At 36.1% G+C, this 57,671-nt stretch carries 52 protein-coding genes and 1 pseudogene (1 of these 53 running past the window's edge); 42 read left to right on the forward strand and 11 right to left on the reverse strand.

Annotated features, from left to right (window positions below):
- Positions 1-324: 324 nt before the first annotated feature.
- From N8L33_RS07600 to N8L33_RS07610, 3 genes are all read left to right on the forward strand, one after another.
- Positions 325-1,101, forward strand: a complete 777-nt coding sequence (locus tag N8L33_RS07600) for a hypothetical protein (RefSeq protein ID WP_004239161.1) — start codon at positions 325-327, stop codon at positions 1,099-1,101.
- Between the two features lie 163 nt (positions 1,102-1,264).
- Positions 1,265-1,615, forward strand: a complete 351-nt coding sequence (locus N8L33_RS07605; RefSeq protein ID WP_000370998.1) for a hypothetical protein — start codon at positions 1,265-1,267, stop codon at positions 1,613-1,615.
- A 159-nt stretch (positions 1,616-1,774) separates the two neighbouring features.
- The gene (locus N8L33_RS07610) at positions 1,775-2,173 is read left to right on the forward strand and encodes a hypothetical protein (RefSeq protein WP_235196429.1); all 399 of its coding nucleotides are present in this window, start codon (positions 1,775-1,777) and stop codon (positions 2,171-2,173) included.
- A gap of 477 nt (positions 2,174-2,650) precedes the next feature.
- Here the strand turns inward: N8L33_RS07610 and N8L33_RS07615 are convergent, their stop codons facing one another.
- The 3 genes from N8L33_RS07615 to N8L33_RS07625 form a co-directional block, all read right to left on the reverse strand.
- Positions 2,651-3,859, reverse strand: coding sequence for an ATP-binding protein (locus N8L33_RS07615; protein WP_261059479.1), 1,209 nt, complete (start codon positions 3,857-3,859; stop codon positions 2,651-2,653).
- Between the two features lie 394 nt (positions 3,860-4,253).
- Positions 4,254-5,792: a response regulator transcription factor gene (locus N8L33_RS07620; protein WP_261059480.1), complete on the reverse strand. Its 1,539-nt coding sequence runs from the start codon at positions 5,790-5,792 to the stop codon at positions 4,254-4,256.
- Complete coding sequence (locus N8L33_RS07625; RefSeq protein WP_261059481.1) at positions 5,773-7,443, reverse strand: sensor histidine kinase; 1,671 nt, start codon at positions 7,441-7,443, stop codon at positions 5,773-5,775. Before N8L33_RS07625 ends, N8L33_RS07620 begins: the two co-directional genes overlap by 20 nt.
- Positions 7,444-7,645: 202 nt before the next feature.
- Between N8L33_RS07625 and N8L33_RS07630 the strand changes: the two genes are divergently transcribed.
- The 10 genes and pseudogenes from N8L33_RS07630 to N8L33_RS07675 all read left to right on the forward strand — a co-directional run bounded on the left by N8L33_RS07630 (position 7,646) and on the right by N8L33_RS07675 (position 19,121).
- Positions 7,646-8,563 carry an ABC transporter permease gene (locus N8L33_RS07630; protein ID WP_000861540.1) on the forward strand — a complete coding sequence of 306 codons (918 nt, stop codon included), beginning with the start codon at positions 7,646-7,648 and terminating at the stop codon, positions 8,561-8,563.
- Positions 8,564-8,580: 17 nt separating this feature from the next.
- Positions 8,581-9,477: a carbohydrate ABC transporter permease gene (locus N8L33_RS07635; RefSeq protein WP_261059482.1), complete on the forward strand. Its 897-nt coding sequence runs from the start codon at positions 8,581-8,583 to the stop codon at positions 9,475-9,477.
- Between the two features lie 9 nt (positions 9,478-9,486).
- Positions 9,487-11,052, forward strand: coding sequence for a type 2 periplasmic-binding domain-containing protein (locus N8L33_RS07640; protein ID WP_000792259.1), 1,566 nt, complete (start codon positions 9,487-9,489; stop codon positions 11,050-11,052).
- Between the two features lie 205 nt (positions 11,053-11,257).
- Complete coding sequence (locus N8L33_RS07645) at positions 11,258-11,902, forward strand: YesL family protein (protein ID WP_261059483.1); 645 nt, start codon at positions 11,258-11,260, stop codon at positions 11,900-11,902.
- Positions 11,899-14,112 carry a glycoside hydrolase family 31 protein gene (locus N8L33_RS07650; RefSeq protein ID WP_261059484.1) on the forward strand — a complete coding sequence of 738 codons (2,214 nt, stop codon included), beginning with the start codon at positions 11,899-11,901 and terminating at the stop codon, positions 14,110-14,112. The genes N8L33_RS07645 and N8L33_RS07650 overlap by 4 nt, the downstream gene beginning before the upstream one ends.
- A 436-nt stretch (positions 14,113-14,548) precedes the next feature.
- Positions 14,549-15,958, forward strand: coding sequence for a peptide MFS transporter (locus N8L33_RS07655; RefSeq protein ID WP_419991841.1), 1,410 nt, complete (start codon positions 14,549-14,551; stop codon positions 15,956-15,958).
- Positions 15,959-16,371: 413 nt separating this feature from the next.
- Positions 16,372-17,058 carry an XRE family transcriptional regulator gene (locus tag N8L33_RS07660; RefSeq protein ID WP_261059486.1) on the forward strand — a complete coding sequence of 229 codons (687 nt, stop codon included), beginning with the start codon at positions 16,372-16,374 and terminating at the stop codon, positions 17,056-17,058.
- Between the two features lie 3 nt (positions 17,059-17,061).
- On the forward strand, positions 17,062-18,477 hold the full coding sequence (locus N8L33_RS07665) for a Y-family DNA polymerase (protein WP_261059487.1): 1,416 nt from the start codon (positions 17,062-17,064) through the stop codon (positions 18,475-18,477).
- Complete coding sequence (locus N8L33_RS07670; protein WP_261059488.1) at positions 18,474-18,836, forward strand: hypothetical protein; 363 nt, start codon at positions 18,474-18,476, stop codon at positions 18,834-18,836. Before N8L33_RS07665 ends, N8L33_RS07670 begins: the two co-directional genes overlap by 4 nt.
- A pseudogene (locus N8L33_RS07675) lies at positions 18,829-19,121 on the forward strand (DUF5960 family protein). Before N8L33_RS07670 ends, N8L33_RS07675 begins: the two are co-directional and overlap by 8 nt.
- Before the next feature lie 143 nt (positions 19,122-19,264).
- On the opposite strand, the gene N8L33_RS07680 reads toward N8L33_RS07675, so the two are convergent.
- The 6 genes from N8L33_RS07680 to N8L33_RS07705 are packed head-to-tail and all read right to left on the reverse strand — an operon-like array spanning position 19,265 to position 21,681.
- Complete coding sequence (locus N8L33_RS07680) at positions 19,265-19,741, reverse strand: glutathione peroxidase (RefSeq protein WP_261059489.1); 477 nt, start codon at positions 19,739-19,741, stop codon at positions 19,265-19,267.
- The gene (locus N8L33_RS07685) at positions 19,738-20,316 is read right to left on the reverse strand and encodes a DUF3278 domain-containing protein (RefSeq protein WP_261059490.1); all 579 of its coding nucleotides are present in this window, start codon (positions 20,314-20,316) and stop codon (positions 19,738-19,740) included. Before N8L33_RS07685 ends, N8L33_RS07680 begins: the two co-directional genes overlap by 4 nt.
- A 26-nt stretch (positions 20,317-20,342) precedes the next feature.
- On the reverse strand, positions 20,343-20,669 hold the full coding sequence (locus tag N8L33_RS07690) for a hypothetical protein (RefSeq protein ID WP_261059491.1): 327 nt from the start codon (positions 20,667-20,669) through the stop codon (positions 20,343-20,345).
- A 9-nt stretch (positions 20,670-20,678) separates the two neighbouring features.
- The gene (locus N8L33_RS07695; protein WP_261059492.1) at positions 20,679-20,921 is read right to left on the reverse strand and encodes a hypothetical protein; all 243 of its coding nucleotides are present in this window, start codon (positions 20,919-20,921) and stop codon (positions 20,679-20,681) included.
- A gap of 10 nt (positions 20,922-20,931) precedes the next feature.
- The gene (locus tag N8L33_RS07700; protein WP_261059493.1) at positions 20,932-21,471 is read right to left on the reverse strand and encodes a DUF3278 domain-containing protein; all 540 of its coding nucleotides are present in this window, start codon (positions 21,469-21,471) and stop codon (positions 20,932-20,934) included.
- 15 nt (positions 21,472-21,486) lie between these two features.
- Positions 21,487-21,681, reverse strand: a complete 195-nt coding sequence (locus N8L33_RS07705; RefSeq protein WP_001082472.1) for a helix-turn-helix transcriptional regulator — start codon at positions 21,679-21,681, stop codon at positions 21,487-21,489.
- Positions 21,682-21,847: 166 nt separating this feature from the next.
- Between N8L33_RS07705 and rsmH the strand changes: the two genes are divergently transcribed.
- The 5 genes from rsmH (at position 21,848) to N8L33_RS07730 (ending at position 28,807) form a co-directional block, all read left to right on the forward strand.
- Positions 21,848-22,798, forward strand: a complete 951-nt coding sequence (gene rsmH, locus N8L33_RS07710) for a 16S rRNA (cytosine(1402)-N(4))-methyltransferase RsmH (protein ID WP_261059494.1) — start codon at positions 21,848-21,850, stop codon at positions 22,796-22,798.
- Between the two features lie 9 nt (positions 22,799-22,807).
- Positions 22,808-23,125, forward strand: coding sequence for a cell division protein FtsL (gene ftsL / locus N8L33_RS07715; protein ID WP_000227825.1), 318 nt, complete (start codon positions 22,808-22,810; stop codon positions 23,123-23,125).
- A 3-nt stretch (positions 23,126-23,128) separates the two neighbouring features.
- Positions 23,129-25,381: a penicillin-binding protein PBP2X gene (gene pbp2x, locus N8L33_RS07720; protein ID WP_261059495.1), complete on the forward strand. Its 2,253-nt coding sequence runs from the start codon at positions 23,129-23,131 to the stop codon at positions 25,379-25,381.
- Position 25,382: 1 nt separating this feature from the next.
- Positions 25,383-26,363, forward strand: coding sequence for a phospho-N-acetylmuramoyl-pentapeptide-transferase (gene mraY, locus N8L33_RS07725; RefSeq protein WP_261059496.1), 981 nt, complete (start codon positions 25,383-25,385; stop codon positions 26,361-26,363).
- A 338-nt stretch (positions 26,364-26,701) separates the two neighbouring features.
- Positions 26,702-28,807 carry an ATP-dependent Clp protease ATP-binding subunit gene (locus N8L33_RS07730; RefSeq protein WP_261059497.1) on the forward strand — a complete coding sequence of 702 codons (2,106 nt, stop codon included), beginning with the start codon at positions 26,702-26,704 and terminating at the stop codon, positions 28,805-28,807.
- Between the two features lie 61 nt (positions 28,808-28,868).
- On the opposite strand, the gene N8L33_RS07735 is transcribed toward N8L33_RS07730, so the two are convergent.
- Complete coding sequence (locus tag N8L33_RS07735; RefSeq protein WP_000032547.1) at positions 28,869-29,351, reverse strand: S-ribosylhomocysteine lyase; 483 nt, start codon at positions 29,349-29,351, stop codon at positions 28,869-28,871.
- Positions 29,352-29,445: 94 nt separating this feature from the next.
- Positions 29,446-30,930, reverse strand: coding sequence for a DUF1846 domain-containing protein (locus N8L33_RS07740; protein WP_261059498.1), 1,485 nt, complete (start codon positions 30,928-30,930; stop codon positions 29,446-29,448).
- Between the two features lie 152 nt (positions 30,931-31,082).
- Here N8L33_RS07740 and N8L33_RS07745 point away from each other — a divergent pair, with 152 nt between their 5' ends.
- The 24 genes from N8L33_RS07745 to glf form a co-directional block, all read left to right on the forward strand.
- Positions 31,083-32,690, forward strand: a complete 1,608-nt coding sequence (locus tag N8L33_RS07745) for a glycoside hydrolase family 13 protein (RefSeq protein ID WP_261059499.1) — start codon at positions 31,083-31,085, stop codon at positions 32,688-32,690.
- Positions 32,691-32,885: 195 nt separating this feature from the next.
- Positions 32,886-34,844, forward strand: coding sequence for a peptide ABC transporter substrate-binding protein (locus tag N8L33_RS07750; RefSeq protein ID WP_261059500.1), 1,959 nt, complete (start codon positions 32,886-32,888; stop codon positions 34,842-34,844).
- Positions 34,845-35,190: 346 nt separating this feature from the next.
- A complete protein-coding gene (cpsA, locus tag N8L33_RS07755; RefSeq protein WP_261059501.1) occupies positions 35,191-36,636 on the forward strand; it encodes an LCP family glycopolymer transferase CpsA in 1,446 nt (481 codons plus the stop codon).
- A 1-nt stretch (position 36,637) separates the two neighbouring features.
- Positions 36,638-37,369 (forward strand): capsular polysaccharide biosynthesis protein Cps4B, encoded by a 732-nt coding sequence (cps4B, locus tag N8L33_RS07760; protein WP_261059502.1) that lies wholly within the window; start codon positions 36,638-36,640, stop codon positions 37,367-37,369.
- An 8-nt stretch (positions 37,370-37,377) separates the two neighbouring features.
- Positions 37,378-38,070, forward strand: a complete 693-nt coding sequence (gene cpsC / locus N8L33_RS07765) for a capsular polysaccharide biosynthesis protein CpsC (protein ID WP_261059503.1) — start codon at positions 37,378-37,380, stop codon at positions 38,068-38,070.
- Between the two features lie 9 nt (positions 38,071-38,079).
- A complete protein-coding gene (locus tag N8L33_RS07770) occupies positions 38,080-38,772 on the forward strand; it encodes a tyrosine-protein kinase (RefSeq protein WP_261059504.1) in 693 nt (230 codons plus the stop codon).
- 383 nt (positions 38,773-39,155) lie between these two features.
- Positions 39,156-39,749 (forward strand): sugar transferase, encoded by a 594-nt coding sequence (locus N8L33_RS07775; protein WP_261059505.1) that lies wholly within the window; start codon positions 39,156-39,158, stop codon positions 39,747-39,749.
- 8 nt (positions 39,750-39,757) lie between these two features.
- On the forward strand, positions 39,758-40,984 hold the full coding sequence (locus N8L33_RS07780) for a glycosyltransferase family 4 protein (protein WP_261059506.1): 1,227 nt from the start codon (positions 39,758-39,760) through the stop codon (positions 40,982-40,984).
- 8 nt (positions 40,985-40,992) lie between these two features.
- Positions 40,993-42,150 carry a glycosyltransferase gene (locus N8L33_RS07785; RefSeq protein WP_261059507.1) on the forward strand — a complete coding sequence of 386 codons (1,158 nt, stop codon included), beginning with the start codon at positions 40,993-40,995 and terminating at the stop codon, positions 42,148-42,150.
- Between the two features lie 16 nt (positions 42,151-42,166).
- Positions 42,167-43,261 carry a glycosyltransferase family 1 protein gene (locus N8L33_RS07790; RefSeq protein ID WP_261059508.1) on the forward strand — a complete coding sequence of 365 codons (1,095 nt, stop codon included), beginning with the start codon at positions 42,167-42,169 and terminating at the stop codon, positions 43,259-43,261.
- The gene (locus N8L33_RS07795) at positions 43,258-44,367 is read left to right on the forward strand and encodes a glycosyltransferase family 4 protein (RefSeq protein WP_261059509.1); all 1,110 of its coding nucleotides are present in this window, start codon (positions 43,258-43,260) and stop codon (positions 44,365-44,367) included. Before N8L33_RS07790 ends, N8L33_RS07795 begins: the two co-directional genes overlap by 4 nt.
- A gap of 14 nt (positions 44,368-44,381) precedes the next feature.
- The gene (locus N8L33_RS07800; protein ID WP_398577084.1) at positions 44,382-45,284 is read left to right on the forward strand and encodes a glycosyltransferase family 2 protein; all 903 of its coding nucleotides are present in this window, start codon (positions 44,382-44,384) and stop codon (positions 45,282-45,284) included.
- A 15-nt stretch (positions 45,285-45,299) separates the two neighbouring features.
- Complete coding sequence (locus N8L33_RS07805) at positions 45,300-46,739, forward strand: flippase (RefSeq protein WP_261059511.1); 1,440 nt, start codon at positions 45,300-45,302, stop codon at positions 46,737-46,739.
- Positions 46,736-47,824, forward strand: a complete 1,089-nt coding sequence (locus N8L33_RS07810; RefSeq protein WP_261059512.1) for an EpsG family protein — start codon at positions 46,736-46,738, stop codon at positions 47,822-47,824. Before N8L33_RS07805 ends, N8L33_RS07810 begins: the two co-directional genes overlap by 4 nt.
- A 113-nt stretch (positions 47,825-47,937) precedes the next feature.
- Positions 47,938-48,792, forward strand: coding sequence for a LicD family protein (locus N8L33_RS07815; protein ID WP_000611639.1), 855 nt, complete (start codon positions 47,938-47,940; stop codon positions 48,790-48,792).
- Positions 48,789-49,193, forward strand: coding sequence for a glycerol-3-phosphate cytidylyltransferase (gene tagD, locus N8L33_RS07820; RefSeq protein WP_000832257.1), 405 nt, complete (start codon positions 48,789-48,791; stop codon positions 49,191-49,193). The genes N8L33_RS07815 and tagD overlap by 4 nt, the downstream gene beginning before the upstream one ends.
- Position 49,194: 1 nt before the next feature.
- Positions 49,195-50,250, forward strand: coding sequence for a capsular polysaccharide biosynthesis protein Cps4J (gene cps4J, locus N8L33_RS07825; RefSeq protein ID WP_261059513.1), 1,056 nt, complete (start codon positions 49,195-49,197; stop codon positions 50,248-50,250).
- 99 nt (positions 50,251-50,349) lie between these two features.
- Positions 50,350-51,579, forward strand: coding sequence for a capsular polysaccharide biosynthesis protein Cps4K (gene cps4K, locus N8L33_RS07830; RefSeq protein WP_261059514.1), 1,230 nt, complete (start codon positions 50,350-50,352; stop codon positions 51,577-51,579).
- Complete coding sequence (cps4L, locus tag N8L33_RS07835) at positions 51,580-52,764, forward strand: capsular polysaccharide biosynthesis protein Cps4L (protein WP_261059515.1); 1,185 nt, start codon at positions 51,580-51,582, stop codon at positions 52,762-52,764.
- Between the two features lie 747 nt (positions 52,765-53,511).
- Positions 53,512-54,381, forward strand: a complete 870-nt coding sequence (gene rfbA / locus N8L33_RS07840) for a glucose-1-phosphate thymidylyltransferase RfbA (protein ID WP_261059516.1) — start codon at positions 53,512-53,514, stop codon at positions 54,379-54,381.
- Positions 54,382-54,975 carry a dTDP-4-dehydrorhamnose 3,5-epimerase family protein gene (locus N8L33_RS07845; protein ID WP_261059517.1) on the forward strand — a complete coding sequence of 198 codons (594 nt, stop codon included), beginning with the start codon at positions 54,382-54,384 and terminating at the stop codon, positions 54,973-54,975. It abuts the gene before it with no gap.
- Between the two features lie 12 nt (positions 54,976-54,987).
- Positions 54,988-56,037, forward strand: a complete 1,050-nt coding sequence (rfbB, locus tag N8L33_RS07850) for a dTDP-glucose 4,6-dehydratase (protein WP_261059518.1) — start codon at positions 54,988-54,990, stop codon at positions 56,035-56,037.
- A 67-nt stretch (positions 56,038-56,104) separates the two neighbouring features.
- Positions 56,105-56,956, forward strand: a complete 852-nt coding sequence (gene rfbD, locus N8L33_RS07855) for a dTDP-4-dehydrorhamnose reductase (protein WP_261059519.1) — start codon at positions 56,105-56,107, stop codon at positions 56,954-56,956.
- Between the two features lie 62 nt (positions 56,957-57,018).
- Positions 57,019-57,671, forward strand: partial view of a UDP-galactopyranose mutase gene (gene glf / locus N8L33_RS07860; RefSeq protein WP_261059520.1) — the 5' portion only. It continues 451 nt past the right edge of the window; 653 of the gene's 1,104 nt are visible here — the first part of the coding sequence; it begins with the start codon at positions 57,019-57,021; its stop codon lies beyond the right edge, outside the window.

The following is a 57,671-nucleotide window of genomic DNA, read 5'->3' on the forward strand; positions in this document are numbered from 1 at the left end:
TAATTCTAGCATCATTCGTCGTCTGAGACTAACTTCCAGTTTTGGGAGAGAGATGGAAGTTACTTTTAGAAGTTACGGACAAGATAATGTATCTATAACGTATTAGAAAGTTATTGACTAATAGTCAGTGATTGGTTATAATAAAATTGTATACTTTATTACACGGAGATGGTGTAAAGTGGTAAATAACACATCCAAATTTGGAAGTCGGTCACTTAGGAACTAAGTTTAATGACCAAAGGTGGGTTCGAACCCTACCCTCCGAAAGAGTTTTGATTTATGAAAACTTTTTCGAAGAGTAGGGTTTTTGTTTTTGGAGGGGAAATGGCACAACAGCTTACAAAGGAAAATTTATATCAATTCTATACTGAAAATATTCGATATGCAGATTTTCAGTTAGATGTTCTTAGACGTCAAATAAGACCATTAGCAGGTGAATATTATTGGTATATTTCAAATAATAAAGAAAGTCAAATTAGAAAAAAGCTTATATATGAATTGAAAGCATTGACTAATCTATACGCTTATATTTTAGGTAGCAGATTTGAATTACAATTGATGAAAATATTACATGAAAATTCTTCGGTAGCCTTTAGTGAGGCTGAATTACAAACTATTATTAAGAGAAAAGGTACAACATATGATAAATGGCATAAGTGCCTAGAAATCAGTTTTCAAAAATCAACAGATATTGATTGGACTGATGTGAATGGACAAAATCTATTAGAGCTCTTTCGAGATAAGAGTAATTATTTAAAAGAGTTTCAGGAATTTATAACGATGAGAAATAGATTGGCTCATGGTCAGTGGAGTACACAATTAAATTCTGATGGAACAAAAGAAAGTACTCCAGATGCTTTGAATAAATACGATGATATATCAAAATTAGTTTTGTTATCAAAAAAACTAGATACAATGGTTAAGATAGTTGAAACAATAGTAGTATACAGAGAAAAAAATAATGAAAAGTTCAAAAATAAGATATCTAATTTAATTAAAGAAAACAAAATTATCGACTGTAGAATCAAAAATAGTAGCCTTAAAAAATATGTCCAACTAGAAATTAATAAGTTTGATAAGAAGAAAAGTCGAAATAGATAATAATTTGAAATTATTAAAAAAATCTGGCATTAATACGGTTCGCATATATTCTATTTAAGATCAATACTTCCAATATATCGTATTAGTTTTCGGGAAGTCAAAATTTTGTTGTTATTTATGATATACTAATGCTACAATTATATCCTTTGATGAGGTAAAATTTATGGATAATGTAGTGAGATTACACTTGAAGACTGGGACTGATTCTAGACAGGAATTGGTGGATTTCTGTTTAAATAGTAAAAAACAGTATGTTGCTATTGGGTGGAGTAGTCAGAGTGAAGATCTCTATCGTGAGAGTTTTCAAGAGTATTATCAAAGGGTTAAAGAATTATCTGGAAGAGCTAACCCAGCAATTAACGTTTTTAGGGATGCAAAAGTAGACGACTTATTCTGGACAAGAGATCTAGATGGTAGATACTGGATTTGTAGAGTTAAGTCGCCTGTTGAAGTAGTATGTGATAAACGATTGGATATTGGAGCAGTCTTACCAGTTGAAGCTTATAATTTTTGAATGCAAGTTCCTGGTCAAATTAAATCGTCCTTCAATAGGCCACGAGGTGGTACTGTTGAAAGAATTCGTGATAGAATAATAATTGAGTATTCGAAAACAATTTTTAATCAATTATCAAACAGTAAATATTATAAGGTTATTCCATATGAGGATAATCTTTTGGATAATCTACCAGATTTTGACTTAGAGGAACTTGTGATATCTTATTTGCAAATAGAAGAGAACTACTATGTTCTATCTAATTCAATAGCAAATAAATCTACTACAATTAAGATCGAGTGTGAAATGATTTCTAGGGAGGTTGGCAACTTTAGGAAAGCTGTGGTTCAGGTGAAAGGTAAGAAAGCGAAAGTACTTGATGCTTTAGATTTTAAACAATATGTTGAAGAGGGATATATAGTTTACCTATATGCACCGCAAGTAATTAATATAGATCAGATTGACAATGTGATTCGAATAGATAATGATGACCTATTAGATTTTTACAAGAAAAACAAACCCATACTCCCATTATCAATAACTCAGTGGGAAACTCTATTCGGGAGTAATAACAGCTAAGTTGTTTACTTGAAATTTCCCTCATTCAATAAAACTTATACAAATTTTTTGAAATAAAAAGGCAGTTGAAAACTATAGAATATTGATTTTACACTATTTTTAGTCCAACTGAAACTCATACTTTCCAAACCAGGTCTTAAGAAAGCTCGTAAAGCTTCACAATTCTCAAAACGTTAATCAATACGATTATATCAACGTTTCAAAGCACTTTGCAAAGATTTTGCAAAGTGCTTTTTTGTCGATTTTTTAGCTCGATTAGCTTTGTGATAACCTTCTGATAACCTTTTCTAAATTTTGATTGCAAGGCTAGGCGTGATTACCTTATTTAATTTCTATCATTTTTTATTTTGATGAAGGGTAACTTAGTTTCTACGGAATAACCTTTTTCGGTCATAATAAAACACTCCTGTTCATAGTTTCACTAGATCTAAACAGGAGTGTTATTTTTGCGTCTCAATTTATGTGTTCAGTGCCTATCTACTTTTCTAGTAACCAATCTATAATGTTTTTCTTCTCAATACCATTGTAATTGGCTGTTGGCTGAATCGTATCCATTGTTAATAGATATTTTGGGAATTGATCTTTAATGGCTTCTAGTGGTCTAAGTTCTCTTTCTAGTGTTTCTGGAGCAAGTGTTGTTTCACTGACTTGATAATAAGTGTAGTGACCAAGATCAGTTACAACAACAAAATCAACCTCATATTTATCTAAATTACCAACATATACTTGTGAATATCTACGTCTCAATTCCAAATAGACAATATTTTCCAAGATATGGCCAATATCTTCTTTGTGGTCTGGCAATAAGAGGTGTCGTAAACCTAAATCAACGGGATAATATTTTTCTAAGCGTTGCAATAATGCTCTACCTTTTACATCAAAACGTGGAACGGAATAAAAAAGCAAACTATCTGTCAAAGTCGTTAAATAATTTTCCAAAGTATTATGGGATATTGAAACATTTTGGCTGACAAGGGTATTGCGAATCTTATTTGTTGATATTAAGCTACCTGTACTACTGAGAAGGGTTCGGACAATGCGCTCAATAATAGTAGGATTTGGATTTCCCAATCTAGTGACAATATCATTTAACAGTATGGAGTTATATATTCCTCTGAGATAGTCAATTTTTTCAGCGTAAGATGATGTTTGCAATAAGTAAGGGAAAGCACTAAAGAGATAATTGTTAAAAATTTCTGTTGTATTCAGATTCTCTGAGAGAGATTGACCTGATAGGTATTCTTCAAATGACAATGGAAGAACCTCTATCTCAACATAACGCCCAGTCAAATTTGTAGCTAATTGGCTGCTCATAAAGTAGGCGTTGGATCCAGTCAAATAGAGGTCAACATTTGGCAAGATGAATAGGCTATCTGCAACTAGTTCAAATTTTTCAACATGTTGAATTTCATCTAAAAAGATATAGTATGTTTTCTCCTCAACTAACCGCTTTTTTATATAAGCGAATAATGTTTGAAAATTTCGCAATTCATAATAACTCAGATCTTCAAAATTGATGGATATAATCTGATTTTCGTCTACCCCAGTTGCTACTAACTCCTCTTTATAGAGTTGAAAAAGCACAGATTTACCAGCTCGTCTAACTCCACTCACAACCTTAATGATTTGTCGGTCACGATGTCTTCTTAAAAAATCTAAATAATGTGGTCTTTTAATATAGTTCATAATAGATACCTCAAAGATAGTATAATACAAACAGAAATTATTTTCAAATATTTAGAAATAATATTTAATTTATTTGATTATTTCTAAATATTTAGAAATAGGGTTTTTGCAATTAAAAAATAGTCCATTTTGCTATGGCATGATAGTAAACCTTATGAGGTTTTGTAGCAAGTATTCAAATAAAAAGCGCATACTATCAGGAATGTAAAAGCTTGATAGTATACGTTTTATCCTAGAAATATTTACTGGCTGTTTTTCTCAAACTGACTTTTTAAGAAGTTACCTTATCAACAATTTTAAATAAGTTTATGGAGCTATCTTTGGAAAAACTGTAGAATTTCAAAAATTACTACAGACCTTGAATTTTACTTATCATTTCAATGATTTAGATTGCTTACATTTTATTTTGATATGTTTTACGGTAATCTCCAGGAGAAAGTCCAGTCTTTTGCTTAAAAATTTTAGTAAAGTAAGAATAATTATCATACCCTACTTGACAGGATACTTGTGATATCGAGATATTTGTTTGAGATAGGAGAGATTTAGCAGCATTAATACGCTTATCCGTTATATATTTAACAAGAGTTTCTCCAGTTTCTTTTTTAAAAATTCTAGCTAAATGATCTGCACTGAGATAAACCATATCTGCTAATATAGAACGATTTATATCCTCATAGTAGTGATGATCTATGTATTCGACAATACGTTGAATACTATTTTTCTGGTTTTCAATGTTTGTTGCAAATTTCTTAGCATGTGACCAATAATAATCAAAGTAATCCTGAAAAGATTCAATTGAATGAAAGCGTCGTTGGAATAAGAAATCATGAGTGCTATTTTGGAACAATTTATGTGCCGAAATTCCTTTTTGATCTAGATATATTCCTATTTGTTGAGTCCAATCTAGTAAAATTTGTTGTAGTGTGAAAGTAGGAATTTGAGAATTATAAGTAAGTGAATTAATTTTTTCTCTTAATTCGTATTCACTTAAGGTATCTAAAAAAGTAATTGAAAGAGTTTCTGTTTTAAAGGAAGTTGGAAAACTATGTGGAACACATGTAATAGTATTCCAATAAGAAACATATTGTTCATTATAAGTGTAGAGTTCTTTGGTATGAAATAAAATATCGGATATTTTATGGCAACTCTTATATATTATGTTTGAGTATTTACTAAAGTTATTAGAAATTTGAGAATGAATCTCATATGCCAATTTATCACTACGTTTGGATGAGTCTACTCTAAAGAGACAAACATATTGATCGACCTGGCTTTCCATCTTGAATAGACTTATCAGCTTATTAGAAGGTTGTGAAATTCTTTGAAGTTCTCTTTTTAGTTGAGAAGTCCATGATGGGGTTTCTGCAGAATAATCTTCTTCATTAAGATTGATTGTTAAAACTGCAAGGAAAAAATATTGGTGTTTTTGAAGAATAAAATCTTGTTTGCTTGCTATATTTTCTAGCTCATCAATGCGAGAAATTTGAGGTTTTCTAAGGTAATCATACCAGAAGTTATCTTCTATTTGTAAAAGTGCATCATTTTTTCCGTTTAAGTTATGATTCTCAATTTTACTAATGGCTTTTTGAATAATAAATTCTAAATTTTCAAAGTTTATGGGTTTTAGATAGTATTCGAAGCTTTGTAATTCAATTGCTTTTTGAGCATAGTTGAAGTCGGCGTAATTGGTTAAAAAAATTGTTTTTATATCATATTTTTCATTTCTAATCCACGATAAGAGTTCGAGGCCACTACCTTGAGGCATTTCTATATCGCTTATCATGAGATCAATAGGATTCTCTCTAATAATATTTTGAGCTTGAGTGAGGCTATAAGCAACATAAACAGTGTCAATGTGTAGTTTAGCCCAATTTATTTTCTCTCGTAAAGCTTCAATGATAAAACGATCGTCATCAACTAATAAGATGTTCATTATAACCTCCGTCTATAATCTTGTATGGAATGAGTAAAAGAATTTTAGCCCCACCTTCTTCATTATTTTCAAATGCAATACTATAGTCATTAGGATAGAGAAGATTTAAACGTTCGATGGTGTTTGTGATCCCAATATGATGTCCATCTTCTGTTATTAGAGACTGTTTCTGATTTAGTTTTGATAAAATTTCTTCAGAGAAACCTGGACCATTATCCTCGATACAAATATGAATGTAATCTGAGTTCTCAGTTTTTACTTTTTTTATTGATAGTAAAATTGTAAATAAATCCTGAAATGAAAAACCGTGTTTTATTGTGTTTTCAATAAACGTTTGTAACAGTAACGATGGGACAAGAGTATTTTGTAAATCAGAATTGTAGTCTAGTGAAAAGTAGATGCTATTCCCATATCGAATTCGTTGTATTTCTAAATAATCTTTAATATGCTGAACTTCATCTTTAAGTTCTGAAAAATCTTGATTAGCCATAAATAAATGACGGAGATAATTTGAAGTTAGGATAGTTAATTCTTCAATTTCCTTGTAGTTTTTTGTTTGAAGCATACTATGAATCATTGATAACATATTTAAGTAGAAATGCGGACGAATTTGATTTTTAAGATAATTAAGTTCTATCTTCTTAAGTTCTAGTTGTGAATGGTATTCCCGTATTTTTAATTCTTGCATGTCAAATATTACTTTATTAAGTTTATCATTTGCCTTATCAATTTCTAGTATACCTTCAGATATAAAAAATTCAGAAGGGGGGATGGAGTCCCCAAATTGAGAGAGCCGTTCAGTAAGTCTTGTTATAGGTTTAATCATCCATTGACGAATATATAGGATAATGATGATTGATAAAATGGTGATAATGATAGGAACGGCTGATAAAAATACTTCTAAGAGTGTGATATTTCTAAAGACTTCGGCATAATCGACTAAAACATAAATATCGAAAGGTAAATGCGTTTTTTCATTTTGAGCATGAATTAGGTAGTTTTCGGAGGGTATATTGTTAGGCTCTTTTAGGGAAAGTTTACCATTATTTCCAATATTGAGTTTTCTTAGAGGTTTTAGGATATCTTCTGAAGATATGACGGCATAAATGATTTTTCCTTCGTAATGAACAGATTTAACTAAGTATTCGCTGTTTTTAGTAGTTACATTTTTCCATTTACGGTCACTTATATCACTACGCAATGATTTTAGATTTGATTTTAACAGTAGATAATCTTCATATGGAATATAAAGATTGGAGACATTTATAAAATGATCAGTACTATCGGTTTCTAATAAGAATGTCATATGAGTTTCATTTTGATATTCAAACTCTGTAAAGCTAGTTTGAACTTTTTTAAGATTTTCTTGATACTCAAGAAACGTTTGTACATGATTTAATTTCTCTAAAGATTCATTATGCGTTATTGTTGAGTACATAAAGCGTTCTACAGAATGCAATTTTTCATTAACAGAGTCAGCATAAATTTCAATTGAACTACGTAGGTGTACTATATTTTGGTTTTTAATAAAATTTCTGGTTATGTTACTCATAGCAATATTGATTAAAATATTTATCAATAGTAGTACAAGTAGGAGTTTAAAGAAAAAATGAATGGAATGTTTTTTTGATAAGTCGTGATTTAATTTCATATACTATTCTCCTATTAAAATTATAGCACTTTGAAAATACGATATCATGTAACAAAACAGATATGTTTTATCAAGATGTCGGAAAAGTAATAGTTTTTAAAATTAAAAAACTGAAAAATTGATAAACCTAGTCCAAAAAGTTCTATTAAGAGAATTCTATATGGTGTAAAATAATCGTAGAAAATCAGATGGGAGGAAAAACATGAAAGTAGCATCTCAACTTCATAAAATAAAATTAAAGCATAGTATTCCGTTATATATATTACTTTTTCCTTCAATATTGCTATTAATTTTATTTTCCTATATTCCCATGTTAGGACTAATTATTGCATTTAAAGACTATTCACCAGCCAATGGTATCTTTGCTAGTCAGTGGGTAGGATTTAAGTACTTTACTCAATTTTTCTCATCATTCCAATTCGGGACAACTATGTTCAATACATTAAAAATTTCACTTTATAGTATTGTAGTAGGATTCCCCTTACCTATTATACTAGCTATCATTAGTAATCAGTTAAGGGTTGGGAAATTTAGAAAAATATTTCAAGTGACAACTTACTTACCTCATTTTATCTCTACAATGGTTATGTGTGGGATGATCATCTTATTTTTATCTCCTACTAGTGGTTTGTTAGCGAATGTATTTAAGTCTGTTGGAATCACTATTCCAGATTTTTTATCAAAACCTAGTCATTTTGCAGGTGTTTATGTTTGGAGTGATGTATGGCAACATATTGGTTGGGATAGTATTATTTATCTAGCAGCGCTTTCTGCAATTGATCCTACATATTATGAAGCTGCAACTATGGATGGTGCCTCTAGGTTACAAAAAATTCGGCATATAGAATTACCATTGCTTTTGCCGACTGCTATGATTTTATTAATATTAAGAGCAGGTAGTTTATTAAGTGTAGGGTTTGAGAAAGTATTACTACTACAGAATCCACTTAATTTAGCAGGAAGTGAGATAATTTCGACCTATGTTTATAAAGTTGGTATGGTGAACTTTCAGTATAGTTATTCGACAGCTATAGGATTATTTAACACCGTAGTCAATCTAATAATTTTGTTATCTGTTAACTGGTTCTCGAAAAGATATACTAGAACGGGTCTTTTTTAAAGGAAGGAGTGCTCAAGGTGAAATGGTTTCATAAATCAAGAAAAACAAACTCTGAATTATTATTTGATATGGTTACCTATGGTTTAGCAATTTTCCTCATCCTGTTAATTGTTTATCCGTTATGGTTTGTAGTGATTGCATCTTTTAGTAATCCTTCAGATGTTGCAAATGGAAAGGTATGGTTTATTCCTAGAGAATGGAAATTAGATGGATATTTACGTCTTATTCAACAACCTTTATTCTTACGTAGCTATCTAAATACCATTTTATATACTGTTGTTGGTACCTTGGTTGCTTTAGTAGTCAATATTCCAGCTGGTTATGCTTTATCTAGGAAAGAATTAGTTGGTAGAAAGTGGATGAGTATTCTATACATAATTCCTATGTTTGTATCAGGTGGCTTGATTCCTACCTACTTAACAGTAAAGAATGTAGGCTTGATTGATACATTTTGGGTAATGGTAATACCTTTTGCAGTTTCATCATACAATATTATTGTTGCTAGAACTTTCTTTAATAATAGTATTCCAGACGGGATGTGGGAGGCTGCGCAAATTGATGGATGTGGTACAATTCGTTATTTTATTAAGATAGTCGTTCCGTTATCAAAAGCTATTATAGCAGTTATTGGACTTTGGACTGCAGTTGGTATTTGGAATTCGTGGTTTAATGCTTTAATTTATTTAACGAATGAAAATTTACAACCATTGCAATTAATTTTACGACGTTTACTAATTAGTAATCAAATGTTACAATCGCAAGCAACAGGAGAAGTTGCATCAGATCTTCGTATCAAAGCCGATATGATGAAATATGCAGCAATTGTTATTTCAACCGCTCCGATAATGTTGCTATATCCCTTTGTTCAAAAATATTTTAATCAAGGCGTAATGATTGGCGCCTTGAAAGAATAGGAGAAAAACATGAAAAATAAATCATTTACATATTTGTTCTTAGGAACAGTTACACTTGCTGGCTTAACAGCCTGTGCAAATTCTAATAATGCGAATAAGGACGATAAGTCTGGAGAAGATTCTTATAAAATCACAACTGTTCGTTGGTCTGACTGGGGAGAAGATTATCACAAAGGTTTTCTAACAGATTCTGCCAAGGAAGCAGGTATTGATGTTAAATGGGATACACTTGTAGCTGCAGATTGGGCAGATAAGAAATCTGTGTTGGTTGCTAGTGGAGATTTACCAGATGCATTTTTAGGTTCAAATGCTTTTACAGATTCAGAAATTGCTCAGAACCAATCTTTATTTATTCCATTGGAAGATTTAATCAAAGAAAACATGCCAAATTTAACTAAGGCTATGGAGAAAGAACCTAAGATTAAAGCGATGATTACTTCACCAGATGGTCATATCTACAGCCTGCCTAAGAAATTACCGATGCGTCCTACTGTAGCTAATCAGCTATTTATTAATAAAAAGTGGCTGGATAATTTAGGATTAAAGGTTCCAGAAACTTATGATGATTTAGTAAAAGTATTACAAGAATTTAAGGATAAAGATGCGAACGGAAATGGAGACGCTTCTGATGAAATTCCATTCGGAGCAGGAAACTTTGATCCAACATTCTCATATATTCTTCCGTTCAATAATCGTTTAGGGGCAGATAATACATATGAAATGTCTGTAAAAGATGGAAAACCAGTCTACCTTCGTACAGAAGAAAGTTATAAACAAGGGATTGCAGCAATGCACGAATCTTATAAAAAAGGTTTGATTGATCCGGAAATCTTTACAGAAGATACCTCTATGAGTGTAGCAAAACGTATGGATAAGGGAGTATCTAGAGTAGGTGTTTCTAGTGGTTGGACAGCAGATGCAACGTTTGGCTTACATTCAAGTGAATATATTGCTCTACCTGCTTTAAAAGGTATGGATGGTAAACAATATGTCTTTTCTGATCCAGATCATTACAACTATGGTCGAAATGAAATTTTGATTACAAATAAGAGCAAAAACCCTGCTAAATTATTGAAATGGTTGGATAAATTATATACAGATGAAGCAAGTATTCAGAATTTCTATGGATCATTTGGAATAGCTACTGAAAAGAATGGTGATAAGTTTAAAGTGTTACCTCCTAAAGATGGTAAATCAGCTGATGAATGGGCATGGATTAATTCACTTCGAGATTTTGGTCCTAAATACGTAAGCGATGATATCAATAGTCGCGTAGAAATCGATCAAACACAAGGTGATGGATTGAAATTGAAGATGGACCAAGATTTGAAACAATTTGCATTGCCAGCTTACCCCAATGTGATTTATTCACAAGAAGAACTTAACAAATTATCATCAATCTATGTGAGTATTGAATCTTATGTCAAACAACAAGCATCTAAATGGGTAGTTGAAGGCGGCATAGAAAAAGAATGGGACTCATACAAAGAAACTCTTAAGAATATGGGATTGGACGAATTTATGAAGATTCAACAGGAAGCATATAATCGTTACCAAAAAGAAGTAAAAGAGTAATATTTTATATGAACTCTTGGTTGTATGAACAAGGGACTAGCTAATTATAGGAAGCGAGACTGATAACATCAGATTATCTCGCTTCCTTTATTCTAATTTTTAAAGAAATTTGGAAATGTTTTTTAAATAATTTAGGTAATATTTTTGTACAACTGACATTATAAAATATAGAGTTAAGGCAATCGATTTTATGGAGATATCTATTATGCAAAAATTATTTTCATTAGATGGAAAAGTGGTTAGAATTTTAACTTTTTTGACAGATTTAATTATTTTAAATACTCTATTTATTGTTAGTTGTATTCCAATAGTTACAATTGGGGCATCACTAACTTCTCTTACGACAATGTGGTATCGTATTTTAAAAGGTAAAGATACCGATATTGCTTATCATTATTTTCGGATCTTTAGACGAAATTTTAAACAATCAACTTTTATTTGGTTGTTTATCCTCCTAATAGAATTACTTTTATATGTGAACTATTGTCTTTGGGGCTATTCAAGTTTATTTTCAGAGTATAGTTTATTGTTAGTGTTGCCCTTTTTATTTGTTATAATACTTTTGATGAGTGTTATTTTTCCCTATATTGGTCTATTTAAAGATAATCTAAAAAATAGTATTGTAAATAGCGTACTAATTTGTATGTTAAATCCAATACAAGATATCATGTTGGTTTTATTTAATATTTCTGTACTGTATATGAGTTTTAGTAGTCCAGAACGAGTTTTAACATCTATTTACGTATTTACATTTGGGGGATTTGCTTTTTGCGGATTGATGAATGTAACGATAACAAATAAAATGTTTGATAAGGTAAAGAAATTTACTAAAAGGAGGAAAACAAATTGAAAATTTTTAAGGGAGAGTTTTATCGAATCTCTGTATTAACAGACAAGTTAGTAAGGTTAGAATACTCTCAAACTGGAAGTTTTGAGGATAGAACGACACAACTTATCTATAATAGAGATTTTGGTCAAGTTTCGTTAGATTATATCGAGACATCAAACGTACTAGATATTATGACGGACTATTTTCATTTGCACTTTAATAAAGGAGAATTTAACGCCGAAAATTTATTTATAGAATTAAAAGGAAATTTTGCCGTATATGGTAGTCGCTGGTATTTTGGTGAATCTATTGAAACGTTAAAAGGAACAGCTCGGACTCTGGATAAGGCAGATGGAGCAATCTCGTTAGAAGATGGAATTATTAGCCGAAATGGTATAGCCTTATTGGATGATTCTCAAGGATTTATTTGGGATGAACAGTCTGGTTATATTGAGAGAGAAAATCAAATTGACCTGTATTTCTTTGCCTATGGGCATGATTATAGAGGAGCAATCAGAGACTTTTACTATTTGACTGGTTCAACACCCTTGTTGCCAAGATACGCTTTAGGTAATTGGTGGAGTAGGTATTGGCCTTATACGTCGGATGAATACTTGGATTTAATAGATAGATTTAAAACAGAGAAAATTCCATTATCTATCGGTGTTTTAGATATGGATTGGCATATAACTGAAATTCCAGCCCGTTTTGGAAGTGGGTGGACAGGATATAGTTGGAATAAAAACTTAATACCTAATCCAGAACAGTTATTGCAACAACTTCATGATAGAAAGTTAAAACTCTCCTTAAATGTCCATCCTGCTGATGGTATACGGGCTTATGAAGAAGCTTATCCTCGAGTCGCCAAACGATTAGGGTTAAATGTAGAATTAGAAGAACCTGCTATTTTTGATTTTTTTAATCCCTCTTTTAGGGAAGCCTACTTTAAAGATGTTCATTATGAGCTAGAAAAGCAGGGAGTAGATTTTTGGTGGATTGACTGGCAACAGGGGACTCAAGGCATGTTGGATCCACTGTGGCTTTTAAACCATTATCACTATCAGGATAGTTGTAAAAATGCAGAAGGTGGCTTGATTTTATCAAGATATGCAGGTCCTGGTAGTCATCGCTACCCTGTTGGTTTTTCAGGGGATACTATTATTAGTTGGAATTCCTTAAGATTTCAGCCTTATTTTACAGCGACAGCATCTAATATCGGTTATAGTTGGTGGAGTCATGATATCGGTGGACACATGCTGGGAGATTATGACGAAGAGCTACAAACCAGATGGCTACAGTTTGGCGTTTTTAGTCCGATTACTCGCTTACATAGTTCTAGAAGTCCCTTTAATAGTAAAGAACCTTGGTTTTTTTCAGAAACAACATCTAAGATTATGAAGAAATACCTTCGTTTGAGACATCAGATGATTCCCTATCTATACACTATGAATGTAAAGACACACGAGGAGGGTGCCCCATTAATCAGCCCAATGTATTATTTCTACCCAGAGAATGATGAGAGTTATAATGTTCCAAATCAATACTTTTTTGGAACAGAACTGATGGTGGCTCCCATTGTAGAAAAGATGGATTTGGCATTCCAATCTGCAAAAGTGGATGTATGGTTTCCTGAAGGTGAATGGTACGACTTCTTTTCAGAGAAAAAATACACAGGTGGTGTGAAGTTAAGTGTTTATAGAGATATTTCGACGATACCTGTGTTTGCAAAAAGTGGTGCAATCATTCCCTTGGTTGGTTCTGAGATAGATATGGGTGTTGATTTACCTGAAGTTGTAGATTGGTATGTATTCCCAGGCAAACAACATTCTTTTGAAATGATTGAAGATCAAAATGGTCAAAGATATAAAACAAGATTATCAATCGACTGGGAAATGGGAATGCTAGAGTTAGCCTTACAAGGAGATTCTAGTATCGTTCCAAGCAATAGAAAACATAGAATTCATTTTAAAGGAACGAATGTGTCTATGATTGAATTGCCAAATAAGAATGATACAGCTAGATTTGAATGGAAAGATAATAAAAGGACATCCCTAAATGACGAAGTTTTTAGACTACTAAAGACAGCTTCTCTTCCATATGAATTAAAAGATAGATTATTAAATCAATTCATCAATGCCAAAAATTCTCATGAGTTAATGAATATCTTGCATCATCAGGATAAGGAATTGAGAGGGCGTTTGTTGGAAGTGATATTTACTAATGAAAACTAATTGAGAAATTTCGTACACAATTTCTATTATTTAATGTGTAACAGTTTTACATCTCTATGCTTATTGGCTTGTATTTTAGTAATTGCAAGTTTGGCATAGGGATGTTTTTGTTTACTGAAGAGGAAAGGATAAGTATGTTTCAAGTTTTGAAACATTTTTAAACGAAACAAGAGCAAATTTTTAAAGGTGATTTTTCAAAGTAACTTCCACTTGCCTGACCGAAGTGGAAGTTAGTCTGAAACGGATTTTTATGGCGGAATTAAGTATGAGACGTGTGATTTTTTCAGAAAATTTTCTAAAAAAACAGGATTTGTTTGACATTTATTTGAAAATTCTGTAAAATGAATTATTATATCGTTCAAGGAGAATATATATGGAAAAACATAAAACATTTTTTGGACATCCTATGGGCTTGTCCACCCTCTTCTTTACAGAGATGTGGGAACGCTTTTCTTACTATGGGATGCGAGCTATCCTACTTTACTATATGTACTATAGTGTGCAAGATGGTGGGTTGGGGATGGATAAGACCACGGCTGCATCGATTATGGCGATTTATGGCTCGCTGGTATTTTTGTCCTCGGTTATCGGTGGTTTTGTCAGTGACCGTATTTTAGGAAGTCGTAAGACTGTCTTTTACGGTGGGATTCTGATTATGCTAGGGCATATTGCTTTGGCAACACCTTTTGGACAAGTGGCTCTCTATCTTTCTATTGCCTTGATTATCTTTGGTACTGGATTTTTAAAACCCAATATCTCAGATATGGTGGGGGGAATTTATGAGAAAGAGGATGATAGACGGGATGCAGGTTTTAGTATCTTTGTCTTTGGTATTAACTTAGGTGCCTTCGTTGCCCCTTATTTAGTAGGTTATCTAGGTCAGGAAGTCAATTTCCATCTAGGTTTCTCATTAGCTGCCGTTGGGATGTTCTTTGGTTTGGTGAAGTATGTTTTAGATGGGAAGAAATATCTGCCTGAATCAAGTCTTTACCCCACTGATCCACTTTCACAGAAGGACCAGCAGACCTTGATTAAACGCTTGCTGATTACACTTGTCATGGTTATTCTGGTGATTATAGGCTTAGTCTTTGCTCACCAATTTAACGTGGATATGATTGTTAATATCTTTACAATAATTGCGGTAATCATTCCAATCTACTATTTCTTCAAAATTTTATCTAGTCAGAAAATAACTGCCACTGAGAGATCTCGAGTATTTGCCTACATTCCTCTATTTATCGCTGGGGTACTATTCTGGTCTATTGAGGAGCAGGGTTCTGTTGTTCTCGCTCTATTTGCGGATGATCAGACTCGACTTTACTTTAATGTATTTGGGAATCAGATTCATTTCCCATCTAGCTTTTTCCAAAGTATTAATCCACTTTTCATTATGATTTATGTGCCGATTTTTGCATGGTTGTGGGGGAAAATGGGTAAAAAGCAACCGTCCTCTTCTAAGAAATTTGCTTACGGTTTATTAGCGGCAGGTTTGTCCTTCTTGTGGATGATGTTACCAGGGATGCTCTTTGGGACAGATGTTAAGGTCAGTCCTTTCTGGTTGATTATGAGTTGGGCTATTGTGATTGTGGGGGAAATGTTGATTTCGCCTATTGGTCTATCAGTCACTACTAAGCTGGCACCAAAATCCTTCCAAGCACAAATGATGTCTATCTGGTTCTTGAGTAATGCTGCTGCCCAAGCTATCAATGCCCAAATTGTAAAATTTTATACAAGCGAAACTGAAGTGGCTTACTATGGAATTGTTGGAGGAATTACGATTGTATTCGGTATTATCTTACTCTTCTACGTTCCACGTATTGAAAAACTAATGTCTGGTATCAAATAGAGAAAAACTAGAATTTCTGTAGGATAAAAGTTAGATCAATTATTTATTCAAAGGATTTAGTTCTGTATGGTGCAGGGCTAGGTCCTTTTAGTTTGATTAATACTCTTCGAAAATCAAATTCAAACCGCGTCAACGTCGCCTTGCCGTATATATGTGACTAACTTCGTCAGTCTTATCTACAACCTCAAAACAGTGTTTTGAGCAACCTGCGGCTAGTTTCCTAGTTTGCTCTTTGATTTTCATTGAGTATAAAATTCACGATGTTTCTGATATTCCTAGTAGACATTTGTTCACTTTTTTTATATAATAAAACTAAACCATATTGGTTGAGTTTTAAAAATATGACTTCAAGCATCGATTAGTCTTTCTAAGGGAGATAATGTCCATTAAAGCATCATACTAGGAGGTGAAGTATGTATCAGCCAGAAAAATTAAAGGCTCGGAGGAAAGAGTTAAAACTGACACAGAGGGAAATTGCAGAGCAACTTGGGATTAGTTTCCAGGCTTACTCAGCTTGGGAACGTGGAGTCAAGGAACCGTCCAAGGAGAAGGTAGCCCAGCTAGAGAACATTTTAAAAGTACCAAAAGGATATTTTACTCAGATAGAGATTGTCCGTCTCTACCATAGCCTCTCCAAGCAAGGGCAGGAGAAGGTTGTTCTCTATGCTCGCAACCTATCTCAAGAGGAGCAAGCCCAAAAAGTGACAGCTATGCCAGAGCGCCTCTACGAGTACCGTGTTTATGAACGCATGTCAGCAGGGATTGGGGCTTCGGTCTACGATGATCAGAATTTTGATACGGTTTACTTTAATGAGGAGTTGGCTCATGATTTTGCTTCATGGGTGTCTGGGGACTCCATGGAACCTAAATACCAAAATGGCTCCGTGGCTCTGATTCGAGAGACCGGATTTGACTATGACGGGGCGGTTTATGCAGTGGTTTGTAACAACCAGACCTATATCAAACGGGTTTATAGAGAGGAGAATGGATTGCGTCTGGTCTCTATCAATCCTAAATACAAGGATATTTTCATCTCCTATGAGGAAGATCCTCGGATTGTGGGGATTATCGTTGGGAACTTTGTGCCGATGGAGGGCTAGCCAATGGGCTACTTTGATTATTCTAGAGAGCCCAAAAGTGACATTGCCTTTGTCGATATGAAATCCTTTTATGCCAGTGTTGAGTGCGTGAAAAGGGGCTTACATCCGCTGAAAACCTCGCTTTGTGTCATGAGTCGCGCGGATAATTCAACTGGTCTTATCCTAGCCTCCTCTCCCCTGTTTAAGAAGATTTTTGGCAAGTCAAATGTTGGTCGGGCCTATGATTTGCCTTTTGATATCAAAACGCGAAAATTTTCCTATTACAATGCTCGAAAGCAAGGGCTACCGACTGACTCGGACTATGTTCGCTACATCGAAGATTGGGCTCAAGTGACCTTGATTGTGCCACCCAGGATGGATGAGTACATCGCAGTCAATATGGAAATTCAGCGAATCTTTCAAAACTATGGCAGTCCAGATGATATTTATCCCTACTCTATCGATGAGGGCTTTATTGACCTGACTAGTTCCCTTAATTATTTCATTTTAGACAAGAGTCTCTCTCGCAAAAACAAGCTGGATATGCTTTCTGCTCGTATTCAGAGGGATATTTGGAGGCAGACAGGGATCTACTCTACAGTAGGTATGTCCAATGCCAATCCCTTACTGGCCAAGTTGGCTCTGGATAATGAGGCCAAGCACACTCCGACCATGAGGGCCAACTGGTCTTACCAGGATGTGGAAGAGAAGGTCTGGTCCATTCCAAAGATGACCGACTTTTGGGGAATTGGCAGGCGGATGGAGAAACGCTTGCATGCTCTGGGGATTTTTTCCATCAAGGAATTGGCAACCAGCAATCCCGACCAGCTAAAGAAAGCTCTGGGTCAGGCTGGTCTGCGTTTGTGGTTTCATGCCAACGGGATTGATGAGAGCAATGTTCATAAGCCCTATAAAGCCAAATCCAAGGGCTTGGGGAATTCTCAAATCTTGCCGAGAGACTACGTGAAGCTACGGGATATTGAAATTATTCTCCGAGAAATGGCGGAGCAGGTGGCTATTAGACTGAGAAGGTCTGGAAAGAAAACAACCCTTGTCTCTATCTATGTCGGTTTCTCTAAACAGGAGGTCAGGTCGTCTATTCACACACAACTGAAGGTCGAACCGACCAATAATACAGCTGTCTTAACGGATTATGTTTTGAAGCTATTTCATAACAAATACACTTCTGGAGCAGTCAGAAGTGTCGGAGTAAACTATTCAGGCTTTGTAGACGAGTCCTTTGGTTTGATCTCCCTCTTTGATGATGTTGACAAGTTAGAAAAAGAAGAAAGGCTCCAGACGGCTATTGACTCCATTCGGGAACAATTTGGTTTCACTTCCCTTTTAAGAGCAAATGCACTGGAAGAAGCCTCCAGGAGTCTTGCCAGAAGCAAGCTGATTGGGGGACATTCTGCTGGAGGCTTAGATGGATTAAAATGATTGATCGTTCTTATTTACCTTTTCAATCCGCGCGAGATTATCAAGATCCAGGTATGCAGAAGTGGATGGGGTTTTACCTCTCAGAACACACCAGTTCGCTCAGTGAAGAAAAAAACCGTGTTGATTTTTCGATAGATTTGGACCCAGTTGAGAAACTACATTTACTTTCTCAGCTTTATATTAGCCAGCTAAAGGGATGCTTTGTGGTTAAGGAAAAGAGGCAGAAGGCGACTATCATCGGTGAGGTGAGGGAGTTATCACATCAGACTCTATCTATTAGGACAAACGAGGGATATAGGTTGATAGAGGTTGCAGATGTCCTCGAAATTCGACTGTGGGAGGAGGGAGTTTATGACTAGAAAAGAGCTGTATGAAAACAAACTGCAGATGGATTATTTTTCAGATGACTATATTCGTTTTGAAGAGGATTTTCAAAAATACTCTGCCATGAACGTACCCTTGACTTTCTTGATTGATGACATCCTACGAACCATGGCGATGAATCAGAAAACTACTTTGTCTTAAACAAGGAAAATGCCAAGGATGGGCGAGAGCATAGCTTTTATTTCAGGGTGGTAACGGAAAAAGCGTGTCCTAGAAATCGAACCTATGCATATGTTGGGGTTAAAAATAGTAGTCAGTAGAGGGTTGTCTGCTGTAAAATGTATCATTTTTATAACACTTCATGTTTCATATCATGGGGTGTTTTTCTTTTTAAGTCAAAGCCCATCAAAAAATCCCACTATTCATTAGGCTAAAGGAGACCTAATCATAGTGAGATTGTGAATTATAGTAGGGTTTGTATGGCCTCTTCAATCTGTTTAGGATCTGTTTTGGAAGAAAAGCGTTCAAATACCTGTCCATCTCGACCGATGAGAAACTTAGCGAAATTCCATTCGATTCGTTTTCCTAGTGAGCCAGATTTCTGGTCTTTTAGCCAAACATAAAGAGGATCTGCTTCCTTACCGTTGACTTTGATCTTGGCAAAGCGTGGGAAAGTGGTTTGATAGTTTAGGCTACAGAAGTTATTGATTTCCTCTGCATTGCCGGGTGCTTGTCCCATAAACTGATTACAAGGGAAGTCTAAAATCTCAAATCCTTGTTCTTGATAGCGGTCATAGAGTTCTTGGAGTCCTTGGTACTGGGGCGTTAAACCACATCCAGTAGCAGTGTTGACAATCAAGAGAACCTTCCCACGATAGGCATCTAGGGGAGTTGCTTGATTGTCTTGGTTCGAGACTGAAAAATCGTAGATTGAGGTCATTGATTGCTTTTCTCCTTCTGTTTGGTATTTTTAGGAGTTTTCTCCTCTTGTAGTGATAAAAATCCGTAGGTCAGGGTTCCAAAAATGCTACCGATAATCAGGCCATACATCAGCAAAGGAACACTTTTATCAAATTGCATGAGCAACTTCACAAAATCTGGAAGGGACATCTGCTGAACGAAGACTTTATGAAAGATGAGTAGGGTAAAGAGGCCAATCTGAAGACCAATAAACACAACCCAGCTTCGGAATTTGATTTGGCTCTTGCTGTAGGTTTTAAGGATGATTTCTGACTTATCATCTTTTTCCAGATGGAGTTCTTTGACGGCTCTTTGAGTTTTTAAGGTAATGAAAAAAATGAGTCCAGAGTAAACGTAGGGCATGGCATAGCGAACCACCTCTATGAAGCGTCCAAATAATAGATAAAACAAGAAGAGAAAGAAGGAAGAATAAACGATTTGGACCATGGAACGGGCACAAGCCTTGTAGATAATCTCTTGCCGGCATTCATCAAAAGGGCCTTGGATATGAAAGAGATTTCGAAGTAGGCGAGTGGTGAAGTCTTCTTTTTTCATGCTGATAACCTCCTAAATGAGCGGTTTTACTGACTTTCTTTTACGAATTGATAGAGATAATAAAGATAAGTGATAGAAGAAAGGATAGCGATAGTGAGCAGTAAATAATATTTCCAATTGCTTGAGATGACCATCAATTGTGGTAAAGATAGAATCATAAAGCATAGTGCTAAGTTGAGTATACGTGTTTTTGGGGAGTCAATCTTTAGATAGGTCAGTCCTTTGTTAAGTGCTGGAATAAAGACTAGCACGAGGAATCTCTCGCTGATTGGCAAGTTACCTGAAACGATGATGAAGATGAGTAGAGAACTGAACAAAAGATGATAGGTAAGTAAAGTTAGCAATGATTTCATAGGTACCTCCTAATTTTGGTCTTTTTTAGCTCTTGCAATACGAAGTGAGTCGACAATATGTATCATCACTCCGAAAAAGAAAGCTCCCAGTATAGTTTTAAAAATATGTTTTGTATTTAGAAGAGAACTGATAAAACTTGGATTTTCACTTGTTAGGGTATCACTGAGTGGAATTATAAAAAACATCCATAGACCAAAGAACAAACCTGCTTTCAGACCAGGATAAGGTAACTGCTTCTTTTCTTTTTTCATGAGTTGGCTCCTAATCATCCTGATCTTTCTTAACTCTTGCAATGCGACGGGAGATGAGGAACTGTATGCTCACTCCGAAGAAGAGAGCACCTAGAATGCTTGATACACCATTTCTTATAGTGAGAAGAGAATGGAAATAGTCCTGACCTTCACCTATGAGTATACTGAGAAGAGGAGTTATAAAAAACATCCATAGACCAAAGAACAAACCTGCTTTCAGACCTGGGTAGTGTAGTTGCTTGCTTTCTTTCTCACTCAGCATATCTGGATCAATAGCTGTAATCCCTGTTTTTTTCATTTGGTAGGTGACATAGCCAGCAGCGATGAGGGCAATCACTAAAATCAGAGGAGGATAGATTAGAGCCACTTCTTGAGGGTATTTATAGGACAGAAGGAGTGGAATAAGATTTCCGAAAATCATCAGATAAAAGAGGATGATAAAGACTTGGTTCCCAATACGATCGGCCTCACGCCGTTTGTATTCGTCAAGGGGACCAGAAATACCGTATGTGCGTTTGATCAGTTTTTCAGTGAAGGTTTCTTTTTTCATGAGTTTGCTCCTTTTTTAAAAATCTTCCTCCCAAAAGAGACTGTTGAGGTCAGTTTGGAGGCTGCGGGCGAGATTGAGACAGAGTTCCAGAGTTGGATTGTACTTGTCGTTCTCAATCATATTGATGGTTTGTCTCGAGACACCGATATCCTTGGCGAGTTCGAGCTGGGAAATGCCCAGTTCCTTGCGAAATTCTTTCACTCGATTCATCTGGTCTCCTTTCTGATTTGTGTCGTATATATTTGACTACATTATATTCTTCTATAGAGTGAATGTCAAGCATATTTGACATATTTCTTAAAGAAATCTTACTTGTTTTTGGCCTATTTGTCTGACTAGTGCAAGCTAGTCAGATTTGTGGTAAAATAGATAAGATATGACAAAAGAATTTCATCATGTAACGGTCTTGCTCCACGAAACGATTGATATGCTCGACGTAAAACCTGACGGTATCTACGTTGACGCGACTTTGGGTGGAGCAGGCCATAGCGAGTATTTATTAAGTAAATTAAGTGAAAAGGGCCATCTCTATGCCTTTGATCAGGACCAGAATGCCATTGACAATGCGCAAAAACGTTTGGCACCTTACATTGAAAAGGGAATGGTGACCTTTATCAAGGATAACTTCCGTCATTTACAGACACGTTTGCTCGAAGCTGGTGTTCAGGAAATTGATGGAATTTGTTATGACTTGGGAGTGTCTAGTCCTCAGTTGGACCAGCGTGAGCGTGGTTTTTCTTATAAAAAGGATGCGCCATTGGACATGCGCATGAATCAGGAAGCTAGTCTGACAGCCTATGAAGTGGTGAACCACTATGACTATCATGACTTGGTTCGTATTTTCTTCAAGTATGGTGAGGACAAATTCTCTAAACAGATTGCGCGTAAGATTGAACAAGCACGTGAAGTCAAGCCAATCGAGACAACGACTGAATTGGCAGAAATTATCAAGTCGGCCAAACCTGCCAAGGAACTCAAGAAGAAGGGCCATCCTGCCAAACAGATTTTCCAGGCTATTCGAATTGAAGTCAATGATGAACTGGGAGCGGCAGATGAGTCCATCCAGCAGGCTATGGATATGTTGGCTCTGGATGGTAGGATTTCAGTGATTACCTTTCATTCCTTGGAAGACCGCTTGACCAAGCAATTGTTCAAGGAAGCTTCAACGATTGAAGTTCCCAAAGGTTTGCCCTTCATCCCAGATGATCTCAAGCCCAAGATGGAATTGGTATCCCGTAAGCCAATCTTGCCAAGTGCAGAAGAATTAGAATCCAATAACCGCTCGCACTCAGCTAAGTTGCGCGTGGCCAGAAAAATTCACAAGTAAGAGGAAAAAATGGTAGATAAAAAAGAAACAACCAGTCAATTCTTGCAGAGTCGTATAAAAAAATTCTCCCGTGTGGAGAAGGCTTTTTATCTTTCCATTGCGTTTACAGCTCTCGTTTTGGCGCTTAGTATTATCTTTATGCAGACCCGACTCCTACAAGTACAGAATGATCTGACAAAAATCAATGCGCAGATAGAGGAGAAGAAGACAGAGTTGGATGATGCCAAACAAGAGGTAAATGAATTGTTGAGGGCAGAACGCTTGAAAGAAATCGCAAATTCTAAGGACTTAAAATTGAATAACGAGAATATTCGATCAGCGGAGTAAGATATGAAGTGGACAAAAAGAATAACCCGATTTGCGATTAGAAACCGTAAATCTCCAGCAGAAAACCGTAAAATAGTAGGGAAGTACATCAGCTTGTTAGCTGTCGTACTTTTCGCTGTCTTTTTGGTCAATTTTGCTGTTATTATCGGGAGTGGTAGTAAATTTGGAACGGATCTAGTAAAAGAGGCTAAGAAAGTTCACCAAATAACCCGTACAGTCCCTGCCAAACGTGGGACTATTTATGACCGAAATGGAGTCCCGATTGCTGAGGATGCAACCTCCTATAATGTCTATGCTGTCATTGATAAAAAATACAAATCAGCAACTGGTAAAATTCTTTATGTAGAAGATGCCCAGTTTAATAAGGTAGCAGAAATTTTCCATAAGTATTTGGATATGGATGAGGCTTATGTGAAAGAGCAACTGGCTCAACCAAATCTGACCCAGGTTTCCTTTGGTGCAAAAGGAAATGGGATTACATATGCCAATATGATGGCTATTAAAAAAGATTTGAAAGATGCTAGTGTGGAAGGGATTGACTTTACAACTAGCCCTAACAGAAGCTATCCAAATGGACAATTTGCTTCTAGCTTTATTGGCTTAGCCCAACTTCATGAAAATGAGGATGGTAGTAAGAGTTTGTTAGGGACTTCTGGTTTGGAGAGTTCCTTGAATACTATTCTTGCAGGGACAGATGGGATTATTACCTATGAAAAAGACCGTTTAGGAAATATCGTCCCAGGTACAGAACTGGTATCGCAACAAACTGTGGATGGCAAGGATGTTTATACAACATTGTCTAGTCCGCTACAATCTTTCATGGAAACTCAGATGGATGCCTTTCTAGAAAAAGTAAAAGGTAAGTATATGACCGCGACCTTGGTCAGTGCAAAGACCGGTGAAATCCTCGCTACCACCCAACGACCTACCTTTAATGCAGATACTAAAGAAGGAATCACTGAGGACTTTGTTTGGCGTGATATTCTTTATCAAAGTAACTATGAACCAGGATCAGCCATGAAGGTTATGACGTTAGCTTCTTCTATTGATAATAATACCTTCCCAAGTGGAGAATACTTCAATAGCAGTGAATTCAAAATAGCGGATGCGACGACTCGAGATTGGGATGTTAATGATGGTTTGACTACTGGTGGGATGATGACTTTCTTACAAGGTTTCGCTCACTCCAGTAATGTTGGAATGAGTCTACTTGAACAAAAAATGGGAGATGCTACTTGGTTGGATTATCTAAAACGCTTTAAATTTGGGGTTCCAACTCGCTTTGGCTTGACAGATGAATACGCTGGTCAACTTCCAGCTGATAATATTGTTAGTATTGCTCAAAGCTCATTTGGGCAAGGAATTTCAGTGACACAAACACAAATGCTTCGTGCCTTTACAGCTATTGCTAATGATGGAGTTATGCTGGAGCCAAAATTTATAAGTGCTATTTATGATACTAACAATCAGTCTGTACGTAAGTCACAAAAAGAAATAGTAGGAAATCCTGTTTCCAAAGAGGCAGCAAGCACAACTCGAAATCACATGATCTTAGTTGGGACGGACCCTCTATATGGAACTATGTATAATCACTACACAGGAAAGCCAATTATAACAGTTCCTGGACAAAATGTAGCAGTTAAATCCGGTACGGCTCAAATCGCTGATGAGAAAAATGGTGGTTACTTGGTTGGTACGACCAATTACATTTTTTCGGCTGTATCGATGAATCCTGCTGAAAATCCTGATTTTATCCTCTATGTGACGGTTCAACAGCCAGAGCATTATTCAGGTATTCAGTTGGGGGAATTTGCCAATCCTATCTTGGAAAGAGCAGTGGCTATGAAAGATTCCCTTAACCTCCAATCTACCGCTAAAACGTTAGATCAGGTAACAAATCAAAGCGCTTATGCCATGCCTAGCATCAAGGATATTTCACCCGGTGATTTGGCGGAAGCTTTACGTCGCAATATTGTGCAACCAATCGTTGTAGGAACAGGAACAAAGATTAAAGAATCATCTGTAGAAGAAGGGACCAATCTTGCACCTAACCAGCAAGTTCTCCTCTTATCTGATAAAGCAGAGGAAGTTCCAGATATGTATGGTTGGACAAAAGCAACCGCAGAAGCTTTTTCTAAGTGGTTAAATATAGAACTTGAATTTGAAGGTTCAGGCTCTACTGTGCAGAAGCAAGATGTTCGTGCTAATACAGCCATTAAAAACATTAAAAAAATTAAATTAACTTTAGGAGACTAATATGTTTATTTCCATCAGTGCTGGAATTGTGACATTTTTACTAACTTTAGTAGGAATTCCGGCCTTTATCCAATTTTATCGAAAGGCGCAAATTACAGGTCAGCAGATGCATGAGGATGTCAAACAGCATCAGGCAAAAGCTGGCACGCCAACTATGGGGGGACTTGTTTTCCTCATTGCTGCAGTTGTGGTGAGTTTCCTTCTTGCTCTTTTTTCAAAACAATTGACCAATAATGTGGGAATGATTTTGTTCATCTTGGTTCTTTATGGTTTAATCGGATTTTTAGATGACTTCCTCAAGGTCTTCCGTAAAATCAATGAGGGGCTAAACCCCAAGCAGAAATTGGCTCTTCAGCTCCTAGGTGGGGTCGTTTTCTACCTTTTCTATGAGCGCGGTGGCGATATGCTTTCAGTCTTTGGTTACCAAGTGCATCTAGGGATTTTCTATATTGTCTTCGCCCTTTTCTGGCTAGTGGGTTTTTCAAACGCAGTCAACTTGACAGACGGTATTGACGGTCTAGCTAGTATTTCAGTCGTGATTAGTTTGTCTGCTTATGGAATTATTGCCTATGTGCAAGGTCAGATGGATATTCTTCTGGTGATTCTGGCCATGATTGGTGGTTTACTCGGTTTCTTCGCCTTTAACCATAAGCCTGCCAAGGTCTTTATGGGGGATGTGGGAAGTTTGGCTCTCGGTGGGATGTTGGCAGCTATCTCTATGGCCCTCCACCAAGAATGGACTCTCTTGATTATCGGAATTGTTTATGTTTTTGAAACAACTTCGGTTATGATGCAAGTAAGTTATTTCAAAATGACTGGTGGCAAACGTATTTTCCGTATGACGCCTGTGCATCACCATTTTGAGCTTGGAGGATTTTCTGGTAAAGGAAATCCTTGGAGCGAGTGGAAGGTTGACTTCTTCTTTTGGGGAGTGGGGCTTCTAGCAAGTCTCTTGACCCTAGCAATTTTATATTTGATGTAAGAATGGCACCCTGATGTTTCAGGGTGTTTTTGCTTTTTAAAAAATATTGGTCAATCAAAGTCAAAATCCTTGACCTTTTCTGACTAATGTAGTATATTATGAACGTAAGGTAAATGAAAGCCTTACTCGAACACGTATTGAAAGTAAAATAGAAAGAGGTGGGTCTATGTTTAATCTAGAAATCTTCAGAAGTAAAGATAGTCTACTCCTGCTTGAAAAAGAAAAACCAGAAATAGTACGTAGAGTAGCCATCTAGCTAGTCTAAATTTTTTAAAACAAAGGTCAAAGATAGTCAAAATCAGTAATCATAACTAAGTAAACAAAAAGAGGTAAAGAATATGAACAACAACTTTAATAATTTCAACAACATGGATGATCTATTTAACCAATTGATGGGTGGTATGCGAGGATACAGTTCTGAAAATCGTCGCTACTTGATTAATGGACGTGAAGTGACACCTGAGGAATTTGCTCACTATCGTGCAACTGGTCAATTGCCAGGAAATGCAGAATCTGATGTGCAAATGCAACAACAGGCTTCAGGTATGAAACAAGACGGTGTCCTTGCTAAACTAGGTCGTAACTTGACAGCAGAAGCGCGTGAAGGCAAGTTGGATCCTGTTATCGGACGAAACAAGGAAATTCAAGAAACATCTGAAATTCTTTCACGTCGTACCAAGAACAATCCTGTTCTGGTCGGAGATGCAGGTGTTGGTAAGACCGCAGTTGTCGAAGGTTTAGCGCAAGCTATTGTGAATGGAGATGTTCCGGCTGCCATCAAGAATAAGGAAATTATTTCTATTGATATCTCAGGTCTTGAGGCTGGTACTCAATACCGTGGTAGCTTTGAAGAAAACGTTCAAAACCTAGTCAATGAAGTGAAAGAAGCAGGAAATATTATTCTCTTCTTTGATGAAATTCACCAAATCCTTGGTGCTGGTAGCACTGGTGGAGATAGTGGTTCTAAAGGGCTTGCGGACATTCTCAAGCCAGCCCTCTCTCGTGGGGAATTGACCGTTATTGGAGCGACAACTCAAGACGAATACCGTAACACCATCTTGAAGAATGCTGCTCTTGCTCGTCGTTTCAACGAAGTCAAGGTCAATGCTCCTTCAGCAGAGGATACCTTTAAAATCCTTCAAGGAATTCGTGACCTCTATCAACAACACCACAATGTCATCTTGCCAGATGAAGTCTTGAAAGCAGCAGTGGATTATTCTGTTCAATACATTCCACAACGTAGCTTGCCAGATAAGGCTATTGACCTTGTCGATGTTACAGCAGCTCACTTGGCAGCTCAACATCCTGTAACAGATGTTCATGCTGTTGAACGTGAAATCGAGGTGGAAAAAGACAAGCAAGAAAAAGCAGTTGAAGCAGAAGATTTTGAAGCAGCCCTAAACTATAAAACACGTATTGCAGAATTGGAAAAGAAAATCGAAAACCATACAGAAGATATGAAAGTGACTGCAAGTGTCAACGATGTGGCTGAATCTGTAGAACGGATGACGGGTATTCCGGTGTCACAAATGGGAGCGTCAGACATCGAACGTTTGAAAGATATGGCTCATCGCTTGGAACACAAGGTGATTGGCCAAGACAAGGCAGTTGAAGCAGTGGCTCGTGCCATCCGTCGTAACCGTGCTGGTTTTGATGAAGGCAATCGCCCAATCGGTAGCTTCCTCTTTGTAGGACCAACTGGGGTAGGTAAGACAGAACTTGCTAAGCAATTGGCGCTGGATATGTTTGGAACTAAGGACGCCATCATCCGTTTGGATATGTCTGAATATAGTGACCGCACAGCTGTTTCTAAGCTAATCGGTACAACAGCAGGTTATGTGGGGTATGATGACAATAGCAATACCTTGACAGAACGTGTTCGTCGTAATCCTTACTCTATCATCCTCTTGGATGAAATTGAAAAGGCTGATCCTCAAGTCATTACTCTTCTCCTCCAAGTTCTAGATGATGGTCGTTTGACAGATGGTCAAGGAAATACAGTAAACTTCAAGAACACTGTCATTATTGCGACCTCAAATGCTGGATTTGGCTATGAAGCCAACTTGACAGAAGATGCGGACAAACCAGAATTGATGGATCGTTTGAAACCATTCTTCCGCCCAGAATTCCTTAACCGCTTCAACGCAGTTATCGAGTTCTCACACTTGACCAAGGAAGACCTTTCTAAGATTGTGGATTTGATGTTGGCGGAAGTCAACCAAACCTTGGCTAAGAAAGACATTGACTTGGTAGTCAGTCAAGCGGCTAAAGATTATATCACAGAAGAAGGCTATGACGAAGTCATGGGTGTTCGCCCTCTCCGTCGCGTGGTTGAACAAGAAATTCGCGATAAGGTGACAGATTTCCACTTGGATCATCTAGATGCCAAACATTTGGAAGCAGATATGGAAGATGGTGTTTTGATCATTCGTGAAAAAGCCTAACTAGAGATTTTGAGAATAAAAAAGAAGGAACCAGCTGAAAAAACTGGTTCCTTTTTTACGTTTAAATCACATGACGCTCAAAGGCATCATCTGAGATTCCTTGTTCCAAGATGAGTTTCGCCCATTCTTTAGCAGAGAAGAGGCTGTGGTCCTTGTAGTTACCGCAAGATTCGATGGTTGTTCCAGGAACATCTTCCCAAGTAGTAGTTTCAGCGATTTCCTTGAGCGAATCCTTGATAACGGCCGCGATCTCAGCGCTAGTATGGCGTCCCCACATAATCATGTGGAAACCTGTGCGGCACCCAAATGGTGAACAGTCAATCATGCCGTCAATGCGGGTGCGGATGAGTTTGGCCAAGAGGTGTTCGATAGTGTGAAGGCCAGCAGTAGGGATAGAGTCTTCGTTTGGTTGCACCAAGCGAATATCATAATTGGAGATGATGTCTCCTTTTGGTCCTGTTTCTTCCCCAATCAAGCGGACATAGGGTGCTTTAACAATGGTGTGGTCAAGTTCAAAACTTTCAACAATAACTTCTTTTGACATGGTAAATCCTTTCAGTTTTCTTCTTTCATTATAACATAAAGCTGGCTCCTGAGACAGAGAGAAAACCTCTCCGAGAGTGGAGAGGTTCAAATCTTTACTTACGATACAAACGGTCGTATTGGTAGTAAGGGTCAAAGGTTACGTTGATACCCAGTTTACGAAGGACGTTCTTGTCTTCATCTGTCAAGATGATGGTTGAGTGGGCTTCGCTTCCTTTGAGGTTACCAAGCTCTTCCATAGCGCGGGCAGCATCAGGATTTTCCGTAGCTGTGATAGCAAGTGCAATCAGGATTTCATTTGAATGTAGGCGTGGATTGCGGCTACCTAGATGATCGATTTTAAGACCTTGGATTGGTTTGACAAGTTCAGGCTCGATGAGTTTTACTTCTTTAGCAATGTCAGCTGATTTCTTGATGGCGTTAATCAAGGCAGCGGCTGTTGGGCCAAAGAGCTCTGAGTTCTTACCAGTCACGATTTCCCCATTTGGCAATTCAAGGGCTAGGGCAGGACCACCAGTTTCTTCTGCCTTTTGACGAGCAGCGACAGCAACCTTACGGTCTGCAGGTGTGATGCCGAGGTCGTTCATGAGAAGTTCAATCTTCTTGACAGCAGATTCTCCGACTTTTTCGGCTTTAAAATCAAGAACAGTTTGATAGTAGCGACGGATGATTTCTTGTTTAGAAGCTTCGACAGCAGCCTCGTCATCTGTAATAGCGAAACCAACCATGTTGACACCCATGTCTGTCGGTGAAGCGTATGGAGATTCACCAAGGATACGTTCCAACATGCGCTTGAGCACTGGGAAGATTTCGATATCACGGTTGTAGTTGACAGTAGTTTCTCCGTAGGTTTGGAGATGGAAGGGGTCAATCATGTTGACATCGTCAAGGTCTGCTGTGGCAGCTTCATAAGCCAAGTTGACTGGGTGATGAAGGGGAAGATTCCAAACTGGGAAGGTTTCAAATTTAGCGTAACCAGACTTGATACCATTGATTTGATCGTGGTACATATTGGACATACAGGTTGCCAATTTTCCAGAACCAGGTCCAGGAGCGGTTACGACGATCAAGTTTCGACTGGTTTTGATATAGTCGTTTTTCCCCATACCTTCTGGGGAAATGATGTGATCCATATCTGTCGGATATCCTTTGATTGGATAATGAAGATAAGAATCAATTCCATTTTTCTCAAGTTGCTTGCGGAAGGCATCTGCAGCTGGTTGGCCAGCGTACTGTGTGATGACCACTGAGCCGACAAAAATTCCCAATTCATTGAATTTGTCAATCAAGCGAAGAACTTCTTGGTCATAAGAAATGCCCAAGTCACCACGTGCTTTAGAATGCTCGATGTTACTTGCATTAATAGCAATCACAACCTCAACATGCTCTTTCAATTCTTGCAAGAGCTTGATTTTATTGTCAGGCTCATAACCAGGAAGAACACGAGCAGCGTGGAAATCTTCTAACATTTTACCACCAAACTCCAAGTAGAGCTTGCCGTCAAATTGATTAATGCGCTCCAAGATGTGGTCGCGCTGTAGATTCAAATATTGTTCAGAACTAAAAGCTTGTTTTTTCATTTTTTTACCTCTGACCTCTATTATAATAAAAAATTGGAAGTTAGGAAACTATGGAGTTAAAAAAGGAATCAAAAAGATTAGGCAAACGCTTGCACAAAATTCTCAAAAGCGCTATCATAGACTATAGATTATTAAAATAATGAGGTAAGAAGATGCAAGAAAAATGGTGGCACAATGCCGTAGTCTATCAAGTCTATCCAAAGAGTTTTATGGATAGCAACGGAGATGGAATTGGTGATTTGCCAGGTATTACCAGTAAGTTGGACTATCTAGCTAAGTTAGGGATTACAGCGATTTGGCTTTCTCCTGTTTATGACAGCCCTATGGACGATAATGGCTACGATATTGCTGACTATCAAGCGATTGCAGCTATTTTCGGAACTATGGAGGACATGGACCAACTGATTGCGGGAGCCAAGAAGCGTGATATTCGCATCATCATGGACTTGGTGGTCAATCATACCTCAGATGAGCATGCTTGGTTTGTTGAAGCCTGTGAAAATCCCGACAGCCCTGAGCGCGACTACTACATCTGGCGAGATGAGCCAAATGATTTGGAGTCTATCTTTAGTGGATCTGCTTGGGAATACGATGAAAAGTCAGGTCAATACTATCTCCACTTTTTCAGCAAGAAACAGCCGGATCTCAACTGGGAAAATGAGAAACTGCGCCAGAAAATTTACGAGATGATGAACTTCTGGATTGATAAAGGCATTGGCGGTTTCCGCATGGATGTCATTGACATGATTGGGAAAATTCCTGATGAGAAAGTAGTCAATAATGGTCCTATGCTCCACCCCTATCTCAAGGAAATGAATCAGGCAACCTTTGGAGATAAGAATCTCTTGACAGTGGGAGAGACCTGGGGTGCAACGCCAGATATTGCCAAGCTCTACTCTGATCCAAAGGGGCAAGAATTATCTATGGTCTTCCAGTTTGAGCATATCTGTCTTCAGTATCAGGAAGGGCAACCTAAGTGGCACTATCAAAAAGAGCTGAATATCGCTAAGTTAAAAGAGATTTTCAACAAATGGCAGACAGAGTTAGGAGTTGAGGATGGTTGGAATTCCCTCTTCTGGAATAATCATGACCTCCCTCGTATCGTCTCTATCTGGGGAAATGACCAAGAATATCGTGAAAAATCTGCCAAAGCCTTTGCAATCTTGCTTCATTTGATGAGAGGGACGCCTTATATCTACCAAGGTGAGGAGATTGGGATGACCAACTATCCGTTTGAGACGCTTGATCAAGTAGAAGATATTGAATCCCTAAACTATGCGCGTGAAGCTCTTGAAAAAGGCGTTCCGATGGAAGAAATCATGGACAGTATCCGTGTCATTGGACGTGATAATGCCCGTACTCCAATGCAATGGGATGAGAGCAAAAATGCTGGTTTCTCGACAGGTCAACCTTGGTTGGCAGTCAATCCAAACTATCAAGCAATCAATGTTCAAGAAGCGCTGGAAAATCCAGATTCTATTTTCTATACTTATCAAAAACTCGTTCAAATCCGTAAGGAGAGCAGCTGGCTGATTCGAGCTGACTTTGAGCTACTTGATACAGCTGACAAGGTCTTTGCCTATATCCGTAAAGATGGCGACCGTCGTTTCTTAGTCGTGGCCAACTTGTCAAATGAAGACCAAGACTTAACAGTAGAAAGAAATGTTAAATCAGTCTTGATTGAAAACACTGTAGCGCAAGAAGCAGTTGAGAAACAAATCTTAGCTCCATGGGATGCTTTCTGTGTGGAATTACTATAAATATTTTTTACAGAAAAATTTAAAATTAAAATCGTATAAAAACAAGGGAGGACTGCATGAAAGGCAGAAATCCTTTGTTTTTTTATGACGAAAGTTTATAAACTTTCATTCTAGAAATTCAATTAACTTTACAAATGCTTGCTATTTTGGTAAAATAAACTTATGTTATAAAAACTAACATAAAGGAGAAAGAAGATGAATACAAAAAAGCGTGTCCTTAGTGCAGGCCTGACCTTTGCGGCTGCTTTGCTCTTAGCTGCTTGCGGACAATCAGGTTCAGATACAAAAACTTACTCATCAACCTTTAGTGGAAATCCAACTACATTTAACTATTTATTAGACTACTACGCTGATAATACAGCCATTATAACCAACCTAGTTGATGGCTTGCTTGAAAATGACAACCACGGGAACCTAGTTCCATCTTTGGCAGAAGACTGGTCTGTGTCAAGCGACGGTCTGACTTATACCTATAAATTGAGAAAAGATGCCAAATGGTTCACAGCTGACGGTGAAGAATACGCCCCAGTCAAGGCACAAGATTTTGTGACAGGGATTAAGTACGCAGTGGACAATAAATCACAGGCCATTGACTTGATTCAAAACTCGATCAAGGGCTTGAATGATTATATTACAGGAGCGGATTCTGACTTTTCTAAGGTTGGGGTGAAGGCCATTGACGACCAGACTGTTGAGTATACTTTGGCACGCCCAGAACCTTACTGGAACTCAAAAACAACAAACAGTATTCTTTTCCCAGTAAACGAAGAGTTTCTAAATTCAAAAGGGAAAGATTTTGGTACCCTATCTCCAGATAGTATTCTTTACAGCGGACCTTATTTGTTAAAAGATTTCACATCAAAATCATCGATTGAGTATGTGAAAAATCCGCATTACTACGATCATGACAAAGTATCAATTGAACATGTGAAATTGGCTTACTTTGATGGCTCAGACCAAGAATTGACCATCCGTAACTTTGAAAGTGGAGCCTATTCGATCGCTGGGGTTTATCCAAATAGTTCTAACTTTGCTAAGACCAAGGAAAAATATAAGGATAATATCGTCTATAGCTTGCAGGACAAGACTTCTTGGTATTTCAATTTTAACGTCAACCGTAAGGCTTATAACCATACGTCTAAAACGACAGATGAGCAGAAGAAGTCAACTGAGACAGCTGTCTTGAACAAAAAATTCCGTCAAGCGGTGAACTTTGCCTTGGATCGCACAGCCTATTCTGCCCAGTCAAATGGGGAAGAAGCGGCAAGCAAGACCCTTCGTAATACTCTAGTGCCTCCTACATTTGTCCAAGTGGGAGGCAAGACCTTTGGAGAAGTAGTCGCTTCTGAATTGGTCAACTATGGCACAGAATGGTCAGGTATTAACTTGGCAGATGCTCAGGATGCCTACTTTAACAAAGAAAAAGCCCAAGCAAAATTTGCGGAAGCTAAAAAAGAATTGGCAAGTCAAGGTGTGACTTTCCCTATTCATTTGGATGTGGCTGTTGATCAAACAAGTAAAAATGCTGTGACAGGTATGAACTCTGTTAAGCAGACCCTTGAGTCGGTTTTAGGTGCTGATAACATTGTCATTGATGTTCAGCAACTATCAACTGATGATTTTAATAACGTAGCCTTCTTAGCACCAACACCAGCTGATCGAGACTACGATTTGAACTTTGATGGTTGGGTAGGTGACTACCAAGATCCATCAACCTATCTCAATCCTTTCAATGCAGAGGATGGCTTCTACCTCAAGATTTTTGGTCTAGATGCTCAGGAAGATAAAGCGAAAATTGCTAGTCTGGGTCTTGATACTTACACCAAGATGCTCAAAGATGCAGATAGTGAAAATAAAGATGTAGCCAAACGCTATGAAAAATATGCTGAAGCACAGGCTTGGATGATTGACAATTCTCTGATCATGTCAGCTATGTCAAGTGGTGGAACAGCATCTGTAACCAAAGTGACGCCATTTACAAGAGGTTATTCATTGGTCGGCATCAAGGGTGATGGCAATAACTACAAGTACATGAAACTGCAAAAAGATACTGTGACAACCAAACAGTATGAAGAAGCTAAGACCAAATGGGATCAAGAAAGCAAAAAAGCAATCGAAAAAGCTCAAAAAGAAGCAGAAAATCATGTGAAATAATGATGAGCAGTTCTATTGGATGATTTTTATAAAGTCGTCCTAATAGGGCTGTTTTTTGCTGTACGGGCTAGTAGTTGTCTAGTTATGTTGAATTGTAAATGAAATACTGTATTAATTTTGATGGTTTAATACTCAATGAAAATCAAAGAGCGACTGTGAAGCTAGCTCAAACTACAGCTTTGAGGTTGCAGATGAATGCTGACGTACTTTGAAGAGATTTTCGAAGAGTATAAGTGTTTATGATGTCCAAATAACCTATATCTAAGAATGTTTATAAACTCGGTAAATGTAGAATTTATCGTAAAAAAGTGATATAATGGTAACATTAAATGTATAGGTGTTAATCATGAGTAGACGTTTTAAAAAATCACGTTCACAGAAAGTGAAGCGAAGTGTTAATATAGTTTTGTTGACTATTTATTTATTGTTAGTTGGTTTTTTATTGTTCTTAATCTTTAAGTACAATATACTTGCTTTCAGGCACGTTAATATAGTGGTCGCAGTTTTTGCCTTGATGGTTGCTGTGACTGCCGCACTATTAATAATCTATAAAAAAGCAGAAAAATTCACGATTTTCTTTTTGACACTAGCTGTTTTAGTGAGTTCTGTTTCTTTATTTACTCTGCAGCAATTTATAGGCTTTACAAGTCATATTAATGCAACTTCAAATTATTCAGAGTATTCTCTCAGTGTCGTCGTTTTAAAGGATAGTGATATCAATAATGTCACACAATTATCCAGTGTTATGGGGCCAACAGGTACGGATAATGAGAATATTCAAAAGCTAATCTCTGATATTAAGACGAGTCAAAATAAGGATTTGACGGTTGATAAAAGTACTTCTTACTTGTCAACTTATAAAAGTTTGATTTCTGGAGAGACCAAAGCCATTGTCTTAAATAGTGTATTTGAGAATATTATTGAGGCAGAGTATCCAGATTATGCTTCTAAAATTAAGAAAATTTACACTAAAAAAATGACCAAGGATGTTGAGACCCCTAAGGTATCTAAAGATCGCTTCTTTAATATCTATGTTAGTGGTATTGATACTTACGGTGCCATTAGTTCAGTTTCGCGCTCAGATGTTAATATCTTGATGACGGTCAATAGGGATACGAAGAGAATCCTTCTTACAACAACTCCACGAGACTCATATGTTCCTATTGCTGATGGTGGAAACAATCAAAAGGATAAATTGACTCATGCTGGTATATACGGGGTTGATTCATCTATTCATACCCTAGAGAACCTTTATGGTGTAGATATTAATTATTATGTTCGTTTGAATTTTACCTCATTTTTGAAATTGATTGACCTATTGGGAGGGGTAGATGTTCATAACGATCAAGAGTTTTCAGCTCTAAATGGGAAGTTCCATTTTCCAGTAGGAAATGTCCATCTAGACTCTGATCAAGCTCTAGGTTTTGTACGTGAACGTTACTCACTAGCCGATGGAGACCGTGATCGTGGTCGAAACCAACAAAAGGTCATTGTAGCAATTATTCAGAAGTTAACTTCTACAGAGGCCTTGAAAAACTATAGTAGTATTCTTCAAGGATTGCAGGATTCTCTTCAAACAAATATGCCGATTGAGACTATGATGGATCTAGTGAATACTCAGTTGGAAAGTGGAGGAAATTATAAAGTAAATTCTCAAGATTTAAAAGGGACAGGTCGGATGGATCTTCCTTCTTATGCAATGCCAGACAGTAACCTCTATATGATGGAAATAGATGAGAGTAGTTTAGCTACTGTCAAAGCAGCTATACAGGATGTGATGGAGGGTAAATGAAATGATAGACATCCATTCGCATATCGTTTTTGATGTAGATGATGGGCCAAAGTCGATAGAGGATAGCAAGGCGCTTTTAAGAGAAGCTTATAATCAAGGAGTTCGAATGATTGTGTCTACTTCGCATCGTCGAAAAGGGATGTTTGAGACTCCAGAAGAAAAAATTGCAACAAATTTTATTAAGGTTCGTGAAATTGCAAAAGAAGTAGCAGATGATTTAGTCATTGCTTATGGCGCAGAGATATACTATACTCTGGATGTTCTAGAAAAGCTAGAAAGAAAAGAGATTCCTACTCTTAATGATAGCCGTTATGCTTTGATTGAGTTTAGCATGCATACTCCCTATCGTGAGATTCATACGGGATTGAGCAATATTTTGATGTTGGGAATCACACCAGTAATTGCTCATATTGAACGTTATGATGCTTTAGAGAATAATGAAAAACGCGTTCGCGAACTGATTGATATGGGTTGCTATACTCAGATAAATAGTTATCATGTTTTAAAACCTAAGCTCTTTGGTGAAAGATATAAATTTATGAAAAAGAGAGCTCGGTATTTTTTGGAACGTGATTTAGTTCATGTAGTTGCAAGTGACATGCACAATTTAGACAGTAGACCTCCATATATGGAACAGGCATACAATATCATTGCTAAGAAATATGGAGCGAAAAAAGCGAAAGAACTTTTTGTAGAAAATCCCAGAAAAATTATAATGGATCAATTAATTTAGGAGAAAATATGAAAGATCAAAACACTTTGGAAATCGATGTATTTCAACTATTCAGAACTTTATGGAAAAGAAAGTTAGTCATTTTATTAGTGGCAATTATAACTTCTTCAGTTGCTTTTGCCTACAGTACTTTTGTTATCAAACCTGAGTTTACTAGTACGACTCGGATTTATGTAGTTAACCGTAATCAAGGAGAGAAGTCTGGTTTAACCAATCAAGACTTGCAGGCAGGATCATACTTGGTTAAAGACTATCGTGAAATTATCCTATCGCAGGATGTTTTGGAGAAAGTTGTTTCTGATTTGAAACTAGATTTGACGCCAAAAGGTTTGGCTAATAAAATTAAAGTGACAGTACCAGTTGATACCCGTATTGTCTCTATTTCAGTTAATGATCGAGTTCCTGAAGAGGCAAGCCGTATCGCTAACTCTTTGAGAGAAGTAGCTGCTCAAAAAATTATCAGTATTACTCGTGTTTCTGATGTGACAACACTGGAGGAGGCAAGACCGGCGATATCACCGTCTTCACCAAATATTAAACGCAATACACTAATTGGTTTTTTGGCTGGGGTAATTGGAACTAGTGTTACAGTTCTTCTTCTTGAACTTTTGGACACTCGTGTGAAACGTCCGGAGGATATCGAAGATGCATTGCAGATGACACTTTTGGGAGTTGTACCAAACTTGGATAAGTTGAAATAGGAGAGAGAGATGCCGACATTAGAAATAGCACAAAAAAAACTGGAGTTCATTAAGAAGACAGAGGAATATTACAATGCCTTGTGTACAAATATACAGTTGAGTGGGGATAAACTAAAAGTAATTTCTGTTACTTCTGTTAACCCTGGGGAAGGAAAATCAACTACTTCTATAAATATAGCATGGTCGTTTGCGCGTGCAGGCTATAAAACTCTTTTGATCGATGGCGATATTCGAAATTCGGTTATGTCAGGAGTTTTTAAATCTCGTGAAAAAATTACAGGGTTAACAGAATTTTTATCTGGGACAACTGATTTATCTCACGGGTTATGTGATACAAATATTGAAAATCTATTTGTAGTTCAATCGGGATCTATATCACCAAACCCTACAGCCTTGTTACAAAGTAAAAATTTTAATGATATGATTGAAACCTTGCGTAAATATTTTGATTATATCATTGTTGATACAGCACCTATTGGATTTGTTATTGATGCAGCAATTATCACTCAAAAGTGTGATGCGTCCGTCTTAGTTGTAGAAGCCGGAGTTGCAAAACGAAGAGAAGTGCAAAAAGCTAAAAGCCAGCTAGAACAAACAGGGAAACCATTTTTAGGTATCGTTCTCAATAAATTTGATGTTCAACGCGAAAAATATGGTTCTTACGGTGGTTATGGTAATTACGGGAATTACGGGAAAAAATAGAATGAAGTTAGAGAGTCTGGCATGGAAAGGGGGCTACAATATAACCCTCCCAATCTTATAGAATATACCTGTTGGTTGACTAACTTATATATTGATTGAAATTTTAGAAAACGATATTTTTTAAAAAATATTCGGTTTGTTTGGAAGTACAACTGAACTAAACCTTCTAATCCATTATTGAGAAGTCATATATTACTGAAGCAAATAAATTTTGTTTAGGATGAAGAAAATTTTTAGTTGTTATAGCGGATAAAATGATTACATTTTTATAAAATCATTGAGTTACCAAATATATCTTGAGTTTTTGTGGTCTAATGGGTTGATATGTTTAATTTAATAAATGGAAATAAGATGAACTTTGAATTTATAGTGAGAGATAGTTTATGTATAGTATATTAAAACGATTAGGAGATATATCTATATCTTTAATAGCGATAACGTTATTTTGTCCATTTTTTATCCTAATTGCAATTGCGATTAAGTTTGATTCAAAAGGACCGGTAATATTTAAACAAAAACGTTTTGGAATTCACAAAAAAACTTTTTATGTTTTTAAATTTCGGACTATGAAAGTGGAGTCACCAAAATATGTGGCAACTCGAGATTTACAAAATCCAGAGCAGTGGATTACTAGAGTGGGTGCTTTCTTAAGGAAAACATCTCTAGATGAATTACCTCAATTGTGTAATATTCTTGTTGGTGATATGAGTATTGTAGGTCCTCGGCCAGTAGTGGTAAGTGAACGTGATGTAATAGAGGCAAGAGAAAAATATGGTGCAAACGATGTTTTACCCGGACTAACTGGATGGGCGCAAATCAATGGTCGTGATAATCTATCAACAGATATGAAAGCTGAATTGGATGGATACTATGTGACACATAAATCGTTGCTAATGGACATTAGATGTATAGTAAGAACAATACCTTATGTGCTGAAACGTAAAGGAATTGTAGAGGGGAGTCAAAAAGAGAGTTAAGTTGTACGATGAAAATTTTATTTGTTAGTCAACATTATAGACCAGAACCTTTTAGATTATCAGATATTTGTGAGGATCTTGTTGAGAGAGGCCATGAAGTTACTGTTTTGACAGGAATTCCTAATTATCCTGAAGGTAAAATATATGCGGATTATCGGAATAACAAAAATAGACGAGAGACTATAGAAGGAGTTACTGTTTTTCGTTCATATACAATTCCGAGGGGAAAAAGTACTTTACATAGGATATTAAATTATTTTAGTTTTGCTATCAGTTCCTCGATAGGGGTTCTACTAGGACAGTATAAAGCAAAAGATGGATCAGAATTTGATTGTATTTTTGTAAATCAATCGTCTCCAGTTATGATGGCATGGGCTGGTATGGCTTATAAAAACAAGTACAAGAAGCCTCTGTTTCTATATTGTATGGATGTTTGGCCAGATAGTTTAACTGTAGGGGGAGTGAAACAAGATGGCTTGATTTTCAAGTTGTTTAAATTTATCTCAAAAAAAGTTTATCGAGCTAGTGATTATATATTTGTAACTAGTCCATCATTTAAGAATTATTTTGTGAAACAATTTGATATATTAGAACAAAAGATTACTTATTTGCCACAATATGCAGAAGATCTGTTTATCCCTGATGAATCGAAAGTTAATAAAGAAAGTGTTGACTTAACTTTTGCTGGTAATATTGGTAAAGCACAAAATTTGGAAACTATTTTGAAAGCTGCCAGCTTGATAGAAAAGAATGCCGATTTACCCAAGAAAATTCATTTTCATTTTGTTGGAGATGGTACGGAATTGTTAAGAATGAAAGCATTAGCTTATGAATTGGAGTTGAAGAATGTTTCCTTTTATGGAAGACGTTCTTTGGAAGAAATGCCTACCTTCTATAAAAAATCAGATGCTATGTTAGTTTCTTTAATAGGAGACTCGATAGTTTCTCGTACTATACCTGGGAAGGTACAATCTTACATGGCAGCAGGGAAACCAATTATAGGTGCAATTTCAGGAGATACTAAAACAATTGTAGAAGAAGCAAAGTGTGGTTTTGTCAGTCCTGAACAAGATGTGGAACAATTGGCACAAAATATTTGTGAGTTCAGTATGTTATCTGTAGAAGAACAAAAGGAGTTAGGAAAGCAAGCTCGTTATTACTATGAGAAGCACTTTTCTAAAGAGCAGTTTATGACACAGTTAGAAAATTATTTGAGAGAGGAATTTTCCTCATGAGAATTTTAATGATTAATAGTGTTTGTGGTATTAGGAGTACAGGAAGAATTTGTACGGATATCGCAACCGCTTTAACAAAAAAGGGTCATGAAGTTAAGATTGCATATGGACGTGAGCATGTGCCGACACAGTATCGAGATTACGCGGTTAAAATAGGTTCTAGAGTGGACGTAAATAGACATGTCTTACAAGCTCGAATTTTTGATAATGCTGGTTTTGGAAGTAAAGCGGCAACTAGGAAATTTATCACTTGGGTGAAAGAATATAATCCTGATATCATTCATCTTCATAATCTACATGGCTACTATATTCATGTAGGAGAATTATTTTCCTATTTAAAGACATGTGGAAAGAAGATTTTATGGACTTTACATGATTGTTGGGCTTTTACGGGACATGGTGCTTACTTTGATACTTTAGAATGTGAGAAAAATGGACGGTGCTATCATTCAAGTCAAAAAAACGATTATCCAAAGTCATTAACTGATTTTTCATCTAGAAATTTTAAACGTAAAAAACAATTGTTTACAGGGATTCCAAATTTAACGCTTATTACGCCATCGGAGTGGTTGGCAAATTTGGTAAGAAATTCATTTTTGAAAGAATATCCCGTAACAGTCATTCATAATGGTATTGATACTACTATATTTAAACCAAGGTTATTAGAGGCTCAAGAATTGAGAAAAAAATTCCGTTTAGAAGGAAAACAGGTATTGCTTGGTGTGGCTTCTATCTGGGATAAGCGTAAAGGATTGGATGATTTATTAGAATTATCTGTACAGCTAAAATCTTATCAACAATTAGTTTTGATAGGATTATCAAAAGAACAATTGACTAAACTTCCTAAAGAGATTATTGGTCTGACAACAACAGACAGCGTGGAAGAACTTTCTGCTTGGTACACATTGGCAGATGTATTTATCAATCCAACAACACAGGATAATTATCCTACAACTAATTTAGAAGCTATTGCCTGTGGAACACCAGTTGTGAGCTACCCAACTGGTGGGAGTATAGAAAGTACACATATGTATGGTATAGTGTGTAGTGATAGAACAGTTACTTCTATACTAGAGTCCCTAAAAGAAGTGAGTCAATGTAAAAGGAATCCTAATTTTAATTTGTCAAAGGAGTATTTTGTGGAAAATATACTCAAGTTATATTAGTGGAACTGGAGTAGAGATGATAAAAATTTTATATGTGAATGGCGGGACTATGGATAGAGGTGGTGTGTCTACCTTTATGATGAATGTCTATGAAAAAATGCATTCTGAAAAAATTCAAATTGATTTTTTAGTCCATACATTATCCACAGGTGTACGTGATGAGGATATTTTAAATCTTGGGGGGAAAATTTATAGAGTTCCTGCTAGAGGAAAGAATCCTTTACAAAATTACCGCCAAATTAAGCAAATTATGCTGAATGGTAAATATGATGTAGTTCATGCGCATGCTGATGCAGGAAATAGTACAATCTTATCTATTGCAAAAAAGTGTAACATTCCTATTCGTATTTCACATTGCCATAATACAAACTATACAAACAAAAGTTTATTGAAGAGGTTTTTGAATGACCAATTCAAGAAGCAAATTCCGAAATATGCGACTCACCTATGGGCTTGTTCGGAAAAAGCAGGAGAGTGGTTGTATGGTAATCACTCTTTTGAAGTTATTCCTAATGCTATTGACGTTCAAAAGTTCATCTATAGTCCACAATTATCTAAAGATTTACGCAAGGAATTGAATTTAGAAAATAAATTTGTTATTGGTCATGTAGGACGATTTGATTATCAGAAGAACCATGATTTTCTTCTTAAAGTTTTTGTGGAAGTTGTAAATGAAAGGGAAGATGCTCATCTTGTTCTCATAGGTAAGGGAGAATTGGAAGAGGCTATTAAAAAGCAAGCAAATCAATTAGGAATATTGGATAAGATTAGTTTTTTAGGCGAATCTTCCAATGTGAATAAGCTGATTAATGTGTTTGATGTAGGTGTTTTCCCATCTCTTTTTGAAGGTTTTAGTATAGCTATGGTAGAGATGCAAGTCAATGGTTTACCATTAGTAGTTTCTGATAATGTTCCAAATGAGATTAATTTAACTGATAATATACGTTTTTTATCATTGGATGAAACAATTAAATATTGGTGTAAGACGATTTTGGAGACCAAAGGACGGGATAATGGGGCAGTTGATAAAATTATTGCTAAGGGTTATAACCTGTCTGATATGGTTAATAAGTTAACAAAAACTTATGAAAGAATTGTAGATAAATCATGAAAAAAGTATTATTTGTAACTAATATTCCGTCGCCTTATCGTGTGGATTTCTATAATCAGCTTGGGAAATTTGTAGAGTTAACTGTTATTTTCGAAGCAACAGGAGCTCAAGATATTAGATTTGATTACCGTGAGACTTTTAAAAATTTTACAGCTATTTTTTTAAGTGAAGGCAATATCGATGAGAAGAAATTAAATTCAGCTATATTTCAGTATTTAATTCCTGAAAAGTATGACTATATTTTTTTGACTAACTATTCTTATCGAACAGAATTATTTGGTTATTTAAAGTGTGTATTTTCTAAGATACCGTTTATATTAGAAATTGATGGCGGTAAGATACCAGAAAGTGAGAATTTTTTAAAATACCGGTTTAAAAAATTTATTCTTACGAAACCCTACTATTATTTTAGCCCAAGTCAGTCCAGTGATGATTTCTTAGCACATTATCATGTGAATAAAGAAAATATTTATCGGTATTCATTTACTTCGTTATCAGAGAAAGACATACGACATCAAATTGTCGATGAGGAAGAAAAACAATTTTTAAGAAAAAAACTAGGATTCAGTTCAAATAAACAAACAATTTTATTTGTTGGTAGAATCATCCCTGGTAAAGGTGTGGATGTTTTAATCAAGGCTGTTCAGAATTTATCAGACAATGTACAATGTTTAATTGTAGGCCCAAGTCCTGATAGTGAATACAAACAATATTTGCTTAATCTTATTGGACAAGATAGTCGTTTTCACTTTATTGATTTTTTACAGACATCTGAACTGAAACAATACTACAAGCTATCTGATATATTTGTTTTACCAACAAAGTCGGATGTTTGGGGACTTGTTGTAAATGAGGCAATGTCTCAGGGGCTTCCTGTTATTTCTACATCTGCATGTGTTGCTGCAATTGAGCTTGTTTCGAATGGTTACAATGGATATATTATTGATAGGGTTGATGATTGGAAAGCTATTTTTCAAAAGTTAAGCCAAGTATTACAGGATGACTCATTACGAGCTCAATTATCTCAAAATGCTTTATCTACTATTAAACACTACACTATTGAAACAATGGTTGAAGAGCATTTGAAATTTATGGAGGAAAAATGAGGATATCTATTGCGATGACAACCTATAATGGAGCAGATTATTTGCTAGAGCAGCTAGAATCGCTTCGCACTCAGAGTTTAATGGCTGATGAAGTTATTATTGTTGATGATTGTTCAACAGATAATACAGTTGATCTGATTGATATGTATATTCAGAAGTATCATCTCGATCATTGGATATTGATTAAAAACTCATCTAATATAGGTTGGAGGAAAAATTTTAGAAAAGCGCTTCAAGAGACCACAGGAGATGTAGTTTTTCTTTGTGATCAAGATGATGTTTGGAACAAAGACAAAATTTCACTAATGGTAAAAGAGTTTAATAAATCGCCGTCAATAGAACTATTGGCTAGTAACTATGAGATTCTCGATTTTGGTAGAAATGATAAAATCAAGATTAGGGATGTTGAGTTAGATAATGGTGCAATCGTCCCATTTTCGTTAAAAAACAAGAGTATTTCTGTTATGAGACCAGGATGTACTTTTGCAGTTAAGCGTGAGTTAATAGTTCTGTTAGAAAAGTATGATATAGATAGATTTGGCCATGATAATATTTTATGGAATTTAGCTATGATAAGAGGAACTCTATATCTATACTTAAAACGCTTAATACATTTCCGTCGACACGAAACAAGTGCTTCTGCTCCTAATCAATCTCTTAATCGTGAACGGCGAGTTGTTGAAGTGGATACGAGTTATCAAATTGCAGTTTTCTTACTTGATGTGGCTCGTAAAGAACATTTAGACATAAAAATAATTTCTCAACTTGAAAATATGGCAATGGTTCTTGAGAGACGTAGAGATATTTTAAAAGATGGTACTCTTATGCAAATAGTTCATTTCCAACTGAAGTATCATACTTATTATCCTACATTCCGCAATTTATTATCGGATATATTAGTGTTTTTGAAAAAATAATGAGAGAGAAGAGTTTTGAGTAAAATTTCTAAAAATTATCTATATAACTTAATTTATCAAGTGGTAGTTTTAATATTGCCACTATTGATTACTCCATATGTTGCTAGAGTATTAGGCGCACACCAGTTAGGAATTTATGATTATGTCAATTCAATCGTTACTTTGGTTTACACTTTAGGTTTATTAGGTATTGGTCACTATGGAAATCGCGAATGTGCCTATACTAGAGATAATAAAGAGGAACTATCAGAGACATTTTGGAGTATTTTAGCTATTCAGATTATTCTAGGATTTTTTTCACTGTTATTCTTGTATATTTTTTCTAACATAAATTCAAATTATCAAGTTTATTTTCAGCTGTTCTCTATTTGGCTTTTCGGATCTATTCTTGACTGTACTTGGTTCTATCGTGGCTTAGAGGAAATGCAGTATGTTGTATTAAAAAACATTATTGCTAAGTTATTATTTACGATAGCGACCTTCTTATTTGTAAAAAGCGAAACAGATTTAACTCTATATGTACTCATATATGGACTCTCTGTTTTGGTAGCAAATGTATCAGCCTATAGTCAATTAAGGATGTTTATTAGTAGACCAAAGATAAATATTCATCGTTTTATGGAGATTATTTTAGGGAGTCTCAAACTATTTTTACCAAGTATCATCATGCAAATTATGCTATCTGCTGATAAAATTGTTCTAGGATCTTTAAGTTCTGGAATCAGTAATGTTTCTTACTATAGTAATGCGGAGAAGATTATACAGATACCACTCTCTTTGATAGTAGTATTAAATTCTGTTATGATGCCACGAATAGCAAATGAATTTCGTAATAGACGGTTAGAAAATATGAAAAAGTATTTGATAACTGCAGCTGAGTTTTCTTTGTTCTTAGCTGTTCCATTGTCGATTGGTCTTTATGCTATTGCAGATACTTTTGTTCCGTGGTTTTTAGGTGAAAGTTTTATGCCATCTATGGATGCTCTTAAATGGCTTGCTCCTATTGCTGTTGGCAATGCTTTGCTAGGAGTCTCAGGTAGTCAGTATTTTGTTGCAGTTAATAAAACAAAAGTTTTATTTTTTTCCAATACTTTAGCTGCAATTTTAAATATTCTATTAGATTTGTTGCTTGCTCCAAGGTTTGGAGTAGTAGGTGTATGTTTAGCAACTATAGTATCACTTACCTCTTCTGTTATAGTGCAATACTATATAATGTCAAAGGATATACCTATTTTACCTATCTTGAAGTCATTATTTAAATATCTTATTTATTCTATGGTAATGGGGATAATTATTATTGTTCCATTCAGAGGGTATCCAGCTAATTATGGAACAACTATTAAGCAAATCGTTCTTGGGATAATAGTTTACTTTGGTTTGAGCTTGTTGACGCGAGATATATTTGTTTTTCAAGCATTAGATTTTGTAAAGAAAGGATTCAAAAGAAGTAGATGATTTCAGCTTTATTTTATATAAGTTTTTTAACAAATCTATTAGTCGTTGTCAATAGGATGCGTATAAATTTCCTAGCCTTTTTATCTTGGTTAGTTTTGTTTTTTATCTATGCAGGAAATATCCGAGAAGGATTTTCAGATTTAACTCATTATCGTGCAAGATATGCTATAGGAAAAAGTAGTCTTTATTTTTCAGACCATGCGTATAATTTTTTTGCAGATTGGTTTTCACATCATTCCATATCTTTTCAAGTTTTTTTAGCATGTATTTTCCTTTTCTCCTCAGCATGTTTCTATTTTGTTGCTAAAAAATTGAATTGTAATTATAATCTTCTGATTTTATTACTATCTCTTTTTTATTTCTTTTATACTTTAGAAGTTCTAAGATTCTTTTTAGCAGCTAGTGTAGCAATTATAGCGCATTATTATCTTTCACAAAATCATCGATTCATATTCATAGGATTGATGTTCATAGCGTTTCTGTTTCATGGATCTATTATTTATTTCTTACCATTTGTTATTTTTTATAGACAAAAAAATACTAGTAAGATGCTATGGGCATTGGTATTTATATCTACAGTGTTAATTATTATTAATCTATTGGTAGGTAATAATTCTAGCTACTTGACTAAAATATTTGAACTGCTAGGGAGTGAGGCAACTAAAAGTCGTGTTATGTATTATACAGCGAAATCGACTCGTCTTGGTTTTATATTATATGATAGTTACTATGTTTTCAACCTACTAATTAGTATTAACCTCAGAAAGATTGCAAAAACAGTTTCAAATGTCCCTCAGGAAGTGACCAATTTTATAAACTTGGCGTATCAACATAGCATTTTTAGTACAATTTTTTTACCCCTAATTATGTTTAGTACAGCATTTACTCGCTATTTAATTTTTACTGTTGTTTTAAATTTTATAGCCATTGCAGCTTTACAACCATTTATGCAACGATCATTTATAAAATTAAAGAACGGACTTTATATTATTTTCGGAGTTGTAGGTGCTACTTGTTTTTGGTGGTATCTAAGAGAAAATGTTCTCTATTTTTATGAGGCGCTTTTGCCAAATTTATTTAACTGATTTTGATTTTATATTCTTTATGTCTGTACTTTGCAAACATTACAAGAGTGGTCTATAATATAAAAATATAAAGAAATACGGTGTAGCTATTTCTTTAGAAAGTGGAATTTTAAATGATTAATTACAGCGCAGATGAATTAGATATGATTCAGAAGCTTGAACTCAAAATATTAAAAGAAATTATTCGAATATGTAAAAAAGAAAAGATAGAGTATTTTTTAATTGGTGGAAGTGCTCTTGGAGCAATACGTCATGAAGGATTTATACCATGGGATGACGATATTGATGTTGGTATGACACGTGAGAATTATGATAACTTTTTGAGAGTAGCTGAACAGTATTTAGGAGAAGAGTTTTATTTACAATCACCCTCCTCTGATAGAAAATCACCCTATTCTTACAGTAAACTAATGTTAAAAGGGACTTTGTTCTTAGAGTATGCCCAAAGGAATTTAAAAACACAAAGTGGTATTTATGTAGATATTTTTCCATTTGATGAGGTTCCAGATAATGAGTCAGAAAATGAGAGACAATTTAAAGCGGTACAGTTTTATAAAAAGTTATATGTGATGAGGATGTTGCCAACTGTTTCTAAGGCTCCTGAGAATTTGATTCAAGCTTTAAAAGCTATTCTAAGGAGATGCATTTATTATAGCTTAAGATTAATTCCTAAAAGTTTAATACTCAAAAAAATTGATCAATTTTCTAGATTATATAATGGAACAAATCAATCTGCATTGGCTTGTTTAGATTTTCCGGTAAGAAATGTAGAGTATGTTCTAAAAACAACACTATATCCCTTAATTGAACATAAATTTGAAGAAATCACAATTTTATTACCTGGTGATTTTCATCAATACTTGACTACACATTATGGTGAGTACATGAAGCTACCACCTTTAGAAGAACGTGTTGGGCATAGACCATATTTGATTGATTTAGGAACATATGGAAAGGAAGAAAAATGAAGAGAGTGATTACTTACGGGACTTTTGATTTGCTTCATTACGGTCATATCAATTTATTGAAGCGTGCTAAAGATTTGGGAGATTATTTAATAGTAGGTCTATCTACTGATGAATTTAATCTTCAAAAAGATAAGATTTCATATTTTGATTATCAACAACGTAAAATTTTGCTTGAATCTATTCGTTATGTAGATTTGGTAATTCCTGAGATTTCATGGGAACAAAAACGAGAAGATGTAAAGAAGTATTATGCTGATATCTTTGTTATTGGTGATGATTGGGAAGGTAAGTTTGATTTTTTGAAAGATGAGGGCGTAGAAGTAGTATATTTACCTCGTACTGAAGAAATTTCTACTACACAGATTAAAGAAGATTTAAACAAGACCAAAGGTGGAAAATAATATGTCACAATTTACAGGAAAAACTCTTCTAATTACAGGAGGGACAGGTTCATTTGGGAATGCAGTTCTCAAGCGTTTTTTAGAAACAGATATCTCAGAGATTCGTATCTTTTCGCGAGATGAAAAAAAACAAGATGATATGCGTCATGAGTTTCAGGTAAAAGCACCAGAAGTAGCTGGGAAAATCCGTTTTTACCTCGGAGATGTGCGGGACTTGGCTTCGGTAAAAAATGCTATGCATGGTGTGGATTATGTTTTTCATGCTGCTGCTCTGAAACAGGTACCTTCTTGTGAATTTTTCCCTGTAGAAGCAGTAAAAACTAACATTTTGGGAACTGAGAATGTCCTTACTGCAGCTATCGAAGCTGGTGTAAAGAAAGTTATCTGTCTTTCTACAGATAAGGCGGCGTATCCTGTTAATGCTATGGGAACATCCAAGGCTATGATGGAAAAGATTGCTGTTGCTAAGTCACGGACGGTAAATCCTGAGCATACAAAGATATGTGTTACTCGCTATGGGAATGTTCTGTGTAGCCGTGGATCTGTAGTTCCTCTTTGGATTGAGCAGATTAAGCAAGGAAATGATCTTACAATAACTGAACCTAGCATGACACGTTTTGTCATGACATTGGAAGAAGCAGTAGATTTAGTTTTATTTGCATTTAAAGAAGGAAAATCTGGAGATATACTAGTTCAGAAAGCACCAGCATGTACGATTGAAGTTTTAGCTAAGGCTGTATCAGAAATTTTTGTCTCAAAACAAGATATTAGGATTATAGGTATCAGACACGGAGAAAAGATGTATGAAACACTACTAACTAATGAAGAGTGTGCAAATGCAATTGATTTGGGTGATTTTTATAGAGTTCCTAGTGATAATCGTAATCTTAACTATGATAAGTATTTCAAAGATGGCAGTACGAATAGAAATTTGTTGACAGAATTCAATAGTAATAATACTGATTTGATGGATGTAGAGCAAGTTAAAAGAAAGTTGCTAGAATTAGATGAAATACAGACAGCAATTCGTGATATGGTAGCAGATGAAGAGATGTAAAATCTTTTAAGATACATTAAAATTATCAAGGATATATAATGTATCATGTATTGTCGAGAGAGTTGATTATTAAAATAGCATATAAAACAAGGAGGGTGCATGATTAAAAATATTTTAATCACAGGAGCGAAAGGATTTGTAGGAAAAAATCTTATCTGTACTCTGGAAGCTTTGAAAGATGGACGAGATAGAACTCGTCCTAATTTAGAGATTGGAGAGATTTTTCAGTATGATCGTGATACGGATCCGATTTTATTAGAAGAATATTGTAAGAAGGCCGATTTTGTATTCCATTTAGCTGGTGTCAATCGTCCACAGAATCCTGATGAATTTATGGAGGGAAATTACGGTTTTTCAAGTAGATTATTAGAGATTTTAGAAAAGTATGAAAATACTTGTCCTGTTCTACTCTCGAGTTCTACTCAAGCTAGTTTAGAAGGCCGATTTTCGAACTCTGTATATGGACAATCTAAGCTAGCAGGGGAAGAACTCTTCTTCGAATATGGAAAGAAAACGGGAGCACCTGTCTTAGTTTACCGTTTCCCAAATCTTTATGGGAAGTGGTGTCGTCCTAACTATAATTCTGCTGTAGCAACTTTCTGTCATAATCTAGCTCACGATTTGCCTATTCAAGTAAATGATCCAAGTGTAGAATTGGAGTTGCTATATATTGATGATTTGATACAAGAGTGTCTAACTGCATTGGAAGGAAATCCTCATCGTTGTGATCTAGATGGATTACAAATCTTACCTAGTCCATCAGGAAACTACTGCTATGTACCAACGACTCATCGTGCAACCTTAGGAGAGATTGTCTCTCTATTAGAAACATTTAAAAAACAGCCTGATAGTTTAGTTATGCCTGAAATTCCTCAAGGATCATTTGAAAAGAAATTGTATTCTACCTACCTATCTTATTTACCAGTAGATAAGTTTAAGTTTCCTCTAAAAATGAATATAGATGAACGAGGTAGTTTTACAGAACTATTAAAAACAGAAAATACAGGTCAATTTTCTGTCAATATTTCCAAACCTGGCATTACCAAAGGGCAACATTGGCATCATTCTAAGTGGGAATTTTTCATGGTTGTTTCTGGTCGTGCTTTAATACAAGAGCGTAGGATAGGGCTGGATGAAAACGGACAAGAATATCCTATTCTGAACTTTGAAGTGTCGGGCGATAAGATTGAGGCAATACATATGATACCGGGCTATGCACATAATATTATTAATCTTTCCGATACAGAAAATCTAGTTACTGTAATGTGGGCTAATGAGTCATTTGATCCTAGCCATCCAGATACTTTTTTTGATCAAGTGGAGAAATAAATGAAAATTAAGACAGATTATAGTGATATTCGTTTTAAAGATAATGGCAAACTTAAGTTATTGATTATTGTGGGAACACGTCCAGAGATTATACGTCTAAGTAGTGTTATTACTAAATGTCGAAAGTATTTTGATGTTGTTTTGGCACATACTGGACAAAACTATGATTATAATTTAAATGGTATTTTCTTCGATGATTTAGATTTAGACACTCCAGATGTATACATGGATGCTGTCGGAGATGATCTTGGTGCTACTGTAGGGAATATTATCAATACTTCATACAAATTGATGAATCAAATTAAACCAGATGCTTTATTGATTTTAGGGGATACAAATTCTTGTCTATCAGCTATTGCTGCCAAGCGTTTACATATTCCAATTTTTCATATGGAGGCTGGCAATCGCTGTAAGGATGAGTGTCTTCCAGAAGAAACTAATCGTCGAATTGTTGATATTATTTCAGATGTTAACTTAGCATACTCTGAACATGCTCGAAAGTATTTACATGAGTGTGGTTTACCTAAAGAGCGCACGTACGTAACTGGTTCTCCTATGGCAGAAGTGTTACATAAAAATTTATCTGCCATTGAGTCTTCAGATATCCATGAACGTTTGGGATTGAAAAAAGGAGGATATATCCTACTTTCAGCTCACCGTGAGGAAAATATTGATACAGATAAAAATTTTCTCTCTCTCTTCACAGCAATTAATAAATTAGCTGAAAAGTATAATATGCCAATCTTGTATTCTTGCCATCCTCGATCTAAGAAAAGATTAAAAGAGAGCAGTATTGAATTAGATAAACGTGTGATTCAGCATGAGCCATTAGGATTCCATGATTATAATTGTTTACAGATGAATGCGTTTGTTGTAGTATCTGATTCGGGAACTTTACCAGAAGAAAGTAGTTTCTTTACTAGTCAAGGTTACCCTTTTCCTGCTGTATGTATTCGTACAAGTACAGAACGTCCTGAGTCCCTAGATAAGGCAGGATTTATTTTGGCAGGTATTGATGAAAATTCTCTTCTTCAAGCAGTTGAAACTGCTGTTAGCTTGGCAGAAGATGAGGATTTTGGATTACCGGTTCCAGATTATGTTGAGGAAAATGTCTCTACTAAAGTTGTTAAGATAATACAGAGCTATACAGGGATAGTGGATAAAATAGTTTGGCGGAAAAACTGAATTGTATATTTTTAATAAAATAATCAATTCTTAATAGAACAGGAATAAAATTGAACGAATTCGATAGAAATGGCTTCTTTGACAGTAGAGGGGATTGCTATTCTATCGAATTATGACTTGTTTTTGCGCCTTATGTTTGATAGAATAAAGCAACAAAACTTTAACAATTGCAGCGAGGTGATAATAATGGCAGTAATTTTTAAAAATGTGCTTATTGAAGAGAAGACTGAAGAAAAACAACATATTCTATCTATTATAAATGGTGAGTATGACTTATCTGATGATGTAAGTTGTAGATTACGATGACTGAATGAGGAAAGTAAACGCTTGGAAGTGTTTGTTAAGGAGACGAACTCACTTGTCTAGTTCGTATTCTGTTAATGAATTGAAATCAATAAGTATCTTATTGTCATTTTTTTACGATGAGGAAGTTAGAGATTCTTAATGGATCTCTGATTACTATGTAATTTAGCATTGAAAAACTAAGAAATGGTGAAATTATGCCTCTTACACAGTTATTTGAAACATTCCTAGGAATTGATTTTTAATTGTATGCAAACAAAGTAGAATTCGCTTATTTCATTTTATGCTAAATGTAATATGAAGTAAGTGAATTTTTATAGATAAAAAAGAGTTTTTCTGTATTTTTTAGATAATAATATAAAAAATGTGATGGTTATTTGCCTTTTAGAGCAGTACACAATTAATAGTAATTGACTCTAAAACAACAAAGAAAGGTACCCCACTATGAAAGGTATTATTCTCGCGGGTGGTTCAGGAACTCGCTTGTATCCTTTGACTCGAGCTGCATCAAAACAACTGATGCCGGTTTATGATAAACCGATGATTTACTACCCACTTTCAACATTGATGTTGGCTGGGATTAGAGATATTTTGATTATCTCAACTCCACAGGATTTGCATCGATTCAAAGAGCTTCTTCAAGATGGCTCTGAGTTTGGGATTCAATTGTCTTATGCAGAGCAACCGAGTCCAGATGGTTTGGCACAAGCCTTTATTATTGGTGAAGAATTTATTGGTGATGATAGCGTTGCTCTGATCTTAGGCGACAATATCTATCATGGGCCTGGCCTTTCTAAAATGCTACAAAAGGCCGCTAGTAAGGAGTCAGGAGCAACTGTCTTTGGCTATCATGTGAAGGATCCAGAACGCTTTGGCGTTGTTGAGTTTGACAAGGATATGAACGCTATTTCTATTGAAGAAAAGCCAGAGCATCCACGTTCAAATTATGCAGTTACAGGTCTCTACTTCTACGATAATGATGTGGTAGAAATTGCTAAAAGTATAAAACCAAGCCCGCGTGGTGAATTGGAAATTACAGACGTTAACAAGGCTTACCTAAATCGTGGAGACTTATCCGTTGAGGTTATGGGACGTGGCTTTGCTTGGTTGGATACTGGCACTCATGAAAGTTTATTAGAGGCTTCGCAGTACATTGAGACAGTGCAACGGATGCAAAATGTTCAGGTGGCAAACTTAGAAGAAATTGCTTACCGTATGGGCTATATCAGTCGCGAAGATGTATTGGCTTTAGCCCAACCACTTAAGAAAAATGAATACGGGCAGTATTTGCTCCGTTTGATTGGAGAAGCATAGATGACAGATAATTTTTTCGGTAAGACGCTTGCGGTTCGCAAGGTTGAGGCTATTCCAGGCATGTTGGAATTTGATATCCCTGTTCATGGTGATAATCGTGGCTGGTTTAAAGAAAATTTCCAAAAGGAAAAAATGCTCCCACTTGGATTTCCAGAGTCTTTCTTTGCAGAAGGAAAATTGCAAAACAATATATCCTTCTCACGTAAAAATGTTCTCCGTGGCCTCCACGCAGAACCTTGGGATAAGTACATCTCTGTAGCAGATGATGGGAAAGTTCTGGGTTCTTGGGTTGATCTACGCGAGGGTGAAACCTTTGGGAATACCTATCAGACGGTCATTGATGCAAGCAAGGGAATTTTTGTTCCTCGAGGTGTGGCTAATGGTTTCCAAGTCCTATCAGATACAGTTTCTTATAGTTATCTGGTCAATGATTACTGGGCTCTTGAACTCAAACCCAAGTATGCCTTTGTGAACTACGCTGATCCAAGCCTTGGCATTGAATGGGAAAATCTTGCAGAAGCAGAGGTTTCAGATGCAGATAAAAATCATCCACTACTTAAGGATGTAAAACCTTTGAAAAAAGAAGATTTGTAAAAAGGAAAGAATATGACTGAATACAAAAAAATTATCGTGACAGGTGGAGCTGGTTTTATCGGCTCCAACTTTGTCCACTATGTTTACAAGAATTTTCCAGATGTTCATGTGACAGTATTAGACAAATTGACTTATGCTGGGAACCGCGCTAATATTGAGGAAATTTTAGGTGATCGTGTTGAGTTAATTGTTGGGGACATTGCGGATGCAGAGTTGGTAGACAAGTTGGCAGCTCAAGCAGATGCTATCGTTCACTATGCGGCGGAAAGCCACAATGACAATTCGCTCAATGATCCATCGCCATTTATCCATACTAACTTTATCGGAACCTATACTCTTTTGGAAGCAGCTCGAAAATACGATATTCGTTTCCACCATGTATCGACAGATGAAGTTTATGGGGATCTCCCTCTACGTGAGGATTTACCAGGTCATGGTGAAGGTCCAGGTGAGAAATTTACTGCTGAAACAAAATACAATCCAAGTTCTCCGTACTCATCAACCAAGGCTGCCTCAGACTTGATTGTCAAAGCCTGGGTACGATCATTTGGTGTCAAGGCAACGATTTCTAACTGTTCAAATAACTACGGTCCTTATCAACACATTGAAAAATTCATCCCACGTCAGATTACTAACATCCTAAGTGGAATCAAGCCAAAACTTTACGGTGAAGGTAAGAACGTTCGTGATTGGATTCATACCAATGACCATTCTTCAGGTGTTTGGACAATCTTAACAAAAGGTCAAATCGGTGAAACCTACTTGATTGGGGCTGATGGCGAGAAGAACAACAAGGAAGTTTTGGAACTTATCCTTAAGGAAATGGGACAAGCTGCGGATGCCTATGATCATGTGACTGACCGTGCAGGACATGACCTTCGTTATGCGATTGATGCAAGCAAACTCCGTGATGAATTAGGTTGGAGACCAGAATTTACTAACTTTGAAGCTGGACTCAAGGAAACAATCAAGTGGTATGCAGATAATCAAGAATGGTGGAAAGCAGAGAAAGAAGCTGTTGAAGCCAATTATGCTAAGACTCAGGAGATTATTACATTATAAAAAGCAGGAAATAACTGCTTTTTATTGCTATATTGGAAAGGGTTACATATTAGAAAGGGCTATAGATATGATTTTAATTACAGGAGCTAATGGCCAATTAGGAACTGAACTCCGTTATTTGTTGGATGAGCGTAATGAAGAATACGTTGCCGTAGATGTGGCTGAGATGGACATTACCGATGCAGCAATGGTGGAGAAAGTTTTTGAAGAGGTGAAACCGACTTTAGTTTACCATTGTGCAGCCTACACAGCTGTTGATGCAGCAGAAGATGAAGGAAAAGAACTGGACTTTGCCATCAATGTTACGGGGACAGAAAATGTCGCAAAAGCATCCGAAAAGCATGGTGCAACTCTAGTCTACATCTCTACAGATTATGTATTTGACGGTAAGAAACCAGTTGGACAAGAGTGGGAAGTGGATGACAAACCAGATCCACAGACAGAATATGGACGCACTAAGCGTATGGGAGAAGAGTTAGTTGAGAAGCATGTATCTAATTTCTATATTATCCGTACTGCCTGGGTATTTGGAAATTATGGCAAAAACTTCGTTTTTACCATGCAAAATCTTGCGAAAAATCATAAGACTTTAACAGTTGTAAATGACCAGCACGGTCGTCCGACTTGGACTCGTACCTTGGCTGAGTTCATGACCTACTTAGCTGAAAATCGCAAGGAATTTGGTTATTATCATTTGTCAAATGATGCGACAGAAGACACAACTTGGTATGATTTTGCAGTTGAAATTTTGAAAGATACAGATGTGGAAATCAAGCCAGTAGATTCCAGTCAATTTCCAGCAAAAGCTAAACGCCCCCTAAACTCAACGATGAGCCTGACTAAAGCCAAAGCTACTGGATTTGTTATTCCAACTTGGCAAGATGCTTTGAAAGAATTTTACAAACAAGAAGTGAGATAAGTAGTAGAATGATTTTCTAGTCTAATAAAAGAGGCAGATAATAAACTCCAAAGGAGCATAAGATGTACGATTATCTTGTTGTCGGTGCTGGTCTCTTTGGTGCAGTCTTTGCCCATGAAGCAGCCTTAAAAGGAAAAAAAGTAAAAGTCATTGAAAAACGAAATCATATCGCGGGTAATATCTATACTCGTGAAGAGGAAGGAATTCAAGTTCATCAATATGGTGCTCATATATTCCATACTTCGGATAAGGAAATCTGGGATTATGTAAATCAGTTTGCAGAGTTTAACCGTTACACAAACTCCCCAGTTGCAAATTATAAGGGAGAGATTTATAACCTTCCTTTCAATATGAATACCTTTAATAAACTTTGGGGAGTTGTAACGCCAGCAGAAGCGCAAGCTAAGATTGAGGAGCAACGTGCTGTTTTAAATGGTAAAACTCCTGAAAATCTGGAAGAACAGGCTATATCTCTAGTAGGTACAGATATCTACGAGAAATTAATCAAAGACTATACAGAGAAACAGTGGGGCAAGCCAACTACGGAACTTCCAGCCTTTATTATTCGCCGTTTGCCAGTACGCCTGACCTATGATAACAATTATTTTAATGATACCTATCAAGGGATTCCAATTGGTGGCTATACTCAAATAGTTGAAAAAATGTTAAATCATGAAAACATTGATGTAGAAACAAATGTTGATTTCTTCGCGAA

Source organism: Streptococcus mitis (assembly GCF_946188695.1).
GTDB classification, from domain to species: Bacteria; Bacillota; Bacilli; order Lactobacillales; family Streptococcaceae; genus Streptococcus; species Streptococcus mitis_DF.

What these genes read in the sequence shown, in the direction of transcription:
- N8L33_RS07600 (WP_004239161.1), top strand. Translation starts at nt 325, where the DNA reads ATGGCACAACAGCTTACAAAGGAAAATTTATATCAATTCTATACTGAA.
- N8L33_RS07605 (WP_000370998.1), top strand. Translation starts at nt 1,265, where the DNA reads ATGGATAATGTAGTGAGATTACACTTGAAGACTGGGACTGATTCTAGA.
- N8L33_RS07615 (WP_261059479.1), bottom strand. Translation starts at nt 3,859, where the DNA reads ATGAACTATATTAAAAGACCACATTATTTAGATTTTTTAAGAAGACAT.
- N8L33_RS07620 (WP_261059480.1), bottom strand. Translation starts at nt 5,792, where the DNA reads ATGAACATCTTATTAGTTGATGACGATCGTTTTATCATTGAAGCTTTA.
- N8L33_RS07625 (WP_261059481.1), bottom strand. Translation starts at nt 7,443, where the DNA reads ATGAAATTAAATCACGACTTATCAAAAAAACATTCCATTCATTTTTTC.
- N8L33_RS07630 (WP_000861540.1), top strand. Translation starts at nt 7,646, where the DNA reads ATGAAAGTAGCATCTCAACTTCATAAAATAAAATTAAAGCATAGTATT.
- N8L33_RS07640 (WP_000792259.1), top strand. Translation starts at nt 9,487, where the DNA reads ATGAAAAATAAATCATTTACATATTTGTTCTTAGGAACAGTTACACTT.
- N8L33_RS07645 (WP_261059483.1), top strand. Translation starts at nt 11,258, where the DNA reads ATGCAAAAATTATTTTCATTAGATGGAAAAGTGGTTAGAATTTTAACT.
- N8L33_RS07655 (WP_419991841.1), top strand. Translation starts at nt 14,549, where the DNA reads ATGTGGGAACGCTTTTCTTACTATGGGATGCGAGCTATCCTACTTTAC.
- N8L33_RS07660 (WP_261059486.1), top strand. Translation starts at nt 16,372, where the DNA reads ATGTATCAGCCAGAAAAATTAAAGGCTCGGAGGAAAGAGTTAAAACTG.
- N8L33_RS07665 (WP_261059487.1), top strand. Translation starts at nt 17,062, where the DNA reads ATGGGCTACTTTGATTATTCTAGAGAGCCCAAAAGTGACATTGCCTTT.
- N8L33_RS07670 (WP_261059488.1), top strand. Translation starts at nt 18,474, where the DNA reads ATGATTGATCGTTCTTATTTACCTTTTCAATCCGCGCGAGATTATCAA.
- N8L33_RS07680 (WP_261059489.1), bottom strand. Translation starts at nt 19,741, where the DNA reads ATGACCTCAATCTACGATTTTTCAGTCTCGAACCAAGACAATCAAGCA.
- N8L33_RS07685 (WP_261059490.1), bottom strand. Translation starts at nt 20,316, where the DNA reads ATGAAAAAAGAAGACTTCACCACTCGCCTACTTCGAAATCTCTTTCAT.
- N8L33_RS07690 (WP_261059491.1), bottom strand. Translation starts at nt 20,669, where the DNA reads ATGAAATCATTGCTAACTTTACTTACCTATCATCTTTTGTTCAGTTCT.
- N8L33_RS07695 (WP_261059492.1), bottom strand. Translation starts at nt 20,921, where the DNA reads ATGAAAAAAGAAAAGAAGCAGTTACCTTATCCTGGTCTGAAAGCAGGT.
- N8L33_RS07700 (WP_261059493.1), bottom strand. Translation starts at nt 21,471, where the DNA reads ATGAAAAAAGAAACCTTCACTGAAAAACTGATCAAACGCACATACGGT.
- N8L33_RS07705 (WP_001082472.1), bottom strand. Translation starts at nt 21,681, where the DNA reads ATGAATCGAGTGAAAGAATTTCGCAAGGAACTGGGCATTTCCCAGCTC.
- rsmH (WP_261059494.1), top strand. Translation starts at nt 21,848, where the DNA reads ATGACAAAAGAATTTCATCATGTAACGGTCTTGCTCCACGAAACGATT.
- ftsL (WP_000227825.1), top strand. Translation starts at nt 22,808, where the DNA reads ATGGTAGATAAAAAAGAAACAACCAGTCAATTCTTGCAGAGTCGTATA.
- pbp2x (WP_261059495.1), top strand. Translation starts at nt 23,129, where the DNA reads ATGAAGTGGACAAAAAGAATAACCCGATTTGCGATTAGAAACCGTAAA.
- mraY (WP_261059496.1), top strand. Translation starts at nt 25,383, where the DNA reads ATGTTTATTTCCATCAGTGCTGGAATTGTGACATTTTTACTAACTTTA.
- N8L33_RS07730 (WP_261059497.1), top strand. Translation starts at nt 26,702, where the DNA reads ATGAACAACAACTTTAATAATTTCAACAACATGGATGATCTATTTAAC.
- N8L33_RS07735 (WP_000032547.1), bottom strand. Translation starts at nt 29,351, where the DNA reads ATGTCAAAAGAAGTTATTGTTGAAAGTTTTGAACTTGACCACACCATT.
- N8L33_RS07740 (WP_261059498.1), bottom strand. Translation starts at nt 30,930, where the DNA reads ATGAAAAAACAAGCTTTTAGTTCTGAACAATATTTGAATCTACAGCGC.
- N8L33_RS07745 (WP_261059499.1), top strand. Translation starts at nt 31,083, where the DNA reads ATGCAAGAAAAATGGTGGCACAATGCCGTAGTCTATCAAGTCTATCCA.
- N8L33_RS07750 (WP_261059500.1), top strand. Translation starts at nt 32,886, where the DNA reads ATGAATACAAAAAAGCGTGTCCTTAGTGCAGGCCTGACCTTTGCGGCT.
- cpsA (WP_261059501.1), top strand. Translation starts at nt 35,191, where the DNA reads ATGAGTAGACGTTTTAAAAAATCACGTTCACAGAAAGTGAAGCGAAGT.
- cps4B (WP_261059502.1), top strand. Translation starts at nt 36,638, where the DNA reads ATGATAGACATCCATTCGCATATCGTTTTTGATGTAGATGATGGGCCA.
- cpsC (WP_261059503.1), top strand. Translation starts at nt 37,378, where the DNA reads ATGAAAGATCAAAACACTTTGGAAATCGATGTATTTCAACTATTCAGA.
- N8L33_RS07770 (WP_261059504.1), top strand. Translation starts at nt 38,080, where the DNA reads ATGCCGACATTAGAAATAGCACAAAAAAAACTGGAGTTCATTAAGAAG.
- N8L33_RS07775 (WP_261059505.1), top strand. Translation starts at nt 39,156, where the DNA reads ATGTATAGTATATTAAAACGATTAGGAGATATATCTATATCTTTAATA.
- N8L33_RS07780 (WP_261059506.1), top strand. Translation starts at nt 39,758, where the DNA reads ATGAAAATTTTATTTGTTAGTCAACATTATAGACCAGAACCTTTTAGA.
- N8L33_RS07785 (WP_261059507.1), top strand. Translation starts at nt 40,993, where the DNA reads ATGATTAATAGTGTTTGTGGTATTAGGAGTACAGGAAGAATTTGTACG.
- N8L33_RS07790 (WP_261059508.1), top strand. Translation starts at nt 42,167, where the DNA reads ATGATAAAAATTTTATATGTGAATGGCGGGACTATGGATAGAGGTGGT.
- N8L33_RS07795 (WP_261059509.1), top strand. Translation starts at nt 43,258, where the DNA reads ATGAAAAAAGTATTATTTGTAACTAATATTCCGTCGCCTTATCGTGTG.
- N8L33_RS07800 (WP_398577084.1), top strand. Translation starts at nt 44,382, where the DNA reads ATGACAACCTATAATGGAGCAGATTATTTGCTAGAGCAGCTAGAATCG.
- N8L33_RS07810 (WP_261059512.1), top strand. Translation starts at nt 46,736, where the DNA reads ATGATTTCAGCTTTATTTTATATAAGTTTTTTAACAAATCTATTAGTC.
- N8L33_RS07815 (WP_000611639.1), top strand. Translation starts at nt 47,938, where the DNA reads ATGATTAATTACAGCGCAGATGAATTAGATATGATTCAGAAGCTTGAA.
- tagD (WP_000832257.1), top strand. Translation starts at nt 48,789, where the DNA reads ATGAAGAGAGTGATTACTTACGGGACTTTTGATTTGCTTCATTACGGT.
- cps4J (WP_261059513.1), top strand. Translation starts at nt 49,195, where the DNA reads ATGTCACAATTTACAGGAAAAACTCTTCTAATTACAGGAGGGACAGGT.
- cps4K (WP_261059514.1), top strand. Translation starts at nt 50,350, where the DNA reads ATGATTAAAAATATTTTAATCACAGGAGCGAAAGGATTTGTAGGAAAA.
- cps4L (WP_261059515.1), top strand. Translation starts at nt 51,580, where the DNA reads ATGAAAATTAAGACAGATTATAGTGATATTCGTTTTAAAGATAATGGC.
- rfbA (WP_261059516.1), top strand. Translation starts at nt 53,512, where the DNA reads ATGAAAGGTATTATTCTCGCGGGTGGTTCAGGAACTCGCTTGTATCCT.
- N8L33_RS07845 (WP_261059517.1), top strand. Translation starts at nt 54,382, where the DNA reads ATGACAGATAATTTTTTCGGTAAGACGCTTGCGGTTCGCAAGGTTGAG.
- rfbB (WP_261059518.1), top strand. Translation starts at nt 54,988, where the DNA reads ATGACTGAATACAAAAAAATTATCGTGACAGGTGGAGCTGGTTTTATC.
- rfbD (WP_261059519.1), top strand. Translation starts at nt 56,105, where the DNA reads ATGATTTTAATTACAGGAGCTAATGGCCAATTAGGAACTGAACTCCGT.